Source organism: Pseudoalteromonas sp. PPB1 (assembly GCF_015356275.1).
GTDB classification, from domain to species: Bacteria; Pseudomonadota; Gammaproteobacteria; order Enterobacterales; family Alteromonadaceae; genus Pseudoalteromonas; species Pseudoalteromonas rubra_D.
On sequence record NZ_JACEQV010000016.1, the window covers coordinates 57672 to 115342 of the forward strand.

Annotated in this window: 22 protein-coding genes (2 of these 22 cut by a window edge); 16 read left to right on the top strand and 6 right to left on the bottom strand. The window is 49.1% G+C overall.

All coding sequences use genetic code 11. The features are described 5' to 3' along the window. The 4 genes from IY568_RS16380 to wrbA form a co-directional block, all read left to right on the top strand. On the top strand, positions 1 to 235 hold the 3' portion of the coding sequence (locus IY568_RS16380) for a hypothetical protein (RefSeq protein ID WP_125557310.1). Its footprint begins 62 nt before the window's first position; the window shows 235 of its 297 coding nt (coding positions 63-297); its start codon lies beyond the left edge, outside the window; its stop codon occupies positions 233 to 235. Beyond that, positions 232 to 1800, top strand: coding sequence for a PepSY-associated TM helix domain-containing protein (locus tag IY568_RS16385; protein ID WP_228553395.1), 1569 nt, complete (start codon positions 232 to 234; stop codon positions 1798 to 1800). The genes IY568_RS16380 and IY568_RS16385 overlap by 4 nt, the downstream gene beginning before the upstream one ends. After that, positions 1794 to 2090, top strand: a complete 297-nt coding sequence (locus tag IY568_RS16390) for a DUF3325 domain-containing protein (protein ID WP_138537990.1) — start codon at positions 1794 to 1796, stop codon at positions 2088 to 2090. The genes IY568_RS16385 and IY568_RS16390 overlap by 7 nt, the downstream gene beginning before the upstream one ends. A 204-nt stretch (positions 2091 to 2294) precedes the next feature. After that, on the top strand, positions 2295 to 2891 hold the full coding sequence (gene wrbA / locus IY568_RS16395) for an NAD(P)H:quinone oxidoreductase (protein ID WP_010380774.1): 597 nt from the start codon (positions 2295 to 2297) through the stop codon (positions 2889 to 2891). A gap of 213 nt (positions 2892 to 3104) precedes the next feature. Here the strand turns inward: wrbA and IY568_RS16400 are convergent, their stop codons facing one another. Together IY568_RS16400 and IY568_RS16405 are read right to left on the bottom strand one after the other, a co-directional pair. After that, positions 3105 to 4370: an AraC family transcriptional regulator gene (locus IY568_RS16400; protein ID WP_194868126.1), complete on the bottom strand. Its 1266-nt coding sequence runs from the start codon at positions 4368 to 4370 to the stop codon at positions 3105 to 3107. Between the two features lie 108 nt (positions 4371 to 4478). Continuing rightward, positions 4479 to 5630 carry an AAA family ATPase gene (locus tag IY568_RS16405; protein ID WP_194868127.1) on the bottom strand — a complete coding sequence of 384 codons (1152 nt, stop codon included), beginning with the start codon at positions 5628 to 5630 and terminating at the stop codon, positions 4479 to 4481. Between the two features lie 614 nt (positions 5631 to 6244). Here IY568_RS16405 and IY568_RS16410 point away from each other — a divergent pair. Then, positions 6245 to 8413 carry a fasciclin domain-containing protein gene (locus tag IY568_RS16410; RefSeq protein WP_194868128.1) on the top strand — a complete coding sequence of 723 codons (2169 nt, stop codon included), beginning with the start codon at positions 6245 to 6247 and terminating at the stop codon, positions 8411 to 8413. Positions 8414 to 8483: 70 nt separating this feature from the next. Here IY568_RS16410 and adhP read toward each other — a convergent pair whose 3' ends face one another. Further along, positions 8484 to 9500 (bottom strand): alcohol dehydrogenase AdhP, encoded by a 1017-nt coding sequence (gene adhP / locus IY568_RS16415; RefSeq protein WP_194868129.1) that lies wholly within the window; start codon positions 9498 to 9500, stop codon positions 8484 to 8486. A 964-nt stretch (positions 9501 to 10464) separates the two neighbouring features. Here adhP and IY568_RS16420 point away from each other — a divergent pair. The 9 genes from IY568_RS16420 to IY568_RS16460 all read left to right on the top strand — a co-directional run bounded on the left by IY568_RS16420 (position 10465) and on the right by IY568_RS16460 (position 49124). Continuing rightward, positions 10465 to 20481: a non-ribosomal peptide synthetase/type I polyketide synthase gene (locus tag IY568_RS16420; protein WP_194868130.1), complete on the top strand. Its 10017-nt coding sequence runs from the start codon at positions 10465 to 10467 to the stop codon at positions 20479 to 20481. 2 nt (positions 20482 to 20483) lie between these two features. Next, positions 20484 to 30395, top strand: coding sequence for a non-ribosomal peptide synthetase (locus IY568_RS16425; protein ID WP_194868131.1), 9912 nt, complete (start codon positions 20484 to 20486; stop codon positions 30393 to 30395). Continuing rightward, a complete protein-coding gene (locus tag IY568_RS16430) occupies positions 30395 to 42430 on the top strand; it encodes a non-ribosomal peptide synthetase (RefSeq protein WP_194868132.1) in 12036 nt (4011 codons plus the stop codon). The genes IY568_RS16425 and IY568_RS16430 overlap by 1 nt, the downstream gene beginning before the upstream one ends. Before the next feature lie 128 nt (positions 42431 to 42558). Then, positions 42559 to 43512, top strand: a complete 954-nt coding sequence (locus IY568_RS16435; RefSeq protein WP_194868133.1) for a TauD/TfdA family dioxygenase — start codon at positions 42559 to 42561, stop codon at positions 43510 to 43512. A 73-nt stretch (positions 43513 to 43585) separates the two neighbouring features. Beyond that, a complete protein-coding gene (locus tag IY568_RS16440; RefSeq protein WP_010380845.1) occupies positions 43586 to 44953 on the top strand; it encodes a serine hydrolase domain-containing protein in 1368 nt (455 codons plus the stop codon). Positions 44954 to 45284: 331 nt separating this feature from the next. Further along, complete coding sequence (locus IY568_RS16445) at positions 45285 to 45845, top strand: YcjF family protein (protein WP_010380848.1); 561 nt, start codon at positions 45285 to 45287, stop codon at positions 45843 to 45845. 97 nt (positions 45846 to 45942) lie between these two features. Then, positions 45943 to 46119, top strand: a complete 177-nt coding sequence (locus IY568_RS16450; RefSeq protein ID WP_164487838.1) for a hypothetical protein — start codon at positions 45943 to 45945, stop codon at positions 46117 to 46119. A gap of 189 nt (positions 46120 to 46308) precedes the next feature. Then, the gene (locus tag IY568_RS16455) at positions 46309 to 47970 is read left to right on the top strand and encodes a cyclic peptide export ABC transporter (RefSeq protein WP_194868134.1); all 1662 of its coding nucleotides are present in this window, start codon (positions 46309 to 46311) and stop codon (positions 47968 to 47970) included. Then, positions 47967 to 49124, top strand: a complete 1158-nt coding sequence (locus IY568_RS16460) for a prohibitin family protein (RefSeq protein WP_125557291.1) — start codon at positions 47967 to 47969, stop codon at positions 49122 to 49124. Before IY568_RS16455 ends, IY568_RS16460 begins: the two co-directional genes overlap by 4 nt. 503 nt (positions 49125 to 49627) lie before the next feature. On the opposite strand, the gene IY568_RS16465 is transcribed toward IY568_RS16460, so the two are convergent. Both IY568_RS16465 and IY568_RS16470 read right to left on the bottom strand, forming a co-directional pair. Next, positions 49628 to 49801 carry a hypothetical protein gene (locus IY568_RS16465; RefSeq protein WP_164517458.1) on the bottom strand — a complete coding sequence of 58 codons (174 nt, stop codon included), beginning with the start codon at positions 49799 to 49801 and terminating at the stop codon, positions 49628 to 49630. 1521 nt (positions 49802 to 51322) lie between these two features. After that, positions 51323 to 52036 carry a helix-turn-helix transcriptional regulator gene (locus IY568_RS16470; RefSeq protein ID WP_125557289.1) on the bottom strand — a complete coding sequence of 238 codons (714 nt, stop codon included), beginning with the start codon at positions 52034 to 52036 and terminating at the stop codon, positions 51323 to 51325. A gap of 402 nt (positions 52037 to 52438) precedes the next feature. On the opposite strand from IY568_RS16470, the gene IY568_RS25325 reads away from it, so the two are divergent. Then, a complete protein-coding gene (locus IY568_RS25325) occupies positions 52439 to 56332 on the top strand; it encodes a response regulator (protein WP_194868135.1) in 3894 nt (1297 codons plus the stop codon). Positions 56333 to 56404: 72 nt separating this feature from the next. Here the strand turns inward: IY568_RS25325 and IY568_RS16480 are convergent, their stop codons facing one another. Then, positions 56405 to 56575, bottom strand: a complete 171-nt coding sequence (locus tag IY568_RS16480; RefSeq protein ID WP_164517457.1) for a hypothetical protein — start codon at positions 56573 to 56575, stop codon at positions 56405 to 56407. Between the two features lie 383 nt (positions 56576 to 56958). Here IY568_RS16480 and IY568_RS16485 point away from each other — a divergent pair, with 383 nt between their 5' ends. Beyond that, positions 56959 to 57671, top strand: partial view of a BNR-4 repeat-containing protein gene (locus IY568_RS16485; protein ID WP_194868136.1) — the start only. The gene runs 1240 nt beyond the window's last position; the window shows 713 of its 1953 coding nt (coding positions 1-713); the start codon lies at positions 56959 to 56961; the stop codon falls past the right edge of the window.

Here is a 57671-nt window from a genome sequence, read left to right on the forward strand (position 1 = left end):
GGTTGGCGGATTTGCGATTGCTAACCTCGCCGCCATAGCCATTTCTCAATTACCCGGGGATAACAAAGTGGATGGCATCGTTGCCGGTATGATGTGGAGTTTTGTTGTTTATACGTTGGTTGTGATCAGTGTATTTACAGTCAGAACGGCATGGCGTGCAACTTTGCTGATATCGACCCTGATAGCCTTGCTGTATGGCCTAATCCACTTACTCTCTGTATCGGAGGCCCTATGAAAGCAAGGTTTCGACAGTCCATGGGCTGGCTGCACACCTGGAGCGGCGTGGTGTTTGCCTGGTTATTATATTTTATCTTTGTGACTGGCAGTGTCGGTTATTTCGAAAACGAGATTGACCGCTGGATGAAGCCTGAAATTGTCACAAGCAATGATATTTCGGACAAACAAGCCATTGATTTGGCGATGGCACAGCTTGGCGAACACGCTGATGATGCATCTCAGTGGTATGTGAGCCTGCCTACCTCGCGTGATCCTTACATCGAAATTTCCTGGTTACAGCCCGGCGACCCAGAGAAACAGGTCCGTCGTCAGTGGTATGAGAAGCCGCTTGAGCCAAATACGGGAGACATTACGTCTATCCGCGATACCAGTGGCGGAGAAACCCTGTACCGGCTGCACTATAACTTGCATTACGTGCCGCCGCTGGTGGGTTATATCCTGACCAGTCTGGCAGGCATGCTCATGTTAATTGGCTTGGTCACCGGGGTGATCATTCACAGGAAGATTTTTGCAGAGTTTTTTACTTTTCGAAGCGCTAAAGGCCTGCGTTCCTGGCTGGATATTCATAATGTTTTCAGTGTATTGCCATTGCCGTTTCATTTAATGATTACCTACAGCGGCGTTATGTTGCTCATGGGGGTGACCATGTCTAAGGTCATTGATAGTCAGTATGGTGAAGGCAGGCAGATGCATCGTCAGTTTTATGATGCTTCTCAGCTGGAGGATTACACCACTCTGGCCACTGAGATTTTGCCCGCGCAGCTAAATGTAGATACGGCACTGTCCGATGCAAAACAGCGAGTGACCGATCAGGCGGTCAACTTTGTCGGTGTCATTGACAGGGGCACTGACACTGAACACATAGAGATCTGGTTTGAAACCAGTGAAGGGGTTGAGTTTGCCTCATTGCTCAAGTACCACGCCCGTACAGAGCGGGTTGAGGTTGAGATAGCAACTGGCAAAGCAGGGCGGGCTGCTGCAGTGTATGATCTACTTGAGCATCTTCACGAAGGCCTGTTTGCCGATATTTATCTGCGCTGGGTGTATTTCCTCTGCGGGTTGTTTGGTGCTGCGATGATTGCCTCTGGGATGATCATCTGGCTTAAAAAGCAAGTGATGAAAGAGGCCACACCTTCATTACTCATTACTTTAATTGTCAGGCTAAACAGAGGTGCTTTGCTGGGTCTGCCAATTGCGATTGGCTGTTATTTTTTAAGCAATCGACTGCTTGCGCCTGATATGCCAGACCGGGCTGCCTGGGAGATGCATGTGTTGTTTGCAGCATGGGTGCTGTGCTGTCTGTATTGTTTAATCAATCGGAGCCGGGAACAGTGGTCAACTTTGCTTTGGAGCGCAGCGCTGGTTTATTTTGCTATTCCTCTGGTCAATATGCTCACCACACACCACAGTGTCATAACCAGTCTGTTGAACGCTGACTGGTTGATGCTCGGTTTTGATCTCAGTATGTGGTTGTTTGCGGGCTGCTTTGGGTTGGCGGCGACGGTCGTTTCTCGAAAACATAGAGGCTCCACTGTGGCTAAAAAGGGGCCGTTAGTATGCTGATCACTTCGATACTGATGATATTGTTGCTCGGTTTTGCGCTGCTCTGCGTGGCAATGCAGCGTAACTTTAGTCGGGTTGCCGCTCCATCTGTACACCTGTCTAAGCAGCGGTTGTGGTTATTGCGTATCAGTGGCACGGGTTTGAACCTGCTCGCTTTGTTTGTCTGTATTTTTGTCTGGGGCGTGTCACGGGGGCTTGTATACTGGTTTGGGAGTGCAACTATGGTCGTGTTTACGCTGGTTGTTATTTTGACATATCGTCCCAGACTACTTAGATGGCTTTGTAGATAAGTGGCGGGATGCGACTGCAACATTCTTTTTATTAGAATAAACCTATCACTTTTTACGTAATTACGTTCTTAATCAGCTATGTAATCATGTCATTGGTCTACAGGCATGCATGCCTATACTTAACGAAAGAAGTAATCAAACATGTTTAGTTGGTTAAAACAATGGTTGTTGGAGAGCCCTTCAACAGCACATGGAGAAATGAAGATGACAAAAGTACTGGTGTTATATTATTCAAGCTATGGCCACATCGAAACGATGGCAAATGCCGTTGCAGAGGGAGCTGGTTCGGTTGATGGTGTTGAGGTAACCGTTAAACGTGTTGCTGAGTTAATGCCGGAAGAGGTTGCAAAAAATGCTGGGGTTAAGTTGGATCAGGTGGCTGAGATTGCCACACCGGCAGAGCTCGAAGGTTATGATGCCATTATTTTTGGCACCCCCACGCGATTTGGCAATATGGCGTCGCAAATGAGAAACTTTTTAGACCAAACTGGTGGTTTGTGGGCTGCAGGCAAGCTGATTGGAAAAGTGGGCAGTGTATTTACTTCGACGGGTACAGGTGGCGGTAACGAAACTACCATACAGTCATTCCATACGACCTTATTCCATCACGGTATGGTGGTGGTTGGGTTACCTTATGCAGCGGCTGAGTTAACGGATATCTCAGAAGTCAGAGGCGGCTCACCATTGGGGGCTGCCTGTATTGCGGGGGCTGATGGCAGTCGTCAACCTTCAGATAAAGAAATCGCCCTGGCTAAGTTCCAGGGGCAGCATGTAGCGGGTATTGCTGCCAAATTAGCCTAATGGCACAAAATACGGCGCAGCGTAAAACCGCTGCGCATTTCCCCTATAAGCCACTTGTTGTCTGTTTCGTTAAGGATTACAAGTGTTGGAATGTTATTACCGGCTAATAAGTTAGCTGAGCTGCACTTGACGTAGTTTTTGGATTTATTCTTTGTCTGAAGGAGCGCCATGCAAGCTAGCATTAAGTGATAGAGTATTATTTTACGTATTGCCTCAGGAAATTGTCGTTGTCTGACGACGACGGCTGACTCCGCTAGTGTGTTTGGCATGCTGGTCGCGATAAACTCCCGGGCTGACACCCACAACAGATTTGAATTTTCTGACAAAAAAACTCAGATCGGAAAAACCAACATCATCGCATACTTCAGTGACCCGGCACAGAGGGTCTTCTCGTAACAGTGTCATGGCTGTTTTAATTCTGAGTCTTAACAAAGTTTGTTTGAATGACAGGCCTACATAACGCTTGAATAAAAATGACAAGTGAGAGGGGCTGACACACGCATGACTGGCAACTTCACTAAGATTGACTGGCCTTTTGAAATTTTCTTCCACATATTGCAGTGCTCTGACAAGGGCGGGGTGAGATTTATCGGCTATTTTTTGCAGGTTTACAGGGACTGGATGCTGTACTGTAGCTGCATTATTGGGGTGATATGCATGTGGCTCTCTACAGGCCGTAAGAGACTGAAGTAAAGTGAGGAACTCATTATTTTTTGAGCGTGTCGATGTGGAGAGTGTCCCTGAATACTGAGTAGGTACATCATCTATGATCGGCAACGTTTTAATCAGTGTTTGTTTGGTGATCTCCTGTTGGGGAGACAATATAGACAGCGTATCCAGGCAGTGTTTTAGTTGTCTTATATTGCCTGGCCAACTGTAGTGTTTCAGCCATTCCATTGCCTGATCGTCTATTTGCAGCTTGGCGATGTGCTGGCAGGTTGCTTTGTAATGGGCTATCAGATCCGGTATGTCTTCGCGCCGTTGCGCCAGTGTCGGGATATTCAGTTCAAGGCTATGATAATGTAACCAGTATAAAAATGAGTTTTGCGGTGTGTGCTTTAAAGCTTGTTGATGTTTTTGAATTGTAGTGGAAGTTATCAGTCTTGGTGCCTGGACATTGGTATTCAGATTAAGCCAGTAGTCTTTGATGGCGTCTATTTGCCCGGTATCTAACGCATCTATGTTCTTTAGATATAGCGTGCCTGAAAGAGATTGGGCAATAAGAGAGTCGAGTTTTTTAATCGCGCAATTATCAGCCCACTGGTTCACACAAGAAACGATAAGTGGCTGTGAGTTAACCTTATCTAAATAATGTAAGTGGCTGACAGCTAAATGTTTGCCACTGCCTGGCTGGCCAATGATGTGGACAGGTAAGTTACTTTCAGCGAGCAGGCTAATCTGCTGCTTTAATTTAAAAAGTACATCACTACTGCCAATCCAGGGTGGTGTAATAAAAAAGCGCTTTGAAACTGTGGACATGATATTTCCTTGTTTTCAGGTTCTGTATAAACAAGCCATCCAGCGAAGGCTGTATGGCTTGTCGTGTCGTCAAGGAAAATGTAGTTTTATATGTGAACCGATTTTGGGTCAGTTGCTGGTCACTTTATTGGGACGTCTATCGGGTTGAGGATGCCTGGGGTAGGTGTACCAACTGAAATCAGTACTCTTCGTCTGGCTTTTGAGTGCTTCCTGAATAAGTGGGTGTATAAAATAAAAGTGCTCATCACTTTGTTTGATTAGTCCGCTACAGAGCATTTTGTGCAATACACAGAGCGGTGCACGGATCTGCTCATTGTCGTTGAACTGTTGCAACTGGTGCGTGTTGAAGCTCTGTCCCAGGCTAGCTGCAAATTTGAGTGTTCTGGCTACTTCGCAAGGCATTGCGTTTAAACAGGTGCGGGCAAACTGTTGTAATGCATTAGGGAGTGCGTTGAGCGGATCTGAGTCTGACAACAGCTGCTTCAGAAAATAGGGGTTACCTTGCGCACGTTTTATCGCGTCGGCAGTTTGCTCTCTGTGTTTTTGGGGCTCCTTGCCCTGACAGCGTAATATGTGGGTTGCTAATTGAGCCATGGCATCTGGGTCTAATGGTCTAAGAATGATTATGTGAGCATGATCCAGCCACTTTGGCGGATAAATAAAAGCATGTTTTTGCTGGGATGCAATAATGAAAGTGACTGCATGTGGTGTGTTACACGACGTAAACAGGCGAATGAACTCAAGTGCGTTGGTCGATAAATTATGTGCGTCGTCAATTATAATCGCAACAACACCTTTGTGGTTGGCATAGGCAATCAGGCTTTGAGCAATTTGTTTATCTAACCACTTAAGTCGGGACTCAGAGAGCATGGAGAGTGTATCCGTTTCGCCTTGATTCAAATTGCTGTCTAACCGCTGACGCAGGCGTAATGCACAAAGCACATTGTTGGCTATCAGGTCTATTTTCAGACTAATGTCACGACTCGATGCCAATTCAGTGACAGACATGAGTGCTTTAATAAAACAAGGAATCGAGAAAGTGGGTGCGCTACTATCGTTAGGAGCTGTACAGGAAAAAGCAAGGCACCGTTTACCTGCTGAGGCCAATTGTGATGCGAAAGTGGCCAGCAATCTGGATTTTCCGGCGCCTGTCATCCCTTGTAAATAGACGATTTTAAATGCCGAGTTGTCGAGTGCATAGTTAAGTATGCAATGAAGGTGGTTTAGCTCCCATTCTCTGCCATAGCAGGGGTTAGGCATATCTTTTACCAAATGACGATAGAGCCAGGGGGGGGCATCATTATCACCGATAAGTGTATCGATACTTACCTGAAAGTAATTGGCGAGGTTCTGTATGGTACGACATAGTACTTGCTTTCCCGCTTCCGCGCGCTTTATTGTGGAAACTGAAACGTTATTGCACTCTTGAGCGAGTTTCTCCCGGCTAAGTGCTTTTTTTTCTCAGCAAACGCAGAGTTGTTTTGTTTACTGCAATTCTTCCGTGGCTGGAAGTGTTCATAGTTATCTCCTTTGGCTTGTGCATCATTACTAATGACAGTATTGCTATTAATATATTTACTACTGATGTCCTTAAGTTTATTTTTATGTTAATTACTACACTATTACACCTTAATTACAGTGCTCGTTAGTTGCAACAACTGGCACTGTATTGGGCCTGTCATTCTATCAATGTTGGTTTATTTTTACCCTGACGCCGCAATTAAAATGAACGGCATTTGCGTGTTTTATCGGCCGGTTCCACAACCTTTGTTCGAAACTTAAAACGGCATGTTTAAAGTTTTTTAAATTTTCTTGATCTTTGTTTCACAAGGGTGCGTATTGCTCGAATGTTGACCACCTTGATGGAGAAGAACGTGAAAGCACTGATAAAAATAATGTTTATAAGTACCCTGGCCTTGCTCGCGGCTTGTTCCGACGATGATAACGAAGTTGTCGTCACACCACCAGAAGAGAACTCGGTTTATGATGCTGCTAAGGCTGCTGGCAGCTTTAACACACTGGTAGCGGCTATTGACGCTGCAGGCCTGACGGCTACGTTAGACAACACCGCAAATACTTTTACTGTATTCGCTCCTACTGATGCCGCCTTTGCTGTATTAGGAGAAGAGGCCATCAACGGTCTGCTCGCAGACCCTGATACCCTGAGCAAAATACTCACCTATCATGTCCTTGCGTCAGAAGTGAAAGCTGAAACTGCGCTTACTTTAGCCGGGCAGACTACTGAAACAGTTAACGGTGCAAAGCTTGCCTTGTCGTTGTCTGGCGACAATCTGCTCATTAACACGGCGACAGTAACACAAACCGACATAATGACTGATAATGGCGTGATCCACGTTATTGATGCTGTTTTAATGCCGCCGAGTGATGCGACATCAACAGCAAATATTGCACAGGTGGCGACACAAGCAGGCAACTTTACGACCCTGCTAAAAGCGGTCGAAACAGCGGGCTTGACCAGTGCACTCACTGGCAGCGATGACCTGACTGTTTTTGCTCCAACAGATGCCGCTTTTGCAGCACTGGGTACAGCAACCATTAACACCTTACTGGCAAACCCTGACGTGCTGGGTAGCATTCTTAAGCAGCACATTGTGGCGGGCAAAGTGGATTCAGTTACGGCTATGTCACTGAACGGTAAAAATGCCACTACGCTTGAGCAAAACCAGCAGAGCGTCGCGATCGACGCAGCAACAGACATGTTGAAATTTGCAGGTGTAACTGTAACTCAAACTGATATTCCGGCTTCAAACGGCATCATTCATGTATTGGACGCCGTGGTGGTGGGTAATATCAGCGTACCTGAATCTTTGGGGCTCATTCCTGAGGTCGCAGCAGGGGCTGGGTCATTTAATACTTTGTTAAGCCTGGTTACTGCGACGGGTTTGGATACAACACTGGGTGACCCGACTACTAAGTTTACCGTCTTTGCACCCACTGATGCTGCTTTCGCGGCTTTGGGTCAGGAAACGCTTGATGCGCTAGCCGCAGACACCGACAAGCTAAAAGACATTCTTCTTTATCATGTTGTGGCAGGGCAGAGTGTGATGTCAGATGCGGCAGCTGGTATTGCCTCATCTGCAGATAATATGGTGGCTATGGCAAATGCTGACAAAAGCGCTTTGAGCATAGTCGATAGCATGCTGTTTATTGATGATGCCGTTATTCGCACTGCTAATGTAAAAGCAGATAATGGCGTGATCCATGTGCTCGACAAAGTGATCATGCCACCTATGGATAAAATGGCTAGCGAAAAAACCATCGTGGATGTCGCGGTTGAAACGGATGACCTGTCAACTTTAGTCACGGCACTTCAGACGGCAAATCTGGTTGAAGCGCTATCCGACACCACCAAGCAGTTCACCGTTTTTGCGCCGACTAATCGCGCATTCCAGAAAATCCCGGCGGCAGATCTGACTGCCTTATTGGCCAACCAGGCAGGTTTAACACAAGTGCTGACTCAGCACGTGTTACCGCTGGAAGCATCGTCTTCACTGGCTTATAGCCTAAACGGTAAGCAGGTTGAAACACTGGCTACCAATATGTTGGACTTGAAAGTGGTTGATTTCGTGTCGACGGCGAACACTGAAAACGACATGGTAGCTTATGATGCAACCAACCAAAGACTGGTATCTGGCAATGGTGCAGCCATGGCAGGTAAAACGCTGTATGTATTCGACGATGACCTGACTTTTGCTAACAGCCAATGTGTTGATGCGTGTGCGACTAACTGGCCACCTGTGACTGCGACACAGGAACAGGTTGCAAATATTCCGGGCTTGTCACTTATCGCCAGACTGGATGGAAGCATGCAAGCTGCCTATCTTGGCCGCCCATTGTATATGTTCGCACAAGACGTCAACCCTGGTGATGCAACAGGTCAGGGTGTTGGTGGCAAATGGTGGCAAGTGAGCTTGCCGACGTCTGGTCTACAGGTAGAAGGTAGTAATATCACCCAGGTTGATATTTACACTGCAAATGGTGTGGTGCACCTGATTGATACTGTGATCACAGCAGTCGATTGATTCCCTTCCTCACCTTTCCTATGAGGCTTTGGCGCAACATCCTTAATGTTGCGCCTTTTTTATGTAGTGATTACTCATCAAGCGTCAGAACAATTCTGCCAGTGATGTCATTATTAAGCATGTTATCAAAGACTTCATTGATGGCTTCGAGTGGTTGGGTCTCAACAATGGCTTTTACTTTACCTTCTGCTGCAAATTGCAGGCATTCAACCAGATCCTGACGGGTACCGACGATACTGCCAACGACACTGACGCCCTTGAGCACAGTATCAAAAATGGGAATTGGCATTTCCTCCGGTGGCAGGCCAACCAGCACACAGACTCCACCACGTTTAACGCTATGAAAAGAAGCCGTAAAAGCTGATTTAGAAACTGCGGTACATACTACCGCCTGAACGCCGCCAAGTTGTTCTTGTATCGTGGTGGCAGGATCTTGCTGAGTATAATCCACGACCATATCAGCCCCCAGAGAGTGAGCCAGAGCAAGCTTATCGTCACCACTGTCTACAGCCACGACATTGAGGCCCATGGCTTTGGCATATTGAATTGCCAGATGACCTAAACCGCCGGCACCAACAATCGACACCCAGTCACCCGGTTTTGCTCCTGAAACTTTCAGTGCTTTGTAGGTCGTTACGCCCGCGCAGAACAAGGGAGCAGCTTCGACGAAGGGCACATTTTCGGGGATTTTAACCACATAATTGGCGTCAGCTTTAGTAAATTGTGCGTAACCGCCATCGACCGAATAGCCACTGTTTTGCTGCTGTGAACAGAGATTTTCTTCTCCTTTTAAGCAGTGTTCGCAATGGCCACAGGCACTGTGTAGCCAGGGCACACCAACTCTGTCTCCAAGCGATAAATGGGTCACATCGTCGGCCTTTGCTACGACAGTGCCCACGCCTTCATGACCTGGGATTAGGGGGAGTTTAGGTTTTACGGGCCAGTCCCCGTGGCAGGCATGCAGATCTGTATGGCATACACCACATGCAGCAATTTCAACCAATACTGAACCTGGGGTCAATGACGGCTTGGGTACTGTTTGAATTTCTAACGGTTGTTTAAATGCATGAACGAGCGCGGCTTTCATAAGAGTCTCTCCTGAAGGTGTTAGCCACGAGTATAGAGATTTAAAACTGACATATTTTGATCCGGCGCAAACTCGCCAGTGACTGTGTATTCATTTTAGGTTCGTCATTGCGTTGCTAACTTTTGGTCAGACTGTAACGATTGTCATACACCCGGCTCAAGATGCCTATGCGTTTTTAAAAAGAGCAACTAAACTTCATGCAAAATAGCAGCTTGTATTAACTTCCTTTGGCTGAATGCGTCGCGTCATAGAAGTAAGGTTGGTTTATCTTTGGGTACGTAAGCAACTGTAATTTACCAATGCAACCAGCTGCGTTAAATTTGGCATATAGCCTGCTTTGTCATTCATCGCTGATTATGTGGCGTTTATCGCAGGTGATATAAGGGGGTGGCGCTTCCCCCGACTTAACACTTGAGTTAAGTGTGGTTGCATATTTGTTAAATTTGTATTCTGTTTTGCTTTATTTTTTAGTGCTTTGTGATAGCATCAGTATGAAAACCATCAAACAGGAAGCGTTATAGCTGTTTATAAAATGGCTACAAGAAGATAAAAACAACGTTAGGGAATGGTATTTTTAGTTCAGTTGTCGTCCCGTCAGATTAACACTAACAAACAATTTGAGCCTGTACGAATACAAAGTGTCATGATTAATTTTATTTTTAATCATGTGCTTATGTTCTTCAGGTGTTAAAGGTGTAGTTGATTAGCGTGGCTTGCGGTTTTAAGCGGTTAGTTAACCTTTAAACCATAATGACAGGATAATACGACTTTGCAGTTATCAATAGCCGCAGAGGTCGCATATTGTCATTGTGTTTATGTAATTAATTGGTTTTTTCCAATTTTACGGATCGGACAACTGTGCTTAATACCAGCAGAGGCGCTAGCTAATGTCGCCAGCTCTGGGTCGTTGAGTCAGGTGTTCTGATCAAAGGAACTTACTCAATAAACCTTGTATGGGTATGGCATGAATAACGACTTAGTGGCTACATTAGTGACATTGGCCCGGACACGTGGCGATGACATTGCATATCAGTATTTCTTCGAAGATAACCAACCGGCAGTTTCCCTGAGCTATGCTGAGCTCGACTTAAAATCTAGAAAAATCGCAGCACGTTTGCTCACTTATTTTGACAGAGGTGACAGAGCTTTGCTCTTGTACAACTCAGGGTTTGAGTTTGTTGAAGCCTTTTTTGCCTGCCTATACGCTGGCATAGTGGCAGTGCCTGTATACCCGCCAAAAAAGAATCAAAATACCGATAGACTGAGGAGCATCATAGAAGACGCTGGCGCAACCGGTGCGCTGACCAGCAGCAAGATTTACGAAATCGCTCAGCCACTGTTTGAAGCTGAAACCAGCCTCAGTAATGTGTCTATCATCGCCACCGACAGTGAAGGTGTTGAGCAGGTTGAGCCTATGGCCTGGCAGGACATTCGCATAGCACCACAAGATCTGGCCTTTTTGCAATATACCTCAGGTTCGACGGGTAGCCCCAAAGGGGTGATGGTGAGCCACGCGAACATCATGGACAACGAAGAAATGATGAAGCTGGCTTTCGGTCACAGTGCACAAACACCTATCGTCAGCTGGCTGCCGCATTTCCATGATATGGGGCTCATCTTTGGCATCTTGCATCCTATATACATTGGTGCCCCTGCGGCCCTGATGAACCCGACATCGTTTTTGCAAAAACCCTTGCGATGGCTGAAGTTACTGAGCGAGACCAAAGCCGTGACTTCCAGTGCCCCTAATTTTGCCTATGATCTGTGTGTCGACACAATTAAAGAAGAAGAGCTGGCAAACTTAGACCTATCGCATTGGCAAAGTGCACTGAATGGCGCTGAGCCAGTTCGAGCCAGCACTCTTGAGCGTTTTTATCAGAAGTTTAAGCACTGCGGTTTTCGTCGTGAGGCCACGGCCCCCTGTTATGGCATGGCTGAAACCACCCTGTTTGCCACGGGCGGACGTTTGATGAAAACGCCGTCGGTGCTGCAGCTGGATAGTAAAGAGATGCATCAGGGAAAAGCTTCGTTACTATCAGAACCTGCGGCGCACACAGAGTTGTTTTACGATTTGAATGTTGCAGATAACACGCCAACAGACAATCAGCCCTATTATGCGGTGTCATGCGGCAGCACCTGGCATGGCCACACCCTGGCCATTGTGAACCCAGAAACTAAACAGCGTTGTGCGGATGGGCATACTGGCGAGATCTGGGTGAAAGGCGCCAGTGTTGCTCAGGGCTACTGGCGTAAGGCTGAGCAGACCAAAGAGATTTTTCAGGCGCGTATTGCTGATGATAGTGACGGCCCGTATTTGCGCACTGGCGACCTGGGTTTTGTGCATCAAAACGAGCTGTATGTCACGGGGCGTGCCAAGGACGTGATGATTTTCCGCGGTAAAAACTATTACCCTCAGGATATTGAGCTCACTGTGGTGGAGGCGCATGCTGCCATGGACAATAATGGCGGGGCGGCGTTTTCCTATTTGTCTGAACAAGGCGAAGAGCGCCTGGTTATCGTGCAGCAGGTCAAGCGTACGGCGGTGCGCAAACTGAATGAGCAAGAGATCTTTGCCGCTATTACGTCAGCGATTACCGAACAACATGGCATTACACCGTATGAGGTTGTGTTGATTAAGCCCGGGCGGATCCTGAAAACCTCCAGCGGCAAAATTCAGCGTCAGGAAAACAAACGCCATTATCTGGCAAATACCTTTGACGTGTTAGCCCGTTCACGAGCTCAGCAGAGCGCGTCAGACAAAGCGCCACACCCAGCAAAAAACACGCATTATTCGGACATTGAAGCGACGTTACGCACTGTCTTACAGGAAGTGGTGGGGCTCGAAGTTGACCGCCAGCCGAACAGCCTGGATGTTGACGCCACCTTTTTATCTCTGGGTGTCGACTCGATGAAAGCCGTACGGATCTCGGGCGAGTTGATGGAGCTGCATGATATCGAACTCGAAGCCACGGTGCTTTACGAGTATCCATCGATTGCCCAGCTTGCTAGTCATTTGAGTCAGTTTGACTCGGTACGCGAACGATTGAGTGCGCAAGTGCCTGAACACTCAGCGCAGCAAGCGACAAATTCGACGGCCACGCAATACCAGCGTGAAGTGCGTGCGGTCACGGATAATATGGATGTGGCAGTCATTGGTATGGCATGCCGTTATCCGCAAGCCACCGACCTCACTGGATACTGGCAATTGCTGATGGATAAACGCGACGCCATTAGTGTGCCAAACGCGGTGCGACAGGCGCTGTGTCCTGAACTCGGCCAGACGCGTCTGGGAGGGTATCTGGATAATATTGAGCAGTTTGATGCTGGGTTATTCGGTATTTCACCGGCAGAAGCCAGATACATCGACCCACAGCATCGTTTGCTGCTTGAAACCAGCTTCCATGCCATTCAGTCAGCCGGCATGATGCCCGCTGAATTGGCCGGCCAGCCCGTTGGCGTATATGTGGGTATTTCTCAGAATGATTACTTCAATATGTCGAACAAGGCACAACAGGGGAATGCGTATCTCGGTACAGGCACCGCGCTGAGCATTGCGGCCAATCGTCTGTCCTATACCTATAATTTTACGGGCCCGAGTCTGTCGGTGGATACGGCTTGTTCTTCCTCTTTGGTTGCTTTGCACCATGCGCTGACCGGGATCCGTGCGGGTGATATGCCAATGGCACTGGTGAGTGGTGTGAACCTGATCCTCAGTAATGAGGTCACGGACGCCTGTGAGAATGCGCAAATGCTGGCGCAGGATGGTCGCTGCAAGACATTCTCACGCGCTGCCGATGGCTATGTGCGCAGTGAGGGCGTGGGTTGTGTGTTATTAAAGCCCCTGACTCAGGCAATGGCAGACAGAGACCCGATCTACGGAGTACTGAAAGGCAGTGCAGTGAATCAGGACGGGCGCAGCAATGGGATTACGGCACCGAATGGTGCATCGCAACAAAGGGTGATCAAGTCGGCTTTACACAATGCGGCTTTAGCAGCTGCGGATGTGCAATATATTGAAACCCATGGCACGGGCACTGAACTGGGTGATCCAATCGAAGTTTCGGCACTGGCTAAAGTGTATGGCGAAGGACGCGCGCCCAACCAGCCTTTACTGCTGGGCTCTGCAAAAGCCAACATTGGTCACCTGGAGTCCGGTGCGGGCCTTGCAGGGCTGATTAAAACGCTGTTGTGCCTGGATAAAGGGCAAGTACCCGCGCAGTTACATACCGCGCAGCTCAACACCCATATTCCATGGCAAAAGCTGCCGGTGCGGGTTGCGACACAAGCCCAGAGCTGGCCTGCTCAGACTGGACAGGACAGGCTGGCAGCGGTCAGTTCGTTTGGATTTGGTGGCACCAATGCCCATGTGATCTGTGCCCAGGCACCTGCTTATGCGACTCAGGATAACAAAGCCTCATCGCAAAACTCGGGGTATGTGCTGCCATTGTCGGCAAAATCTGCCAAATCACTGACTGAGCTTGTTAGTCGTTATGCCGATACACTGAGCACGGCAACGCCACAAGCGTTCGATGCCCTGATCAGTCAGACCGCGAGCATGCCGCATTTCAAGGAAGCTCGTTGTGCTTTTGTTGGTGAAACCAGAGAGGCGCTGGTTGCGGCGCTAAAAGATCATGCTCAGTTAACTGGTTCTGCAGATGACGCGCAGGCGTCAACGCGGGAGCTGGTGTTCCTGTTCACCGGGCAAGGGGCACAATATCCGGATATGGGCAAAGCTCTGTATGAGTCGCAGCCGGTGTTCCGTGATGCCATCAATGAATGTGACCGTTTGCTTGGCGATAAGTTGGGGCCAAGACTGACCACAGTTTTGTACAGCGATCCGAGCGAGCAGTATCTGGCGCAGACTCAATGGACTCAGGTGTGTTTATTTGCCATCGAGTATGCCCAGGCGCAGCTATGGCTCAGCCGGGGTCTCAAGCCGGAGCGTCTGGTGAGCCACAGTGTTGGAGAATATGCTGCGGCCTGTATAGCAGGCGTGTTTTCGCTTACCGACGCAATCAAGTTGATTGCACAGCGTGGTCGTCTAATGAACGCACTGGCGGATAATGGTCGTATGGTGACTGCGCGCTGTGAGCGTGCTCAGGCTGATGCGTTGGTGACTGATATAGCCGGGCAGCTCTCTGTATCGGCTTACCATGGTGAGTCGGGTGTGGTGTTTTCTGGTCACAATAGTGCCATGGATACTTTGTGCCAGGCGCTCGATGATGCAGGTATACGCCACAAAGCTATCAATACAGCGCGGGCATTCCATTCTCCGTTGATGCAACCTATGCTCAGTGAATTCGCTGAGGTGGCCGCGCAAGTTACCTATCATCAGCCAACAATCCCTTTCATTTCGTCTGTCACGGGTCAGCAAGAAGCGCTGCGGCTGTGCGATCCTGGTTATTGGGTTGAGCAGATCTGTGCGCCGGTACAGTTTGAATCCTGCATAGCTCAGCTGTCTCAGTCAGACGCTTATTGTGCCCTTGAGCTGGGGCCTAAACCGGTGTTATGTGGCCTGTTGCAGGAAAATCGCCCTGCTGAACGGTGTGAGTTTTTACATGTATTGCATGCCAAAGGCGCTGATTTACCACGCTTGTTATCAGTGCAAGGGCGTTTGTTTGAGTTGGGCATAACGCTTGACTGGAACCAGCTATACGCGGATGACACTCAGCCCAAAGCTCCATTGCCTTTGTATCCGTTCGACCACAGTCCTTACTGGATTGCGGAGCTACCGACTGAATTAAACACGCAGCTCGACGCTGAGACAACGCAGTCGCAAGCAGGTCATGCGAGCACTACTCGAGAAGAAGCGATCCGTCACTTTGTGCTCAGTACTTTGTCGCGCTTGTTATCTATGCCGATTAGTGACATTCAGACTCATGTGCCGCTATTGGAAATGGGTGTGGATTCGTTAATGATCATGAATGCTGTGCGCACTTACGAGCGGGAATTTGGATTGGAGTTTAGTGTACGCCAGTTCTATGAAACGCTTAGTACGGTTGATTTACTGGTGGCATACATCATTGAACACAGTGATTATCAATGTCAGGAAGCAAAGTCAACACCACCATCAGGACAAGGCAGCAGCAACACCGTACTTGCATTACCGGCTGAGCCAACGTCAGTGTCCGCGCCGAATGACCTGGTTGCAACTATTTGTCGCGAACAATTGCAGGCCGCCGCGTCAGTCACCAATACCAGTGCAGCAACCAGTGTTGAAGCGGTCGCCGCTCGTCAATTAGCCATGCTACAAGGTATGAGTGGCCAGGTTGGCACACAGCCAGTTAGTACGGCACTTGCAGCGACAGCTGCTCCGCAGGCTTTAACCAAACAGACTTTAGCTGAACAGTCTTTGACGCAGCAAAGTGAAGCCGCCCAGGTTTTACCTGGGTTCGCTCAAAAGCAAATAACCACGGCTGCCAGCAGCCAATCTGTACAAAAGCATCTGGCTTCACTAATTGAACGTTATTGTGCCAAAACACCTTTGTCGAAAGCCATGGTGTCTGAGCATCGCCCACATTTGGCGGACTGTCGCGCGTCGGCAGGATTCCGTATGTCCAGTAAAGAACTCCTGTATCCGGTCTTTGGACAACGCTGTGAAGGCAGTCGGATCTGGGATATTGATGGCAATGAATATATTGATATTACCATGGACTTTGGCGTCAACCTGTTTGGCCACAAGCCCGACTTTGTCACCGAGGCGCTGAATCAGCAGATAGAGAATGGTCTGCAACTGGGGCTGGCAAGTGCACAAGCCTGTGATGTGGCTGAACTTATCAGTGAGTTAACCGCACTGGAGCGCGTTACCTTTTGCAACTCCGGCACTGAGGCGGTGATGACTGCGGTGCGTCTGGCACGCAACAAAACCCGGCGTAACAAAATCGTGCAGTTTGAAGGGGCTTATCATGGCCACTATGACGGCACGCTGGCGCAAAATGCCCCGGGCGGGGAGTCGGTTGAACCTATGTGCAGCGGCGTCAGAGCGGGCGCGATTAGTGATAATCTGGTGCTTGAATACGGTGCAGAGTCCGCGCTGGATGCCATCCGAGCGCAGGGTAGCGATATTGCAGCTGTGCTGGTTGAGCCGGTGCAAAGTCGTCATCCGGGGCACCAGCCTTGGGCATTTTTGCACTCACTCAGAGCACTGACTGCCGAGCTGGGGATCGCGCTTATCTTTGATGAGATGATCACTGGGTTCAGAGCGCATCCAGGTGGTGTGCAGGCGATGCTGGGGATCCAGGCGGATATGGCCACCTATGGCAAGATCGTCGGTGGCGGTTTGCCTGTAGGGGTTGTTGCAGGCAGCCACGAATATATGGATGGCATTGATGGGGGCGTCTGGCAGTATGGTGATACTTCTTATCCGCAAGCGGATACCACCTTTTTTGCCGGCACTTTCTGTAAACACCCATTGGTGATGGCCAGCGCTAAAGCCGTACTAAGTGAAATTAAAGCGCAAGGCGCGCAGCTACAAGAAGCGATTACCGATAAAACTCAATATCTTGCACAAACACTGAATACGTTTTTTGCGCAGCAGCAAATTCCAATGCAGATAGAGCATTTTGCCTCTTTGTTCCGCTTCCGCTTTAGTCAGAATCTGGACGTGTTCTTTTATGAAATGCTCAATCGTGGCGTGTTTATCTGGGAAGGGCGCAATTGTTTTCTGTCGGCCGCACATACAGAAGTAGATGTTAAGGCCATTATTCAGACCGTCAAAGACAGTGTACTGGCGCTAAAAGCGGCCGGTTATTTTGGCGAACCGGACCCGACAGATGCACAGCCTGAGCGTTTCCCGTTAACGGGGGCACAGCAGCAACTACTGGCGCTGGCGCTCAAATCTGAGCAGGGCGCTCAAGCGTATCACTTACAGGTGGTATTACGTCTCAACGGGCCTTTAGACAAAACCCGTCTCACGCAGGCGATTGCTCAGCTGCTTACTGATTATCCATTGCTGAGTTACACCGTGGATCCGCTCACTTTGTCGCATGTGCAGCTTACACGACAGGCTCTGGCTTTAACTGAGCATGAGTGCAGTGACAAATCGCAATCGCTTCAGACCTGGCTTACGGAATTGCGTTATCGGCCCTTTGAGTTTGGTGTCCAGCCTCTGTGCCGCTTTGATTTATTGCCATGCGGTACTCATGAGTATGTACTTAGCATTAGCGCGCACCACGTGTTGTACGATGGGCTCAGCCTGCAACAGTTGATGAGTCGCATTGCGGACAATTATAGCCAAGCGGATAGTCAAGCAACTCCACCTGCTATGGTGCACTTTAGTGCCTATGTTGAGGGCGTGAAACATTATCTGAATAGTGAAGTATATCAGCAGGATAAAGCTTATTGGCTCGGTAAACTGACCCCGTGCGAAGCGCTGACTCTGCCAATGCGTTCCGGGGCAGGCAGTCAGGAAAGCTTTGCCGTTGAAAAGCGGGTGTTTACACTGGATGCGTTACCTCAAATTAAGGTGCTGAGTCAGTCTCAGGGATGTGGTCAGTTTGCCACCTTGCTGGCTGTCTATGCCTTATGGTTACACAAGCTGACGGGACAAAAACACATCGCAGTTGGCATTCCGGTCTCTGATCGGGGCTTACTCAGCGACAGCTACGACCCGGATGACCTGGATGAGCATTTACCTGGTTATTGCACCAATATCTTACCCATCGTCGCTGAATTCACTGGCCCGCTGACTGTGGGTGAGTTAATCAAGCAGGTGCAATCCAGCCTGCTTGAGGCCTTTGAGCATCAGCACCTGCCATACAGCGAACTAACGCATGAACCAGTATGTCTGCCACAGACACTCTTTAACCTGGATAAAGTGCAACACTTGCCTGAATTTTCTGGACTGAAGGTGTCGACTTGCACAACAGATACCCGCTTTGGCCAGTATGAATTAAGCTGCAACCTGTTGTGTGTGGATGGTCAGTGGACGCTGGAGTTGGAGTATCTGAGCGCACGCTACGACAGCGCTATGATGAACAGTTATGCGCAGTCGCTGATCACTCTGTTTGCGAGTCTTGAACCTGAGCAGACGTGCAGCCATGCAAGTTTGCTGGACAACGAGACTCGGGCACAGTTGCTAGCGCCGGTTTCTGACAGCCCAGCTTTGCCGTTGCTGCTGGATGCATTAACAGAGCAAGTGGTGCAGTCTTCGCAAGAGAGCGCGTTGATTTGCTCAGGGCACTCGCTCAACTATGAGCAATTGCAAGCGCGCGCCAATCAGCTTGCAAATTACCTGATGGCGCAGGGCGTGGGCCGTGACTCTCTGGTAGCGATTGCATTGCCACGACGGACTGAGCTATTGGTTGCTTTACTGGCCGTGTTGAAAACCGGTGCCGCGTTTTTACCACTTGATTTGAGCTTTCCGCAGGCCAGATTGCAGGACATGCTAAACGACAGCCAGGCTGCTTTCTTGTTGTGTGATGAGCTGAGTGAAGCGGCGGTCGCCATTGCTAATACTCATATTGAGGTTGTCGACCTGGATGCCCGGCAAACTGAGATTGCTTCATATCCGAGCACATTTGAAGTCCAGGCAATTTCTCCCGAGCAACGTGCTTATGTGATTTACACATCAGGCTCCACTGGTAAGCCCAAAGGAGTGGAGATCAGTCATGGGGCGCTGGCAAATCTGTTACACACTATGGTGAAAGAACCCGGTCTGTGCCGCACAGATTGCCTGTTAAGTGTGACCACCATTGCCTTCGATATCGCATTGTTGGAGTTGTTCGGACCCCTGATGGTTGGCGCAACGGTACTGCTGGCCAGCGACCAGGCCTGTAGTGACCCAAATGCGCTGCTTGAGCTCATTGGTCAACATCCGGTGACTGTCATGCAGGCTACGCCAACTTTATGGCAATTACTGCTCTCGGCCCGTCCTGAATGTGTTACCGGATTAACCGTTTGGAGCGGCGGAGAGCCCCTGACTGAGATACTTGCTGCGCAACTGCTTTCGCAGGCAAAGGCGCTGTGGAATATGTACGGACCCACCGAAACCACCATTTGGTCTGCAACCACTCAGATCTTTGACCCTGACGATATCACCATCGGCAAGCCTGTCGCCAATACTCGCCTGATTGTGTTGAGTGAAGATGCGACATCGAGTGCTGACATGCAGCCTGATGGCGTATGGGGGGAGCTATGGATAGGCGGGGCTGGCCTGGCCAATGGCTATTTGGCACGATCTGAACTAACCGACGCCCGTTTTGTGACCTATGAGTTTGATGGTGAACACAGTGAACGACTTTATCGGACCGGCGACAGAGCCCGCAGACTGGCTGATGGTCGATTTGAACTCGACGGTCGCCTCGATCATCAAGTCAAATTACACGGTCACCGGATTGAATTAGGCGAGATAGAGGCTCAGTTGCGTAAGGTGCTGAGTGATGTGGATGTGCGCGTATTTATTAAAACCACAGCGCAAAATCAGAGGGCGTTGTGCGCCTATGCCATTGAACAGGGCGAGCTGGCACAGCACTGGAATATCAGTGCGCTACGCAGCGCGTTGGCTAATCACTTACCTGCTTATATGTTGCCGGAGTATTTGTGCTGGCTCTCGCAGTGGCCAACCACGGCCAATGGCAAGCTGGATCGTAACGCGCTGACGGTACCCGACACCAACTATGCGACACAAACCACCTTATGCGCGCCGAACAACCCGGTAGAAACTCAAATCCTGGCCTTCTATCTTGAGTTGTTAAACACCGAGCAGCTAGGTACCCGGCACAACTTCTTTGAATGTGGTGGCAATTCGGTGCTGGCCATGCAGCTGATCTCCCGGTTAAACCAGCACTTTGCTATCAGAGCGACAGTGGGAGACATCTTTGATAACCCCAGTGTCATGCAATTGGCAGTGCGTGTGGATGAGCTGGTGAGTGCAGGGCCAGTGACAGACTCACAAGGCGTTGAACGCCTCAGTAATATTGTCAGTGGTCGCGATATCAGTGTGGCATTAGATGATCAATCCATGACGGAGATGGACTTGTAAGTATGGAAAATTCAGCGATTGAAGCGTTATTGGCCGAACTGGATGGTCAGGGTATTTATGTTTATCTGCAAGAGGGTCGCCTGAAACTGCGTACCCACCTTGCAACTGTGCCAGCTGCACAGCTCAATAAAATTAAAGCGCACAAGCCGGCGCTGATAGAGTATATGCAGGCGCACCATCAGAAGCAGGGAATGCTATCCGCCTCCCAGCAGGGGATCTGGCTTATCGACCAGTATCATGGAGGCGATATTGCCTACACTATGTCTGGACTACTCAGGCTATCACAGCCTGTCGGTAAAGCGCAGCTTGAAGCCGCCCTGAATACCTTGCTGGCCCGTCACGATATTTTGCGCAGCCAATTTTTCGCTACAGAACAAGGTGGATGTCAGCGCGTAAATACCGAGTTGTCACTGACCTTAACCCAATTGTATGTGTCTGAGCCTGTGAGCCAGGGGCAGATTGAAACCGAGTTACAACCTTTATTGCAGCAAGGGTTTGATCTACAAAAAGCGTTACCGATACGCGCCGCTTTGATTAGCACAGCGAATGAAAATCAGGGACGTTGGGTCTATTTGATGCTGCATCATCTGGTGGCTGATGGTTGGTCGGTTCAGTTGCTGGTGAATGAATTGCTGGATATATTGCAATCAAAGGAGGTGCCACAGACGGCACCGTTACAATATCTGGATTATGTACATTGGGAAAAACGCTTTTCACAGTCTGATGACTACCTGCAACAGCATGCCTATTGGCAACAACAGCTTGCGGACTTTTCGTCTTTTTCAATGCCCACCAGCTTTGCCAGCCAGGCTGAGCCCTCGTTTCGTGGTGCCAGTCATCAATTTACACTGAGTGAGGCGCTTTGCCAGCGTTTCGAACACAGCTGTCAGCAGCTGGGCGTCACGCCATTTTCTGCGCTACTGAGCGTTTTTTATGTGTTGCTTCATCGCTACAGCCAGCAACAGGACATCACGGTTGGGGTCCCAGTGCTGGGTCGAGAGCAGAGTGAGTTTGAGTCCATGATCGGCTGTTTTATTCATACCCTGCCACTGCGTCAGCAGCTGGATGGGGGGATGTTGTTTAACGAGCTGGCTCGTAGTACTCAGTTAAAGATGACACAGGCGCTGGAAAATCAAAGTGTTTCTCAGGACACACTTGCCAGGCTGGCGGATACTTCTCAGTTGTTTAGTGTGCTGTTTAACTATGATGCGTTGCCAGTAACACCATTGCGTTCCGGCGAATTGGAAGCGCAGCTATTCACGCTGAATAACCACACTGCCAAATTTGATCTGACCTTAAATTTGATGACGCACGATAACGGCATGGCTGCTGAACTTGAATATAATATTGCCTTGTTTTCGCCTGGGTTGGTTGCTCAGATTGCCCGTGATTTCGAGGCTTTACTGCGCACGTTAAGTGACGACCTGGCTCAGTCACTTTCCGGGGTAAAGTTGCCTTCTGTTGAAGCCGCGCAACAACACCTGGACAAGGCAAGTGACATGACATCAGCGCCTTTGGTGTTGCCTCAGATCCTGGCCCACGCACAGTCGACACCAAGACACATGGCAATTGTGGATGCTGATAATCCATCTCAGTCAGTGAGTTACGCTGAACTCGGTGGACAAAGCGCCAGTCTGGCTGGTGCGCTCAATGACGTTGCACAGGGTGAAGAAGTGGTAGCCGTGCTGGTCAATCGCCAGGTTCACAGCCTGGTTGCGCTGATAGGCGTGATGCGCGCCGGGGCCGCTTATTTGCCCATAGAGCAGGATACCCCTGTACTGCGGATCATAGAAATTATGGCGCAGGCAGGCTGTCGTACATTATTGGTGTGTGATGCTGAAATGATGACAGAGCAGGTGCAAGCCGCACTGAATGAGCGCGACATTGTGGCGTGGGATTTTCATCAGCTGTTAGAACAAAACCGCACTCTATCAGAAGAGTCAGAAGTAGCGCTGAGGCGCGATGCACAAGACCTGGCTTATGTGATCTTCACCTCCGGGTCGACGGGTAAACCAAAAGGTGTGGCGATGAGCCATGGTGCCCTGGCCAGTTACTGTGAGTCGATTACGCATCGTATAGAGTTTTCGTTGCATACGCGTGCCGGGATTGTCACTGGACTTGCGACCGATCTTTGCCTGACGGGTATCTACCCGGTGCTTGCGCAGGGGGGCTCAGTTGTTATGCCAGGGAGCCGCACACTACCAGAACCTCAGTATCTGGTAGAGATGCTCACGATACAGCAGGTCAATATGCTAAAAATAACGCCGTCATTTGCTCGTGAGCTAATACCTCAAATTGCAGCTATGGGTGAGAACCAGCCAGCGATAGAGCAGTGGATACTCGGCGGTGAAGCACTGGATGTGGTCTTAGTGAGCGAGTTACAGGAGCATTATCCGACAGCCCATATCGTTAATCACTACGGCCCCAGCGAAACCTGTATCGGAGTGACAACGCATACCGTTACTGCTCAAAGACATGCCAACAGTGAACATTACCCCATTGGTAAGCCGCTGGCACATACCCGGGTGCTGGTACTGGATGAACAGGCTCAGCCGGTGCCATTGGGTATGCCGGGAGAGCTTTATATTGGTGGTTCGTCCCTGGCCGATGGGTATCTGCGTGCGCCACAGCTGACAGATCGTTACTTTGTTCACTGTGAAATGCAAAATGGAAAATTAGCGCGCTTTTATCGTTCCGGTGACAGAGTTCGGTTAACTCATCGGGGTGAGCTGGAATATCTGGGCCGTCTGGACAATCAACCCAAGATCCGTGGCTACCGCATTGATATTAGTGAAATTGAAGCAAAACTGACAGCACTGCCTCAGGTAAAAAGTGCGGTTGTTATCGCCCGTAAACAGGCCAATATTGATACGCTTGTGGCCTACTACGTTGCTGCCGGTGAGGAGGAGGTGGTTACCTCTGATGTTTTACGAGATGCACTCAGTGCGCTTTTACCTCAGGCCATGATCCCCAGCCATTTCAAAGCACTGGAAAAACTGCCAGTGCTTAGTAATGGTAAAGTTGACCGTAAACAGTTAGCAACTTTATCGCTCAACGAAACACGTAATTATACGCCACCTAAAACAGAGCTACAGCAACAGCTGGCCACCTTATTCAGTGACCTGACAGGTGTGTCTCAGGTCTCGGCAGACGATGACTTTTTCGCAATCGGTGGTCATTCTTTACTGGCCATGCGACTTGCCAATCATATTCGCGCCAGATTTGAACGAGTGTTGTCTCTGCAAGCCATTTTTGCTAACCCCACGGTGGAGAAACTGGAACGTTGCCTGCTTGGACAGGACATTCATGTAGGCCATAACTTAGTGACGGTCGACCAATCTGGCGCGCATCCTCTGTCTTTTGCACAGCAGCGGATCTGGTTTGTTGATCAGATGCAGGGCCACAGCAAGCAATATAATTTGCAGGGCGCTTTCACGATTAAAGGTGCGTTGAATATCACGGCCTTGTCTCAGGCATTTGAACAGGTGGTTCAGCAGCACGCCATTCTAAGATTTAATTATGACCAAAACGAGCAGGGCGAAGCGGTCCAGTCTTTCAATGACACCCTGAACTTTGTGTTACAGCAACGGGATTTAAGTGGCTTTGATGATGAACGGCAGGCAGACACCCTGCGTCAGCTGTTGGCTGAGGATTACCATACCGGATTCGACCTGAAGCAGGAGCTGCTATTACGAGGTCAGCTGCTGCAACTCGATGCACAACTGTATGTGCTTATCGTGACTATGCATCATATTGTCTCAGATGGTTGGTCAATCGGGGTGTTGTGTCGCGCACTGGAAACCGCTTATCGCCAGGCCTGTGAGGGCACTCAAACAGGGTTGCCAAAGCTCTCGCACAGTTATATTGACTATGTACACTGGCAACGGAGCCTGGCCACTCAGCCTCAGTGGCAAACGAGTTTGACGTACTGGCAAAATCAGCTGGCCGACTTGCCCCGGGTCCATGAATTACCTCAGGATAACGCCCGGGAAAACCGAGTGATTAGTGGGGGGTCTTTACATTGTTACGAGCTGCCAGCTGACTTAACCCAGGTACTGCGCCGTTTTGTTGCGACAAGCGGACAAACCTTGTTTGGTGTACTGGAGAGTGCCTTTGCGTTATGGATGAGCCGGCTGTCGGGTCAATCTGACGTGGCGTTGGGTACGCCAGTTGCCGGGCGCGAGTTCAGTGAACTTGAGCCTGTTATTGGCAACTTTATCAATACTCTGGTGCTGCGTCATCATATTGAGTCGGATATGACGTTCAGTGATGTGTTGACGACAAGCAATGAGACACTGCAAAGTGCGTTGACTCATCAGCATATTCCATTCGATACACTGGTTGAAGCGCTCAACAACGAGCGGAGTTTGGGTATTCACCCGTTAATTCAGGTGGTCTTTCGGGTCAACAACCAGATCAACGAAGCACTGCAACTGGAAGGCCTGGATGTCACCGTGAATGACACCGGCGTACGAAGCGCTAAATTGGATCTGGAAGTGTCAGTGATTGATTGTGGCGACACTTTGCAGATTGAATGGCTCTACGATAGTGCCTTGTGGCACGAGCACAGCATTGAGTCTTTCGCCCGTCAGTACACCCAGTTGCTGAGTGCCTGCCTGGAAGCACCGCAACGCCGCGTGAGCGAGCTGAGCTTGATAGACCCAGATCAGCTGGCACAGATACTTTCCTATAGTGCCCCCCAGAATGAACAAGATAGCAGTGATATTGGTTGGCATCATCACTTCAGCGCGATTGCTGAGATCCAGCCTCACAGCATTGCACTGCGATGTAATGGTGAATCATACAGTTATCTGGAAGTGGAGCAGCGTGCCAATCAGCTGGCGCACTGCCTGCTTGAAATGGGGTTTGATGAGCAAAGCCGGATTGCCTTATTACTCCCGTCCGGTCCTGCCATGGTTATTGCGGTACTGGCTATTCTTAAAACACGTCACGTCTATGTGCCCTTGCATTACGATACACCAGAAAAATCATTGTCTTATATCGTAGAAGATGCAGATATTGTGATGATTTTGGCACTCAGCGAAGATACTGAAAAACTCATTGATAGTGGCACTGATTTTTTGTTTCTGGACGATTTATTTGACGTTGAGTCAAATTTTGCGGGTTACCCAGTGTCTGCTCCTGGCCTGGAGGAGTTAGGGGAATCGCAGACCTCAGATGCCCAGCGCTTGTGTTACATCATTTATACGTCGGGCTCAACCGGGCGGCCAAAAGGCGTGATGATCAGCCATGGCAATCTGAATGTTTACTTATCTCATGCCATGGATACGTATCTGGACGCCGACGCGACCTTACCACTTGCGGTGGTAAGTACACCTTTGGCATTTGATGCCACGATCACCGCACTGGTTCCCCCCTTGCTGTGTGGCGGTGAGGTTGAAATCGTGACTCAGGGCCCTCATCAGCTTGCGGCCATTACTGAACTTCTGTTCAATGCCATCCGACCGCGTTTATTCAAACTGACGCCGGCGCATTTGCGGGCAGTACAGGCGCTGATGGATGAGCTGGGTAGCAATAGCGCACCCCATACCATAGTGATTGGGGGTGAGGCACTCGATAGTGATTTACTGATTGCGCTGCGCGCTAAGCTGCCGGCTTGCACCTGGGTTAATGAATATGGTCCGACTGAGGCAACCGTGGGCTGTAGCGTCTTTTCGCTCACTCCGGATCTGAATCCGCAGGCGGCACTGCGTTATCCGGATGTGCCGATCGGTCTGCCCAATCCGGGCGTTGCTATGTTGGTGGTCGATCAGTGCGATCAACCAGTGCCTGCTAATACTCCTGGAGAGTTATTGATTGGAGGGGCAGTGGTCAGCCCGGGTTACGTCAATCTGGATGAGCTGAATCAAACTAAATTTGTCACTTTGAGTGTGGGTGAACGGCCACCAATGCGCTTCTATCGAAGTGGGGATTTGGTACAGTGGCAGAGTGATGAGCAGGGGAGACTGAGTTATCTAAGATACTGTGGTCGTACCGACGAGCAAATCAAATTGCGTGGCTACCGCATCGATTTGAATGCGATTTGTCATTATCTTCGCGAATTGGATGGTGTTCGCGACTGTGCGGTGACAGTTGATGAAGGGCAGCAGTTGTTGCAGGCCCACCTTCTTTACCTTAACGGTAACGTACCGCCGGACAGCCATTTGCGTAATCATCTGGCGCAGTATCTGCCGCCGTATATGATCCCTGGGCAGTTTAATCGTGTTGAGGCTATCCCGCTTACTGCCAATGGCAAGGTAGATAGCAAAGCACTCAAAGCCCTGGCCCAGCAGGGGGAAGGCAGAACCAGCAAAAGTATAGACCTGACAGCGCTGACAGCCATGCAGTCTTATTTATATCAGCTCTATCGTGACACTTTGCTGACTGAGCATATCGACCTGCACGACAGCTTTTTTGACCTCGGCGGTCATTCCTTATTGGCCATCAAGCTGATCAGTCAAATTCGTCAACAGAAAAACCTTGAGGTGACGCTACCTCAGCTGTTTAAAACACCAACCATTGCGTCATTGGCGCAGGCACTGGAGCACTGTGAGCCTATCTCAGCTGTGCATGCTATTCAGCCTGTATCACGGGAACAGGCATTACCTTTATCGTTTGCCCAGCAGAGGCTGTGGCTGATTGAGCAGCTCCAGGAGTCGAGCACCCAGTACCACATGCCAGCCGGGTTTAAATTCAGCGGCACACTCGATAAGGCTGCTTTCAGTGAAGCGCTGAAGGCGCTAATCGCACGTCATGAGGTGCTGAGGTCGCGGATAGTGAAAGTGGAGGGGGCGGCTGAACCTGTGCAGCAGGTGAGCGAGCAATTCGAGTTGCCGTTAACTCAGCTAGATTTGACGAAAATGAGCGAACGTGCCCGGCAACAGCGTTGGCAGCAGGGAGCGCATGACAACGCGACTGCGCGATTCGACCTGAGCCAGGATCTGCTGTTGCGGGTATTGTTGGTCGAGTTTGCCAAAGACGATTATCGGGTGCACTTCAATATGCATCATATTGCCAGCGACGGCTGGTCGATGGCCATTCTGGTGCGGGAGTTTATCGCATTCTATCGTCATTTTGCCAAAGAATCCGGCTACCAGTTGCCTGCTGAGCTGACTCAGCCATTGGCTGTGCAATATGGCGACTTTGCACACTGGCAGCGCAACATTTGGGCGAAAGAGGCTAATCAGGCAGATTTACAACACTGGCAGACAGCCTTAGAAGGCCATCCTCCGCTACACCAATTGCCACTTGATTATCCGCGTCCTGCCATGGCTCAGCTGAATGGTTCGCGACACACACAACGTCTGAGTGCCGCGCTCACCCGAGCCATTCATGAACACTGTAAAGCACAAGGCGTGACCTTGTTCATGTGGCTGCATACGGTATTTTCATTGCTGGTACAGCGTTACAGCCAGACAAACGATGTGGTGATTGGCTCACCGGTTGCGGGTCGTGAACACAATGAAGTGGCTAATTTGATAGGCTTTTTCGTCAACACGCTGGTAATTCGCACGCGCACCCAGTCTGGGCAAAGCTTTAATCAGTTACTGGAGCAGCAAAAACAGGTGATCCTGGATGCGTTTAAGCATCAGGCGCTGCCCTTTGAGCAGTTGGTGGAAGCGCTTAAGCCCGAGCGCAACTTGGGGCATCAGCCCATTTTCCAGATTTTGTTTGCATTGCAAAACAACGAAACCACAGATTTGGTGCTGCCTCAGTTGCATATTGAAGTAGAAACGCCGAGTGAGCCCATGATGAAGTTTGACCTGGAGGTCAATGCAATTGAAAAGGGTGATGGCATTGAGCTGGAATGGAATTTTAGCTCAGCGCTGTTTAAGAGCGCGACAGTCGCAGCACTGGCTGAATCTTTCGAGGTATTGATCAGTACCATTCTTAAATCGCCTGAGCACAAGGTGGAGCGCTTAGCTTTGTTGACTCAGTCGCGTCAGCAGCAACTGGTGAGCATCAAAGGCGCAGACACGGCCATATCAACACAGTGTATTCACAGTCAGGTCACCGCCCGGGTACAGAGTGCCGCAAATCAACTGGCCGTGCGTGATGCGGATGCATGCATGCTCAGCTATCTGGCGTTAGAGCAAAAGGCCAATACGCTGGCCAGTTACTTGCTGGAGCAGGGCGTTAAGCCGGGAGCACGCATTGCCTTGTGCCTCGGCGCTGAGTGTGACCAGCTGGTTGCTATGCTGGCGGCCTTTAAAGTGCGTGCCGCCTATGTGCCGATTGATCCGACACTGCCCGCGTCGCGCTGTCAGTTTATTGTGCGTGACAGTGGTGCAAGCTGGTTGATTACCAACAACAAACTCCTGTCACAGTTAGAGCCCGTGATTGATGCCGTGCAGCAGCCGCCATTGTCCGTGCTGGTTATGGATAGCCCACAGAGCTGGCAACCGAGGCAGCTGCATGCGCGTTTTGCCAGCAGTGAATCTTCAGATCTGGCCTATGTGATTTATACCTCAGGCACCACAGGCCAGCCTAAAGGCGTCGCGATATCACATGGCAGTCTGGCGCTCTACCTTGACCATGCTTGCCATGCGTATTTGGATGAGCAGCCCAGCTTTAGCGTTGTCAGCACTCCCTTGGCGTTTGATGCCACAGTAACCGCTATCTGGCCTGCGTTATTGCAGGGGGTATGCATAGATATGTTGGCTGATGACGAGCGAATGTTAAAAGAGCTGGCTAACCGCCTGTGCGGCACGGTTGCCGGGGTCTTTAAAGTGACGCCAGCACATTTACAAGGGGTTGTTGCAATACTGAAACAATGTGGCCTGTCGGATGAGCGCTCCTTTGACGCTGCACATAAGGTGGTCGTGGGCGGTGAGGCATTACCTGTTGCGCTGTTAGCCGAACTGAGTGAACGATTACCTAATGTCTGCTGGATTAATGAGTACGGTCCAACCGAAGCCACGGTGGGCACCAGTACTTATCAGTGTGACAAACAGGAGGTTGACCGGCTTTCAGCACAATCGATGATCCAGGTTCCTATCGGTCAGCCAATCGCTAATACGCATTTGCTGGTGCTGGATGAACAGATGCAGCCGGTCCCGGCCGGGGTCATGGGGGAGCTGTATATTGGGGGGAATAACCTCGCTCTGGGCTATCTGAATCGTCGTGACCTGAGCGATGAAAAGTTTGTCTGGCTGCCTGTTGGCGTGCAGCAAAGTGAGCAGCGCTTCTATCGCAGTGGCGATTTGGTGCGTTGGTCTGTCAATGATGATGGTACGCCGGGTGCACTGCAGTTTTGTCATCGCCTTGATGCACAACTGAAGCTCAGAGGCTATCGCATTGAGCCTCAGGAAATTGCTCAGCAATTGCAGCAAGACCCGCGAATTGAACAGGCTGTGGTGGTGCTGAATGAAGCCGCTGATAACCTGGAGGCCTACCTGGTCGCTAAGCCAGATGAGGGCCTGGCACGTCCTGAACCGGCAGAGTTGGTGAATGCCGGGGTTGCCACCGAACTGTCGGCACGACTGAGTGAATCGCTGCCCGCTTATATGGTGCCTTACCGCTATGTACTGACTGATACAATTCCTCTGACTGCCAACGGCAAGGTAGACGCGCGGGCGCTTCATGCGCTGGGGGCACAATGTGACTCTGTGGATAAACTCATTGCACCGCGCACTGATGTGGAGGCTGTCCTGGCGGATATTTTGGCGTCAGTGTTGAAACGCACTTCAATCAGTGTTGAAGACAACTTCTTTAGCCTGGGCGGTCATTCATTGCTGGCGACGCAATGCATCGGACTGATTGAAGAACGACTGGGTGTCGGTATGTCAGTCAGAACGCTGTTTGAGCGGCCGACCGTGGCTGCACTGGCCCAGTGGGTTGAAATTCAACAGGCCATGGCACATCAGGCTCAGGATGATAACGAAAACGACACTTCAGAAGAGATGTTTTTGTAATGACGGAACAGTTGATAATAATTGAGCAGTTAATCGCAGATGCATTGCGTGCAGGCATCACCTTGTATGAAAAAAACGGTGCACTGGCATTCAAGCAACAAGGTGCATTCCCGGATGAGCTCAAACAGCGCATAGTGGCGAATAAAGCTGAGATCATTGCCTATTTTCAACAGCAGCAGGGTGAGGCGCGGGTATCGGGTGCGTATTCGACGATAGCAAAAGTCGATAGCTCACTGCCTTTGCCTGCCAGTTATGCTCAGCAGGGGCTGTGGTTCATCGAGCAGTTACAGGGCAGCAGTCAGTACTATATGCCCGCTGAATTTGTCCTTACCGGCCACCTGGACATCAATGCGCTGCAGGCGAGCATCCACGCCCTTATCATCCGTCATGACGCTTTACGCAGTCATTTTATCGCCGACAGTCAAGGTGATCAGGGCGTTGTTGTGCACGTGACAGAGGCATTTGAAACGCCATTTGAGTGGCGCGATGCCAGCGCCTGGCCTGAGACCGAACGGGCGCAGACAATCCGCACCCAACTGACAGAGTTTCTGGCTCGGCCATTTGATTTAACGCACGATGTACTGTTACGAGCCTTAGTGATATCTGATCAGCAAACTCACTATCTGGCGTTCAATATGCACCATATCGTGTCCGACGGCGCGTCGATGCAGGTGTTGGTCACAGAGTTAGAAGCGCTTTACCGTGCAGCGTTAAACGAGGATAAAGCCCCTCAATTGGCACCTATGAAGATACAGTATGGTGATTACGCAAGCTGGCAGCAAAATACTCTGAAACCCGAGTATCTGGCGAACAAGCTCTCGTTCTGGCAGCAAGCGCTGTCAGACCTGGATCCGATCCAATCTCTGCCCGGAGACTTTGTTCGCCCGGCGGTACAATCACACTGTGGCCGGGTTTATCGTCAGGCCCTGAGCCCTTCCTTGGTTGTTGGCATCCAGGCCCAGTGTGCCAGCCAATCGGTTACGCCATTTATGTGGTTGCTCAGCAGTTTTATGCTGTTTGTTGGCCGGTTAACGCAAAATGAGCAGGTAGTTGTTGGTACGCCTGTGCTGGGGCGCGACCACCCTGAGTTAGCGCCCTTGATTGGCCTGTTTGTGAATACGCTGGTGATCCCAGCCAAAGTCACCGAGTCAATGCGCTTTGACGACTGGTTACAGCAACAAAAAGAGCAAATCCTGGCAGTATTTGAGCACCGGGAAGTGCCGTTCGATAAAGTCGTTGAGGCGTTACAGTGTGAGCGTGACATGAGCCACCATCCGCTGGTACAGATTTTGTTTACGCTGGAACAAAATACATCGGCACATACTCTGAATCTGCCTGGTTTAAGTGTGGTAGAGCAAACAGCCAGCAGTGACAAAATCGACATAAAATGTGACCTGGAGCTCAGTGCCATTCTGGACAATGAGACCCATTCACTTACGCTCAACTGGAAGTACGACAGCGATCTGTATCGCAGCGACACCATAGCGCACTGGGCTGAGAGTTTCGCGGTTATGCTGGAGCAGCTGGTTGACGCGCCGCAAACGCAGGTTGGGCATGTTGCGTTACTCAGCGAGCAGCAAACTGAGACTATTTTGGCACATGCACAATACACAGACACCCATTGGGATACCAGCCAGACGCTGGTGAGCCTGTTCGAAGCACAAGTTGAGCGCTTTGGTCTGCGGATCGCCGTGGTCGATGAGCTGGAACGTTTGAGTTATCAGGCGCTGAACAACCGGGCAAACCGGCTTGCCAGAGTGCTGGTGAAATGTGGTATCACACCCCAAGCCATGTTGCCCGTTAGTGTCACTCGCTCTGTGAATATGGTGGTGACTTTACTGGCGATATTAAAAGCCGGGGCAGCGTATGTACCCATTGACCCGGATTACCCCAGAGACCGGATTGAATACATCATCGGTGATGTTGGCAGTCGCTGGTTGATTTGCGACAACTATACTCAGGCACGCTTTGACACCTGCGCTGAGCAGCTCATCAACATTGACGATGAAGCCCTTTACGATGGCGTTGCGATTAGCGATAACTTAGCACTGGATATTGAGCCACATCACCTGGCTTATATGATTTATACCTCAGGTACCACCGGCCGTCCTAAAGGCGTGCAGATAGAACACCGTCATGTAGTGCGCCTATTACACGTAGAACCTGCTTTATTTGACTTCGATGAGCATGATGTGTGGACTTTGTTCCATTCATTTTGCTTCGATTTTTCGGTTTGGGAAATGTATGGCGCATTACTGTTTGGCGCAAAACTGGTGGTGGTCAGCAAGGCCGTGAGCCAGGATACCCAGGCCTTCGCTCAGTGTTTACTGAACGAGAAGGTGACAATACTCAATCAGACACCCGGTGCGTTTTATGTCCTGCAATCAGCTATGTGCGCACTACCCGAAGCGGATCAGGCGCGCTGTCAGGTGCGCTATGTGATTTTCGGGGGAGAAGCTTTGCAGCCGGGCAAGCTCAGGCCCTGGGCTAACCGATTCGACACCTGCCAGTTGATAAACATGTACGGGATCACCGAAACCACAGTGCATGTGACCTTTAAGCGACTCACGCAAGCGGATTTAGCGCTGGGAGTGAGTAATATCGGCCATGCTATTCCAACCACATCGTGTTATGTCCTGGACAAACATCAACAGCTGTTGCCAATGGGGGCGGTGGGCGAGTTATATGTCGGTGGTGAGGGGGTGTGCCGGGGTTACTGGCAAAGAGAAATGCTCAATACTGAGCGCTTTATCGCCGATCCGTTCGCCGCATCAAGTGACAAAAAACTGTATAAAACCGGCGACCTGGTGCGTTTTCTGCCAGATGGCGAGCTGACATACATTAGTCGGGCCGACGATCAGGTCAAAGTGCGTGGTTATCGTATTGAGCTCGGAGAGATTGAAAATCAGCTGCGCCAGCATCCACAACTACAAGCTGTCAGCGTATTACTCAACCGCAATGACCAGCAAGGTGCGCGGATCAGCGCGTTTGTGGTTCCGTGTCCCGGTGTTGAGCTGGCAGAGCCGCTGACTCAGCTGCAAGCGTATCTACGTAGCTCACTGCCCGACTTTATGTTGCCCACCAATGTGGTGGTTGTCGACACTTTACCCCTGACCAGCAATGGCAAAATAGACAAAAAGGTGCTGCTGGCACTGGACGTATTACAGCAAGAAGCGGTGTATCGTGCACCAACTACGGATACTGAACATGCGATCGCAACGTGCTTTTCGAGTTTACTGGGGGTGGAGCTGGTCGGCCTGGATGATCATTTCTTTCGTCTTGGCGGACACTCTTTGCTGGCCACGCAACTGGTAAGTCAGCTCAGGGAGCATCATAGTCTGCCTGTCACATTAAAAGATGTGTTTCAGAACCCGGGTGTTGCCGAGCTGGCAAAAGTGGTCACTCAAGCCGGTGATCAAAGTGCTTCGGCGTTTGATATTCCACGTACACAGACCACGCAACCTTTGCCCTTGTCTTTTGCGCAGTCGCGACTGTGGACAGTCGAACACATGACGTCTGACTCAGCGCAGTATCACATGCCCGCGGCTTTCACTCTCCAGGGCCCATTAAACCTGGTTGCATTTAAGCAGGCCTGGCAGGCTATAATTGAACGCCATCAGGTGCTGCGCAGTAAAATACTGCTCGATGACGCGGGCAGACCACAGCAGGTGCTTAATCCCGACTTTGAACAGCCTTTGCACTACATAGATGCACGCGCTCTGGCACCAGAGGCGCAACAGCGATGCTGGCTTAGCGCACAGCGCGACGATGCCATGCAAACCTTTGATCTGAGTCAGGACCTGATGGTGCGACTGACCCTGATGTCATGCAGTGATAACTTGCATCAGTTGCGCGTTAATTTGCATCATATCGCAGCAGATGCGCACTCTTTGGAGATTTTAACTTCGGAGTTGGCGGCATTCTATCAACACTATGTCACGGGGCAGCCACTACCTGAGCTGCTGTCGCAACCTTTGCCATTGCAATACGCCGAGTATGCACAATGGCAGCACGAGACCCTGCAAGGTGAAGCTTTGCAGGCACACAAAGACTTTTGGCTAGCGTACCTGGCAGATGCACCACCGCTTCATCAGTTGCCACTGGATCGGGCCAGAACCAATGCACCGGATACGCATGGTGCAGTACACATTGCACACCTTGACCTGTCGCAGCTCGAATCTATTGAAGCCCAGTGCCACCACAACGATATCACCTTGTTTACCTGGTTGCAGACTGCGTTTGCATTATTTGTTGGCAAATACAGTCGTTGCGACGATGTGGTGATTGGTACGCCTTTTTCGGGAAGGGAACATAGCCAGTTGCAGCCTTTGGTAGGGTTTTTCATCAATACCTTGCCAATTCGTACGCACTTTACGCCACACATGACTTTTGGTGAGCTGCTGAACCAGCAAAAAGCACTGATGATAGACATTCAGGCCCATCAGGCAATGCCCTTCGAGCAGATCCTCGATGCGCTTAATGTGTCACGCGACCTCAGTCATCAGGGCGTGTTTCAGCTGAGCTTTTCACTTAATCCCCGGCTGGACACACAGCTGCAACTGGCTGATATAGTAGTGTGCCCGGAGCAAGCGGTGTCTGTGTCAGCTAAGTTCGATATCGAACTGAGTGCGGTACAAACTGAGGACGGACTGCGTCTTAGCTGGTGTTACAACACAGGTTTGTTTGATGCCGCCAGTATTGCCCGCATGAGCGAGGCGTTTAACGTGATGCTCAATGCACTGGCTAATAACACCGAGCTTCGTATCGCCGATATTCCTTTGACACTTCAGCGATACCAGGCAATTAACGGGCAGTCGCACAGTGTATCCGAACACACCACGCTGGTTGAGCAGCTCGCTCGGTTTGCCAGTCAGACACCCGATAAAGTCGCAATTCAGGACCCCGCAGCGGATAGCATGCTCACCTATAGTGAGCTTGATACTCGGGCCAGCGCTTTGGCTAAATATCTGGTCGGCCAGGGCTTGAAGCCACAGCAAAGGGTACTGATCAGTTGCGATGCCGGTATCGATTTAGTGGTGGCCATGCTGGCGACCCTCAAAGCCGGTGGAGCCTATGTGCCTGTGTCGCCGGATTACCCCGAAGCACGCATCAGACACATTGTCAGCGACAGTGGTAGTCGTTGGTTGTTGACGCAAAAGTGCTTTGTCAGTCGGTTTGCGGCATATCAGGACTGCCAGCAGGTATGGCTCGATAGTCCTGACCTGAACGCGCAGTGTGCCATCTATGCACAAATGACGTTACCAGCAATCGATGCTGGTCAGCTTGCTTATGTGATTTATACCTCGGGTACCACAGGACAGCCCAAGGGCGTCATGATCCCACACCGTGGGCTAACAAACTTGTGTCACTGGCATCAGCGCGCCTTTGCACTGGACCAGCACAGTGTCGGCAGCCAGACCGCCAACATCGCGTTTGATGCGGCTACCTGGGAAATATGGCCCTATCTGAACGCCTGTGCACAGCTGGTGTTTGTTAGCAGCGCGCATCTGAATGATCCGCAATTATTGTCAACATTGTTGACCGAAGAGGGAGTAAGCCATTGCTTTTTGGCAACGCCCATTGCAGAAGTCATGCTGGCAGACTCAGCCTTTACACCGGCAAAGTTAAAATATTTGTTGGTTGGAGGGGACAGGCTGAATCCGGTCCGAGGTCAGTATGAATTTAAACTAGTTAATAACTATGGACCCACAGAGGCTTCTGTAGTGGCAACCTCGGGTCAAGTTGCGTGGCATAGCGAGCAGCAGCCGGACATTGGTCTGCCGGTGGACAATTGTGCGATTTTCATAATTGATGAGCATGATCGCAGTGTGCCCGACGGCATGGTCGGAGAGCTTTATATTGCAGGCGCAGGTCTGGCTCTGGGCTATTTGAATAAGCCCGAATTGAGCGATGAAAAGTTCACTGAACTGACACTGGATAACGGTGAACGTGTGCGCGTTTATCGCAGTGGCGACCTGGTTCGGCGGCTTAATAATGGCCGCATTGCGTACATAGGGCGTAATGATGCGCAAGTTAAATTACGTGGTTATCGCATTGAACTGGCTGAAATTGAGCATCAATTGCGTGAGCAGGCTGGTGTTGCGGACTGCGTAGTATTGATAACGCAAACGCACCCAGGTCACAAACAGTTGACGGCATTTGTGGTGCCTGAGGCTGCGCAATCTGGGCACGACTCGGGTGAAGTTTGGCGTGCTGCACTTCGTGCTCATTTGCCAGATTACATGGTGCCAAATGCATTTATCGTTTTGCAGGCGTTGCCATTGACTGCTCATGGCAAGCTTGATCATCGTGCATTGGCGCAGCTGGCTGCGCAGTCTGACGTTGAAAAAGTCGCACCGGTTGAGACGAGCGGCGCAGCAAACGCTGAACACAATCCGATTTTAACGCTGATGCGGTCACTGCTGAATACAACGGACCTGCAAGCCCAGGATGACTTTTTCGCCAGTGGCGGTGATTCCATTTTGGCCATTCAGCTTGCCAGCCGGGCCAGAGCTGCTGATATTGCCATCTCTGTGGCTGATATTTTTACACACAGTACAGCGGACGCTTTGGCTGCAAACTTTATCACTAACACTGCGCAATCCAGCATTGTCGAGTGTGAATGTGAGCAGCAGCATTTTGTCGGCAAATTGACCCCACATCCAATCCAGCACTGGTTTTTCGAGCAGGCTTTTGCGGTGCCCGAGCACTGGAACCAGGCGGTCATGTTGAGCATAGATAAGTCCGTTTCTTATGCACATTTGTGCGATGCAGTCCAGGGGCTGATACAGTGTCATGATGCGCTCAGACTGTCTGTCAGAGAGGGTGAACAATTACACATCATGGAGCAGCTAGACAGCACTGCTGTGTGTCATGCTCACGACCTTAGCGCCAAAGGCACGTGCTGGCGGGATGCATTGGCGGAGATCTGTGCGCTGGCACAGTCGGGGTTTACCTTTGACGGTTCACCTTTGTTGCACGTATGCCATATCGTGACACCAGACACGGAACAAGCTGATCGGCTACTGGTGATTGCTCATCATTTACTCATTGATGGCGTGTCCTGGCGTATTTTGCTGGCCGATCTTGAGCAGGCCTGCGCTCAGGTTCAAAGCGGACAGGTTGTGCAGTTACTGCCAGCCAGTGCTTCGCTGGATGCCATTGCGTTTTATCTTCAGGACCGCGCTCAGGAAACCCAATATCTTGCCAGATGGCAGGATGCGGCGGCGGTCTCCCGGTGCCAACGCCCGCTGGGCGCAAGTTTTACGGGCAGTCAGCTGACCACGGCCATTATCAATAAAATACAGTTCAGCCAGTCTCAAACACAGCAGCTGCTGAATGAGGCAAACCGGCCGTACAGAAGTAATATCCAAACCTTATTGCTCAGTGCGTGGCAGTGGCTTGCGATACGTCACTATCAGTGTACAGATCAGGTGGTGATGCTCGAAAGCCATGGTCGTGCACAGCTGCAAGGTGCGCTGGATGCCAGTCGTACCATTGGCTGGTTAACCGCTTTATTCCCGCTGCGTTTAACGTGTGGCAGTGTTGTATCGGGGTCGGCACTGACCGAGGTTATCTGCGCTGTTAAAGAACAACTTGCCTGGACCACCCGCCATGGCAGCGAGTTTGGCGCTTTGCGCCATGCCCACCCGGAGCCTCAGATCAGGGATTCATTGAATATAACTACCCGTGAACAGGTCTTTTTCAACTATCTGGGGCAGCTTGATACGGTCTTGCAGCACAGTGGCTTGCTTGGTGACGCCGCTGAGCCTACAGGCTTGCTTCGTAGCGAGCTTGATAACGTGTTCGGGGCATTACAAATTACCGCGGCGGTGACGGGCGGCTGTTTGTCAGTGACGCTGGAGTGCGCATCTGATTATTATTCTGAACAAGATGCCAGGCAGCTGAGCACGCGTTTTGAGCAGGCCATTGAAGAAGTACTTGCGCATTGTGTCACGCAGATAGAGCACTATTTCACACCCAGTGACTTTCCTCTGCTGCCGCAGCTCGACAAACTACAACTGGATCAATTGCTGGACAAAGCAGGGCAAGGTGTTGCCGATATCTATCCAATGACGCCTCTGCAGCAAGGCATGTGGTTTCATGCACAAGGTGCTGACAACAGCGCCTATCTTGAACAGTCAGTGATGTTACTGGAAGGGGTTTTAGATACAGAGGCTTTTGCCTATGCCTGGGCGCAGCTGGCAGCCAATCATTCAATTTTACGCACGGCATTTTTTGTCACCCCACATCTGCCTGTTCAGGTGGTATTTGAGCAGTGCACTGTGCCTTTGCAAATTGATGAGCCACAATCTTACGACGATACAGTTGAAACTTGTCTGACGCAGGTGGCTGCACAGGAATATCAGCACCCCATTGATTTACAAGGTGCGCCTTGTATGCGCCTGAGGCTGGTGCCGTTTGGCGAGTATTGTCACGGGTTTGTCTGGACATATCATCATATGATCATGGATGGCTGGTCCTTGCCCGTGTTGTTCGCTGAGCTGGTTGAGTACTATCATGCGAGAGTGCAAACCCGGATGGTGAAATCTGTCATGGATCCGTTCCGCGACTATGTTGAATATCTTGAAAAGCGGGATATTCAGGCAGAGCAAGCGTTCTGGCAACAGCAACTTGCAAAGGTCGATACGCCAACGCTGGTGACAGAGCACCTAGCCATCAGCGATGGAAAAAATCACAGCGTCAGTGAGCTGACAGAAACATTGAGTACTGACTTTACCGCCCAGCTCAGTGCATTTGCGAAGCAACGTGGGCTGACGCTCAACCAAGTGGTTCAGGGGGCGTGGGCCTATTGGTTGCGTACCTGTTGTCAGAGTGATTACGTGTTGTTCGGTCAGACTGTGTCCGGGCGTCCCGAATCCTTGCCTCGAGTCGCAGAGCGGGTTGGCTTGTACATCAATACTCAGCCGGTGTTGATTCATACCCCAGGGCACTTGTCGGTCAATGACTATCTTGCGCAGATCAAAGAGTTGCAGGGAGCACTGGCGCAACATGCACATACGCCACTGTCACAGATCCAGCAATGGAGTCAAATTGACAACAGCAGTGATTTGTTTGACGCCCTTTATGTGTTTGAAAATTACCCCAGCGATCCGCTGGCTGAAAACACCGCGCCGTTTAAAGTCACAATATGCTCGGAACGGGACCAGACGCATTATCCAATAACGCTTGCAGTTGGTGTTGCAAAACAGCTTTCACTAACGCTGTGCTACCGTGACGCGATGTTAACCGCGCAGCAGGCGCGCCGGAGCCTGAGCTTGATAGCGGATTTACTGACTGCCTTCATGGAGGCACCGGATAGTACGCTGGCTCAGTTGCCGTTGGTGAGGCCAGACCAAACTACCCAGCTACCTTATTTCGAGCTGCCCGGTGCGAGCAAACAGGCTGCTCATCATCAGACGTTGCAGCAGGCGTTTGGTCAGGTTACGGCCAGCAACAAGCAAAACACCGCTATTCGCTTTTATCAGGCGGGGACGAAGCTCCCCGTTCAGACACTGACCTACGGCGATCTGGATGAGGCAGCCGGTCGACTGGCAAATTACCTGATGTCTCGGTATTCACTGCCCGTCGATCAGGCTGTGATTGCGATATGTCTGGAGCAGGGCCCACAATTGGTCATTGCGATTCTGGCCGCACTCAAGCTTGGCGCATCCTATTTACCGATCGCACCAACACTACCTGAGCAAAGGCGTCAGTACATGCTCTCTAATGCAGGAGCCGCGTTGTTGATCAGCACAGATCAAGACTGGCTTGGAGATATGCCTGCTTGCCCGCTAATTGATTTGGCAGCCTGTGAGGCTGATATTTCAGCTGAGTCAGGCGACTGTGTGCAGCACATGTGCAATAGCACCGCTCCTTGTTATGTGATTTACACCTCAGGCACTACGGGTGAGCCAAAAGGTGTGCAAGTTGCTCATCGCAGTGTGCTCAATTATGTGGCGTGCTTGCAAAGCAATTACGCTATTACACCGGCCGACAACTACCTGCAATTTGCCAGTTGCAGTTTTGATGTTTTTGCAGAAGAAGTGTTTTGTACTTTACTCAGTGGCGCAACCCTGGTGATGGCCGAACAGAACCTGTTGCTTGATAGTCAGGCGCTGGCCGAACTGGCGCGTAATGCCGAGCTGAGCCTGATGAGTTTGCCAACGGCTTACTGGCAGCAGCTAGCGGCCAATCCAGTCGATTTTGGTTCATGCATGCGGATCATTACAGTCGGCGGTGAGCAAATGCAAAGTGCGGCACTGCGCGCCTGGCAGGGCCATTATGGCTCGGCCATTCGAGTTATCAACGCTTATGGGCCGACTGAAACCACCATTTCTGCCACGCTTCAGGATGTGACGCGTTATCAGGGGGAATTCGTGCCAATAGGCCAGCCACTGCTTGGCCTTGAGGTACATGTGCTGGACAGCGAGTTCAGAGCCTTGCCTGATTACGTCGCGGGAGAGCTGTATGTCAGTGGTGAGGCACTGGCACTTGGCTATTTGGGTGATAAAGAGAAAACAGACAAAGCCTTTGTGCTCAACCCCCACACTCAAACGCGCTGTTATAAAACCGGTGATAAGGTGCGAGTGATTGACGGAGCGTTGCACTTTTTAGGACGTCTGGATGAGCAGGTAAAAATTCGCGGCTATCGCATTGAACTGAGCGAAATAGAAAGGACTTTGTTGGCACAGGAAGCGGTGTCTGCCAGTGTTGTAATTGTGAAACGAGACCAGCACAACGGCGATCAGCTGGTAGCCTTCGTTGAGTCTGCGCTTGAGCCTGATGTTTCGGGGCTTAAAGCGGCACTGGCTGAGCATTTGCCCACTTATATGGTGCCACAATGGATAATCGTCCGCGCACAGCTACCCCATAACCACAACGGCAAGCTCGACAGAAAAGCACTTGCCAGTGAGGCTGACACACTAATGTTGGCCGAGCCTGAACAGTATGTTGCCCCAACCACGCCCCTGGAGCGTCACTTATGTGACTATCTTGGCGAACTGTTGCAGTGTTCGCAGGTGGGGCTCAGTGATGACTTTTTTGCACTGGGTGGCCATTCGTTATTGCTCATGCGATTGCATACTGAACTGTGTGATGTACTCAAAGCCCAGGTACCCATAGCCTTGCTGCTGCAACATACCCGTATTGATGCGCTCGCGCAGGCTTTAAGCGATTTTCAGCAAGCCAGTCAGCAACATCCTGCGGAACTTCAAAGTTTGTTATGCCTGCAAACTGGTAGTCCAGGCGTTACACCTGTGGTGTTGATAGCCGGTGCAGGTGGTCTGCTGATGGCCTTTCAGGCATTAGTACAGGGGTTAGATAAACAGATCCCTGTCTATGGCCTGCAGCCAGATCTGATTGCACATAACCCGGATGTCGTTGGGTCGGTTGATGCAACGGCGCAGCATTACTTGTCTGCACTCGGGAAGGTGCAGATCGGTTCTGTGCATCTTATTGGTCATTCGTTTGGCAGCTTTATCGCACTGGCAATGGCGCAGCAGCTGGACAAGAACTCCCTGCCTGAAGGACAGGGGCAGAGTGTCGCGGTGTCGTCAATAACCATACTGGATACACCAAAACCAACGCATAGCTCAGTGTCGATTTCGGCCGCAGAGGCAGATCAGTTGATGCTGGAGAATCTCAATGAATTCTTTGGACTGAGCTTGAAAGCGGAACAGCTTCGCGTACTCAGAGCTGAGACTCTTACACAGCAAACCATAAGCTTGGTGAATGTCATGGCTCAGTCAGGCTACCACTTTACAGCTGAACAGTTATCACGCCTTCAGGCCGTGTTTCGTGGTCAGTTACTGGCAGAAGTGCACCTAGGGTCAGAGCTAAGTTGTCCGCTAACCGTGATCAAAGCCAGTCAAACCCGGGAGTTTGAAGGCCGAAGGCTCTCAACTGATATGGGCTGGCAAACCTTGTATGCCAATGTGAATGCCCATGAAGTTGAGGGCACTCACTTGTCGATTTTGCAGTATCAGCAAGTCGATAGGGTTATAGAAATAATAGAGAGTTACTACAGTTTGTAGTCTATTGTTTAGCAAAGTGTTTTTAAATTGTTTTAATTTGATGTTGGTTGTGCGTAAAAAACAAACAATAAATGTCAAAATTGCGATGTAAATTTTATTTGATACCTAACGAGAAGGATGGGAATAAAATGGATCAGTTACTATCAACAGACATGGATCTCAGTTCCGCCGAAACAGATCAACGGATCCATGATCTCTCAGGACAAAAGCAAAGTGGTCTTGCCTGGGTCAAGGCGAATGTGAAGGAAATTAATGCCTGGGTTGACCGCGATGGGTTTGCGTTACTTCGCGGTCTCAACATCGTCAGCACCAACCAGTTCAGCACAATATTGGAAACGATTTTTGGCGAGCAGTTGAGCCAGTATATCTATCGTTCTTCCCCTCGCACTGCACTGCGCAACAACATTTACACCACCACTGAATATCACGCCGATCAGGTGATCCTGCAACACAACGAAAATGCTTATTCAAATTGCTGGCCAATGAGAATGGGCTTTTTCTGTGTCGTACCGGCCAAAACTGGAGGGGATACGCCACTTGCTGACAGTCGTGAAGTTTATAAACAGCTACCTGAAGCGTTAAGAAATCGCTTTGAAGAGCGCGGCATTATGTATGTGCGCAACTACGGCGATATAGATTTACCCTGGCAAGAGGTGTTCCAGACACAAAGTCGTGACGATGTAGAAGCGTACTGTTGGAAGAATGACATTCAGTGCGAATGGTTTGACGATGGCAGGTTGCAGACTCGCCAGTTCAGGCCTGCGGTGATGACGCATCCGCAGACCGGTGAAAAGGTTTGGTTTAATCAGGCACACCTGTTTCATTGCTCTGCCGTTGACACCGAAATGCCCGACAGCATAGGTACTGACTATTTACCGCGTAACGCTTATTACGGTGATGGCAGTGAGATTGCGAAACAAGATATTGATGTTATCAACCAAGTCTATCGCGATCTGACGTTTTCCTTCCCCTGGCAGCGCAACGATATTTTGCTGCTGGACAACATGCTGTATACCCACGGCCGTCAGGCCTATACAGGTACTCGTAAAGTACTGGTGGGAATGGCAAAAGCTGCGCGTTAAGACGCGCATAATGGGGTTTGTTAGTGGTGCTGCGGTTGACAAACAGAGTAGTCAAATTTGAGGAATCCAAACAATGAAATGGTTAAACCCTTCAAGGCTGAATATCATGGTGATGTGCCTGATCAGCCTCGCCCTGGCATCGTGTCTGCAAAATAAAAGTACTGCGAAAGATACTACGATCACCGCATCGCAAATTGAAATGATAGATACGTCTGTCAGGCAATATTGTGATGCCATGGTGTTTTTCGGGACTATTTATATCACTTCCGTAGACAAAGTGGTTTATGAATACCACTGCGGTCCGCAAAACATGCAGTACAACGTGGATAACACGGTTAAATCTAAGTACCGGATTGGCTCAAATACCAAAGCGTTCGCAGCTGCGATCCTGATGCGGATGCTCGAAGGAAAGGACCTCAGAGTGGAAACCGTCGGCGATCATCTGCCCTGGTATCCTAAAAACCAGTGTGCGGACGTCACTTTGCACAACCTGTTGGCCATGTCGTCGGGGATCCCGAACTACAGTGACAACGAAGAAGTCTATAACGACTGGGGCTGGCGTCCTTATTTGTACGACGAAACCCTTAATCTGAACGGCCCTGAAGGGTTTGGCAATCGTTTTTGTACCTGTGAAGAGCAGGGGGGACAGCCGTCTTTCAGCCAGGGTAGCAAGTACGAATACAGTAACTGTAACTATTACCTGGTTGGCAACATCATTGAGCAGCTTGCAGCGGGTACTCAGGGTGACATCGACCGCAGTTTCTGGTTCAGCAATATCCTCAAAGAGCAGATCCTCGATCCGCTGGACATGAGCGAAAGTGGTTCATTTAGTGCCATTGGTATCTACCCAGATATGACGACAGGATACATCTACAAAGATAACCAGTATCTGCCACTGGCCAATGGGCGTCCGCCAGCGACTGGGGGCCCTGCGCCGTATGAAGATATTCTGGTGAACCCTTACAGCAATCCGCTCGTGCTTTACTCAGCCGGTGATATGTATTCAACCGTGGAAGATATGCACAAATGGGATCAGGGCTTGTACACCAACAAAATACTTAATGAAGCCCAGAAACTGGCTGCATTTGCACCTTATTCCAACACCGGTAGCTCCTCATCGTGTGAATACTATGGTTATGGCTGGTTTGTGACCTATATCGACCCAAATCAGTACGGCAAAGTGGCCGATTGTCCGGATGACCCAAGTGAAACAAATCTCAGAAAATACGAAAAATTCTTACAGTATTCAGGCAGCTATCCGTACTCGTGGGTGACCAGTTTTAACCGTCTGTTGGAGCGCGACCAGAACGTAATGGTGTTCAGTAATTACGTTAAAACGGGCACCGAGTCGGATTGTATTGCGCAGGAAATTCGCAACATTATCTTTTATAGCGATAAACACCGTACCGAAGCCTGTCAGACGGTATTGGATGAAGCGTAAAAGTGAATGTGACCGCTCAGGTGTGACGACTTGGATTCTACTAAGACACCTGCATCTGATGCGGGATTTGTGAGTAGGCTATGCGTATGGGAAGCAATGAGATCAGAACGATGATGTCATGGCGAAGAAAAGATAAAAGCAGTGGTTAACGGCGGTTTTGTATCGTATCCATTGCATTTTAAACGAATTTACTTGCTGTGTTTTAGGACATGGAAAGTGAAAAAGGGCAAGTTAGGGTCTAGGCTTTACCTGACTTGGTGGGTTTAACAACTGTTTATGCCAACTGAATTTTTAATGACGTTGGTACAATTCCAATCATAGAGGAAAAAACATGACAGCGACAAAAACAGCGAAGGATGACAAGGCCACAACGGCTGCTGGCGCTGCTCCACAGCAGGAATCAGCAAATGTTGAGGTTGAGAATCGCGAAGCCGTAGCGCGCATTATTGTCGACAAGTACACCAAATGGTCTTTCGGTACGGGTCTGATCCCAGTACCGGCAATCGACTTGGTGGCCTTGACTGGGGTACAAATCAAGATGATCAGTGAGATTGCTCAAGTATATGGTCAGTCTTACAGCGACAATAAGATCCGCGGTACGGTAAGTGCGGTGATTGGCGGCTCATTCCCACAGTCTTTGGGCGGTGCAGGACTTAGCAGTTTCTTAAAGTCGGTACCAATCATTGGCACGCTTAGCGCACTCGCATTTATGCCAGTGGTATCCGCTGCATCTACAAATGCAGTAGGTTCTACGTTTATCCGACACTTCGAAAACGGCGGCACTTTGCTAGATCTTAATCTGGCAAGCATTAAGGGAGACATCTCTGAAATTGCAGCTAAGTATCGAAAAGATAAAGGCAACAGCACTCAAGACAACCAAGCTACAGCGTAAGTTGAGAGGCTAAAACACAAATAAACCAACGGCGTGTCTGTTGGTTTATTTGCTCATCGGTTAATTGGAACTGCTAGTCAGTTCAGAGGAGCAAATCATGTTAGTTACTTTGTATCTGGTGTTATGTGTACTTTCTGGTTACTGGGGACGCAATACCTTTGCGGGTCCAGTTGGGTTTTTCTTTATTGGCCTGGTATTTACGCCACTGGTGAGTTTACTGGTGCTATTACTTGCCAAAACACGTCTGGCAGAGCCAAGAGAAGCGGAGGAATAACAGTAAGCACAGCATTGCCCGAATTCATCACTTTGATTGTGACCAAAAAACAGGCAAGCTAAAAACAGAGGATGTAGATCCTCAAGATAAGATAACAAGGATTGCAGTTCTGACTGCGTCGTAGCGCTCAGTATTATGACCAGTGGCGGACTTTCAGGCCACTGGTAACACAATGAAAAGACAATAAAAATGGTATTATACGATTTAATAAGTCGAAACATTAAAATTAAAAAAAGGACCTTTGTATTACTCGGTTGTATCTCTGGCCTTGCCAATGCACTGGTGCTTGCTCTTATCAACAACGTGGCAGAAAACATTTCTGATATCCACAAGGAAAACCATGTATTTTACTACCTGGTGCTCTTTACCCTGACGGTGTTGATCTACGGATTAACCCAGCAGAGGTTAATGACTAAAGCCGCTAAAATGGTTGAAAAGTCCATTGATCATATGCGGGTTGAGTTATTCGAATCGGTTCGGCATACCGAACTATCGACGCTTGAAAAAATTGGCAAGGAGCGGATTTTCAATACGCTCAGTAAAGAGCTGCAAACCATTTCTCAGTCTGCTCAGCTCTTTGTGATCATTGGTCAGTCTATCAGTCTGGTGTTTTTCACCTCATTGTATATTGCTTATCACTCGGTGATGGCGTTTGTGGTTTTGAGTGTACTGATCATGTTGGGCGGCAGTATCCACCGCTTACGGGCCAATGAAATTCAGCGTAATATGGCGCAGGCATTTCAGAGCGAAAACCAGCTTATCCAGCGCTTGTCGGACTTGCTCGACGGTTTTAAAGAAGTAAAACTGAGCGCACCGAGAGCAGACGACCTGGAACACGAGTTTTCTCTATCTTCTGGCAAGGCGCGGCGCGCACAAACAGTGACCAAAACGTTGTTTGCGACCGACTTTGTCCTTTCTCAGATAACCTTTTTCGCTGCAACCGGTGCAATGGTGTTTTTCGTGCCAGTGTTATCAGACGTTTATCCGGAAGTGGTCATCAAGGTGACGACGGCCTCGTTGTTTTTAATCGGCCCGATCACCAGTATTGTTGGTGGTATTCCAGTGTTCACCACAGCGACGGAAGCGGCGCAAAATGTACTGACGCTCGAGGCAGACCTTAAACGGGAGCAAGCTGAAAATACGATACGGCGCAATACCCAGGTACAATCCATTGATAGCTTTGAGGAGTTAAGGCTTGAGGGCGCGTATTATCAGCATAATCGTAAGCCTGGCGACAGGCCTTTCTTTGTCGGGCCGGTCGACTTAACGGTTAAAAGAGGGCAAATTACCTTTATTACGGGTGGTAACGGCAGCGGTAAAACCACGTTTATTCGTATGTTAACCGGTTTATATGAGCTTCAGGCCGGACAAATCTTCCTGGACGGGCGGGCGGTTCACGATGCCGATCGAGAGAGCTTCCGCAGTATTTTTACCTCAGTCTTTGCGGATTTCCATTTGTTTAAACAGCTCTATGGGATCAAGACAACGTCTCAGGAAGATATCGATGAATGGCTGACCTTTTTAGAAATGAACGCAAAGGTCAGTGTGATTGATGGAGCGTTCAGCACCATAGATCTTTCTTCCGGGCAAAGAAAACGCCTGGCACTACTCAGCACCATACTGGAAAATAGGCCGATTTATATTTTTGATGAATGGGCCGCCGATCAGGACCCAATATTCAGACGAAAATTCTATGAACAGGTATTGCCCAGACTCAAGGCCCGTGGCAACACGGTGATCGCAATTACACATGACGACGCCTATTTCCATCTGGCGGACGTGCATTTGAAGATGGTAGAAGGACAACTAATGGAACATCATGAAGTAGAAACAGATGGAGTACCGTCATGAATATTATCCTGCCTCCTGATCTGGCACTCATAGGGCTGGCGGGTGCCTGCCTGTTGATCCTTATTGCCAACCTGGTAATGCGGGCACTCAGGCGTTACAAGCCGGCCTGGCGTAAACGCATATTATCCTGGCGCTTCAGAGCCGGTTTAACCATATTGATCTGTTTGTTTCTAATCGTGGCATTGGTGCCGTTTATTTTTATCCGGGTTGACTCTGGTGAGGTCGCTGTTTTGTGGAAGCGCTTTGGTGGAGGTACGTATCTGGAACAGCATTTTAGTGAAGGTACTGTGCTGGTTATGCCCTGGGACAAGTTGGTAATTTACAACGGACGTTTTCAGACGGCACATGAGAGCATAGATGCAATCACCAGCGAGGGCCTCAGAATAACACTCAATGTCACGGTCAGGTATCGTCCTGTCATTGAACATGTGCCTTATCTACATCAACTGGTGGGGCCCAAGTACCTGGAAGAAATGGTGTTGCCGGAGGTGGCCTCTGCGGTACGCATGATAGTGTCAAGATATCGTGCTGAGCAGGTTTACAGTCATCAACGGATAAAAGTGCAAAAAGAGCTGCTTGAAGAAGTGCTGCATGAATTACACCTTCAGGAAGAGACGATTTTAGAGCAAACTGGCCACATGAAAGATGGTCATACCTTAGTTAATTTAGACGATATGCTGATTAAACGGGTAGATGTGCCGGATAAAGTACATGAGGCAATTATTTCTAAGGTAAACCAGAGCTATCTGAATGAGGAATACGCAATGCGTCTTGAAGTAGCAAAGAAAGAAGCACAGCGTAAGAAAACGGAAGCTCAGGGTATTGCTGATTTTCAGGAAACCGTGGCTGGCGGTATTTCTGAAACTTACCTGAGGTGGCGCGGTATTGAAGCCACCATCGAGCTGGCAAAATCAAACAATGCTAAAGTGGTTGTGATTGGTAGCGGCAAAGACGGGCTGCCATTGATCCTGAACACAGAAAGCAGCTTGAATGGATCTGTACCAAACCTGGTTCAGGACTCGGCCAATTTGGTTAAAGCGGAGGAAGCGACAAAGCCTGTGCCTGACTACGTAAATAGTGTGATTAAACCAGGTGAGCCTATGAGTACACATCATATGAGCTCAGCAAAATCTGGGGAACCATTGCATAAGTGATAAGGCCTGAATCGTCTTTGCGTCGTCAATGGAGCCCGAGTTGAGCACGGGATGACGCAAAGCGAGGTCGGGCCGTGACAGGCTTGGGCGCATTTACATACTGTGAGCCTAATATGTTTGGCCAATCTGGTCTTTGAAGCGATATTGCATGTTAAATGCGCTTTCACTCGACATGAGATCAACTAAGTCGCCTTTCAATCACCTTGGGTGTAAAAGATGTCGCCTAAGCTATTCACCCCACCGTCATCCCGGTCTCCGAGCCGGGAACTACCTACAAATCGCTCGATATGCCAGATACCCATAGAGATTTCGTTGCCTATCGCTCTCGTAAAGGGGCTTTACATTTTTCCCAGGCTCGAGCAGGTGTGTAGAGCTGTGAGTAAAGGGTTATAGAAAACGGCAAATATACGTTTGTTCTGAATGGGGGACAGAAATGGTCAGATAATGTGAGAGGTTCATTTGGCTTACTGTACAGGGCACTCAGAGTGCCCTTTTTTACCTGCTTATCGAGGGATACAGGTATTCACTGGGAAATAAGAAAAATATGGGCAACCTTTCTGTACTCGGGTTGGCGGAATCGCACTTGCCCCGCCGGCGATCATTGGCGTTTGATCTGAATCCAGTGCATTTTTATTGCCCAGGTTTTTTAGGTTCTTTTTGCTTAGGTGTAACTTCATGGGGATTTCCTTCTTCTGTTTATAAATTGTTCGGTAATATTCTTCGCACAAAGTTTACTGTGTGTAAATTGAAAGAATCTAATGTGTTAAATTTGCGTTCTGGTATGAAGTGTCAATCCATACGTTGGGTTTCAACGTAGCAAGCAGTAATTCTCTGTTCTTTGTATGATTTTTATTCTGTAGCCTTTGCGTAGAGTGAGTTTAGTACAGAGGTTTTTTGTTACATCCATATTTTGTTCTCATTTCTTGGTTAATCTTTCGGGACGGTCTGAGGGAGCATTGTCTACTTATGAATTGAGCTGTTACCAAAAGCAATCACTTGTGTGAAGTTGCTTGGTTTGGTTGGGAATATTTCGTATTTTTATGCGCCAGAAAGTAACGGTTCGATAATTTATTTGGTCTTATTCCAAAGGGTAAATAGATTCAATAAGTATAGTCGCTGGCCAGGGTAGCCTGAAAAGGTGGTCAGTATAAAAGACTGTAATTGAGAGTACTTGTATTGAGGCACACAGGATGTGCCTTTTTTACCCCAGTGCACCTGCACTAATATCAGCCGCCATATCTTTTTAGACAAAACATAATGGACTATTCGCGTTTTACCTTTAAAGAACGCCACTATGTTTCGAATTTTAATGTCTGTACTCCCTTTTTGGGGAGTTATCATCGCCGGTTTTCAGGCGTATAATTTCTATGCACTTAAACAGTCAGCCGGATAACAAGACAAGGCTCAATAGGCGTTCTCATCTTGCTGTAATTAGGCACAGCTGGCACTAGCGCACAGGCAATACCACAATAAAAATTAGGGGCTTTGGCATAGCCATTATATCGCCGTGTTTAGGAAAGGCCTGACATGCAAGCAGACGATAGAAAAATAATGTCTCAAGACATAGAGCAAAAATAACCATAGCATGCGCGAAATCTGTCCTCAGCAAGTAATACCATAAGTGATCAAGTTTGAGGCGAAAAAATAGGGTCGATAACACTGCTCCCGCATCCTGCTATCGCTGAGGCACCTACACCCAAATAGACGAGGCAAATATTTACGAGCTTATACCTTAGGTAACGGTTCTAAATGGGAAATTTTTAACGCTGTTAGCGTCTTATTTGCTCCTTCAAATAGGCCAGGTATTAAGTGAAATTGGTATAACACCTGAGCCCTTGGATATCATCACACACCAGTCATACGGATTAGCCGATGGCTGAAATAAGCATTTTGTTTTGATATGTAAAGCCTGCAACATATTAGGTGTACTTGTGGGGAACTCCGGGCTTTCCCGGGAGTCGAAAGCTTACAATAAGCAAAGTGTTATAACGAGTAATAATGGTGCTTTGAAAGCCAGGTTCAACCGGGGTACTGGCACTTTGTTGGTTATTGCGAACTGTGGTTTTGCCGCGGAGCAGCAAAAGTAATTAACCAGCCAGGATGTTTTCTCAGGATTGAGCATTAAGGATCCAGCTAAGTAAATTGAGCGTCAATAAGTAGGCCAACCACAGGGTACTTCCTCTTGGTTGGCCTCTTTTTTATGGAATGAGCAAGCTTTGTTTTGCTTTGAGTACTGCCTCTGTTCTGTTTGCTGCACCCAGTTGATTAAGGATCTGGCTGACCAGCTCCTTAACTCTGTCCTTAGATACCTGCATCAGTTCAGATATTTCAGGGTTAGTCATGCCCTTGGCCATATATAGCAAACACTCGCTGCTCTTTGGCGTTAATGTTGGTCGCAGAAATAAATAGTCCGGGCACTCTTTGATAATTCTGGGGATCAGAGTGAGTGTGATGTCACTTAATATTGTACTATGCTGATAATATACAGATTTTATCTCATCGTATGATTGGCTGGAAAAAAAGTTTACCAACACAATCGCACCGCTATAGTGGACTGGTATGACTATACCGCCATTGATGTTTTCCTGAGCCAGAAGATTTCCCAGAGTTTTTGGGGCAAGCGATGCATTGTGATAGTCATGAGTGCTCCAAAAGCGCGGCGCCAGTGTTTGCTGGCAGTAGTGGATAAGGTCATCAGAAAAACAATACCCATCCGTAAAGTAGGCGCGAAGGAATTGTTCGGAACATGTAGAAAGGTACCTGAACACTGGCTCGGTGCCATTCACCCCAACAATGAGAAACTGGTCCATGCCCAGAGGTTCTGAAAATCGGCTTAAAGAGGTAGTGATGGCTGTCTCCGGATACAGTGCAAACGCATCCGAATGGCTGATTTTGTTACCTGAGTAATCCATATAGACTCCTGTGTGCTTTTTTGTTTTGTCGCAGGTTCCGTTTTTTCGTTCTGCACCTTTAACATAATGAGTTTTTTGATATATCAGTTATGAGAAAAGCGACGCCTAGCACTGTAAAAGCGACACATTAAAAATATTAGCAAATAAAACAATGGGATATGTTTTTTCTGTGTTGGCGGTATGGTATGTCTTTTGGTGGTTGATTATTGTGCAAATCAAAAAGCTCATCTTTTTGGATGAGGGTTGTTGGCAAATTTTTAACAAATTTGTTGACTGTACCTGTTAAAGGTTATAGAAAGTAATTACGCATTTTACAGGAAGGACGTAAGCGCAATAATGCTAAAATGGAGCCTGGTAATTATATTATTCTTTATTATTCAGTGCCATGTCCAGGCGCGCGAGGTGTCCCAGCTCAGGCTGCATCTTCAATCCATCGACAAGCTTGATATGGTCACCATCATTAACTCCGTTTCACAAGACAGTCAGGGCTATTTGTGGATCAGTGGTACGTCTGGTGTATTGAGATTTGATGGTTATCAGTCCATATTCTACCCGCACCCGCTTGCAAGAAAAGTTGTGGAAGATGCTCAGGGACGCAGGTGGTTGCTGACAGGCCATGGTTTGTATCTGCACAATGACCAGCAGGACAGTTTTATGCCTTATATGGACACGCTGCGTCAACAGGTTCCTAAGGGCACACGTCTGTTCAAGGATAGCTTTCTTTCTGTCCGCACCATGGATAATGATGCTTTCAGACCGGCTGCTTTATATCAGGATAGCCAGGATAAGTTTTGGCTTGTGGGCGATGATGGTCAGCTAGTCCATTTTTCTGCTGATGAAGATGCCTATCAGTTATATGACCTTCACAGCTCAGGGGTTAAACACAACCTCCGCTTTAGTGTCACTTTGTATAAAGACGCCCCTTTATTTATCTCTAAACTTGGCGAAGTATTTTGGTTTGAAAGATCCTCCGGAACTTTTATTAAACTATGGCAAAACAGGGTACTTGCCGATACTCGAATCGTCACTACCGGACCTGATAACGCTTTGTATGCTGTGTCTGAACAAGGTTTTTTCAGACTCGAACAGCCTGACTCCAGCCAGCCTTCTCTAATCCATTTTAGTGATATTGATCACCATGCGATTACTTCTGTGCATTCAGGAAGACATGCGGTTTACTTGGGAACTGGCTCTGAGCTCATTGTATTAGACTCTAATGACAGAGTGAGCCGGGTTAGCAAGTACCACTCTGATGCGCAAATTCAGCAAATATTTCTGATAAGTAATGTATTTGATGATCAAGGTACAGTTTGGCTCGCAACCAGTCGCGCCATATTTGAAGTAGAACTTAAACACTCCAGTGACTCAGCCAATGAAATTTCTGCCGTAACCCAGCAGCCTAATATCGATGGCCTGCAGTTTGATGAAGACGATAATCTGTGGTTTGTAAGCCTGAACCGTGTATACGTAAAGTACAAAGGCCATGCAGAATCCGAACCTGTATATCTGGATCCAGGTCAGCCGGAACTCGATGTTCACACTGTTTATGCCGGGCGAAACGGAACACTGTGGTTTGGTGCATCGTCTGCCTTGTACCGACTCGAAAAGGGCGCGTCCTTAGCAACCAGGGTCAGTGTGCCACCCGTCAATGCGGGTAACGACTTTGAGATAAGAGATATTGAACAATCGGAAAATGGTCGTTTATGGTTGCTGACCTTTCAGGGGATCGTAGAATACGACCCCCACACTGAGCGGCGGGTGTCCTTTTTACCTGGGCATTTTAAAAACCTGAAAAAAGGCAGTAATGACGAAGTGTTGGCTTGCGGCTTTGAAATCTACATATTAGGTCAGGGCGCACCGGCTAAGGTTGAATTACAAATACCGAAAAGTAATAAAAAGCTTGCTGTTTATGACGCCGATATTGACCCTAAAGGGCGACTCTGGGCAGCAACCTCTTATGGGTTATTGCTCCACGACTTGCAAGCCAAGCGCACACAACAGCTAGATCTGAACGGTGTATATCCCAATGTAGTGTTTGCATTTATTTACCGGGATCGCGCAGAGCACATGTGGCTGGCCGATATGGCTAATTTGTACAAAGTCTCGTCAGACACGCTGCAAGTACTGTATTCAACTCCATTTAAGCGCCTGAGTATAGGGGCAAAAACATATGACAGCGCGTCTGAATCCGAGGCAGGAACCTTATATCTGGGTGGTATAAATGGGATTGCCGCATTATCAAACACACAAGCCCTGGCCCCTTATGGCGTGCATATAAGCAGAGTAAATGTTCAGGGCGAGCCGTATGCGGTGTACCAGGATGAACAGTATTCAGAAAATACAATTCTGCCAGGCAGATGGTTCAATAGTACCCAGAGGAATTTTAAGTTTGAGTTCGTTAATATCAAACGGGACCGGAACGTTGATGTGTATTATCAATATCGTTTGCTGGGCTTTGATAAGGACTGGACGGAGGCAGAACAAACGCAACGCAGCGCTACTTACACTAACTTGCCGCCGGGTATATACAATTTTGTGATTAGAAGCAGGGCGATTTCGAGTGACTGGACTGAATCGCGCTTTGAATTTGAAATCGCAACGCCCTGGTATTTAACTGGCTGGGCTTTCACACTCTATGCTTTTGGCTTTGTGATGTTGATTGGTCTTCTTCTGTTTGCCAGAACATACCAACTGAGGCGACGTAACCTGCACCTGGAAGAGCTGGTACTATCCCGCACCAAAGAAATAGATCAAAAGCGTGCACAAATTACCAGCTTGATGGAAAGTAAAAATGTGTTTTTTGGCAATGTATCCCACGAGCTGCGAACGCCGCTGGCCGTGATCATGCTGCCAATTAAAAGCATGTTGAAGCAAGAAAATAATGACGGCAATAGCAAATGGCATGCAGCCTATTCACAGGCTCTTAGGCTGGAAAAACTCATCGACAATCTGATCCGCTATGCAAAAAAAGACGATGTCTCCCCGTTTGAAAATCATCACTTTACTGCCAAAGAGGTGCTGCTAAAGCAGGCTCATGCATTTGAGTTGCTCGCCAACGAAAAACAGATCCGTTATAAGGTTACACATACCCTGGATGCACAGGAAGTGTTGCTGAACGAGGCCGACTTTGAACAGATAATTACAAACTTATTGTCTAACGCTGTGAAATATACGCCTGAAGAAGGTGAGATTTTTATAGAAGCGCACCAGCGTGGCGGATTCCTGAAACTTGTGTTTACTAACTCTGGGCCCGGTATTTGTAAATCCTTACAGGCTGATGTGTTTAAACGATATGTGCGGGGAGAGCACAGTGAAATAAGCGGGCAGGGGATTGGTTTGTCTGTGGTTCATCAGCTAATCAGTGACTGTGGAGGCGATATAGTGCTGAGCAGTGAGCCGGGACAAGGGTGTCAGTTTACCCTCATGCTCCCTCTTTACAGTGAAGCCATAGCGAACGATCCAGACTGCGGAGTACAGACAGAGACTGAGTTTCAGGTGACTGATAAAGCTGAGTCTAATGCCCATGTGTTGATTGTGGAAGACAACCCACAGCTAAGAATGATGCTTAAGGAGTCCTTGTCTGAGTGGTTTGATTGCACAGTTGCCTGTGATGGAGAACAAGGCCTGTTGCAAGCAAAATCTGAGTTACCTGATCTCATTATCAGTGATGTGATGATGCCCAAAAAGTCAGGACTGGAGATGCTGCAAGAGATCAAGCAGGATGAGACAACAAGCCATATTCCCGTGATATTACTGACAGCAAAAGAGGATGACGATAGCCGAATTTTAGGCTTTGAAGCAGAAGCAGATGATTATATAGGGAAGCCTTGTGATCTTGATGTGCTAAGGCACAGGGTTGAAAACCTGATCAAAGGGCGTAAAAAACTGGCGCGGCTATTTGCTGATCAGATCTTAGGTAGTAAGCCCCAGGTGGGTACGCTCCGTGATACAAAACGGCTCCCCTTTATTGATAAAATTCAACAAGTAATAGCGCAAAATTATCAGGATCCTAAATTCGATACTGAGAGCATGGCGAGCCATGTGTTTTTGAGTGTACGACAACTGCAACGCAAAACCCGAAACCTGACAGGGTTGTCGCCAAATGCGCTGCTCAGGCAATACCGTTTAGAGCAAGCTCGTACGCAGTTACAAGCGGGTACTTTAGTCGCTGAGGTTGCTTATCAGGTCGGGTTTTCATCCCCTGCTTATTTCAGTAGTTGCTTTAAAGCCGAGTTTAATATGTCTCCGCAGCATTACACGAAGCAGTATGAGAAAGAACCTGAGCGACGAGAGTGAACCAACGTAAAAAGGCACATTGTGTGCCTTTTTTATTTTTAATTAATTATATAGACCAACGTGCGCCTTTGTTTACCACCAATTTGGATCACATGTTGTAATATTTGAGCCTGTTGCATGTGGCTTGCTATTTGGTTGGAATGCGCCTGCTGCTCCCCCTTGCACGCGCGGTGTTAACTGTGCCTGTATTGCTTGATTACCTGACAGATTCTTCATCTTTTTTGTTTTTAGATTAAGTTTCATAATGGTCTCCGTTTTGTTATGTCACCGGGGATCACTGTTACATTTTCGGAGCCGCATGTAAATGGTTTTGTTGCAAAAATGAGTACGCCTTCCTCCCCCCATCTGGGGAGTGTTTTTACAAAGAAAGACTGCTAAAGAACAAGGCAAGTTAGGTGTAGTTTGGCTCCCTCAGACGCGCTGTGATGGACTCTTTAGTCAGCTATTACATACCGAAAATGTAATGTGGTTATATTTTGAGTGATGAACTTTTCTTTTTGGGTGTTATTTAATGATTTATTGTTAATTTTTATTTGATTATGGCCTTGTTATTACGTCTTTACTCTTGTTTAATGGCCGTGAATTTGTGCTGTTTAGGTACAAATCATAATAAAAAAGGAATAACAATGAAGACAAAAGCAACAAAAGCCCTGATAGCAGGGTTATTACTTTCACCTGTGCTTAGTGTACACGCAGCGCTTGACCCGACCAAAGGATATGCTGATCCGTTTAACTTCAACAATCATGGCAAGTGTAGTTTCAATGACTCAGGCCCGAGCTATTCAGATGACTCTGACTATAACTACGACACATATATCAAAAACAAAGTCTCGCCGTATCACCACCTGAATACCACCCTGAATGAACGTTTGCTGCGCGGCAGTTACTATAGTCTGGACAATCAGCTGTTCTATGTGGGCGGACAAAATGTGCCTAAGTATTCCGGCCCAGCATCGACAGGCTCAGCCAAAGCGGCACCGATGGCCGTTCAGAGCGGCGACTGGACTTATTACATCATCAATGGTGCTCACTCAGACTGTGCCTTGAATGCGCCTGCGCCAAATAAAGGGTATGAACGTTTGGTGTACGCAGTGGGTGCCTACAACCACAAAACGGGCATGATCAAAGAGCCTGTGATCGTGCATGTTAAAGACACCAGTGATTTTCATGATACTGCAGTCCTGAATGTTGACAGCCAGGGCTATGTTTATGTGTTTATCTCCGGGCGTAACTCAACCCGTGGCGGCCTTATTTACCGCTCATCCAATAAACATGATAATTTTTTTGCAAACTTAGGCTCATTCAAACTGGTCGATGCAAAGAACGAACGCGGCCTGAC

Bases quoted from the DNA above. Each gene is read 5' to 3' on its own strand.
- IY568_RS16465 (WP_164517458.1), bottom strand. From the start codon at position 49,801: ATGAAGTTACACCTAAGCAAAAAGAACCTAAAAAACCTGGGCAATAAA.
- IY568_RS16390 (WP_138537990.1), top strand. From the start codon at position 1,794: ATGCTGATCACTTCGATACTGATGATATTGTTGCTCGGTTTTGCGCTG.
- IY568_RS16420 (WP_194868130.1), top strand. From the start codon at position 10,465: ATGAATAACGACTTAGTGGCTACATTAGTGACATTGGCCCGGACACGT.
- IY568_RS16385 (WP_228553395.1), top strand. From the start codon at position 232: ATGAAAGCAAGGTTTCGACAGTCCATGGGCTGGCTGCACACCTGGAGC.
- IY568_RS16435 (WP_194868133.1), top strand. From the start codon at position 42,559: ATGGATCAGTTACTATCAACAGACATGGATCTCAGTTCCGCCGAAACA.
- IY568_RS16455 (WP_194868134.1), top strand. From the start codon at position 46,309: ATGGTATTATACGATTTAATAAGTCGAAACATTAAAATTAAAAAAAGG.
- IY568_RS16450 (WP_164487838.1), top strand. From the start codon at position 45,943: ATGTTAGTTACTTTGTATCTGGTGTTATGTGTACTTTCTGGTTACTGG.
- IY568_RS16470 (WP_125557289.1), bottom strand. From the start codon at position 52,036: ATGGATTACTCAGGTAACAAAATCAGCCATTCGGATGCGTTTGCACTG.
- IY568_RS16405 (WP_194868127.1), bottom strand. From the start codon at position 5,630: ATGCCTAACCCCTGCTATGGCAGAGAATGGGAGCTAAACCACCTTCAT.
- wrbA (WP_010380774.1), top strand. From the start codon at position 2,295: ATGACAAAAGTACTGGTGTTATATTATTCAAGCTATGGCCACATCGAA.
- IY568_RS16400 (WP_194868126.1), bottom strand. From the start codon at position 4,370: ATGTCCACAGTTTCAAAGCGCTTTTTTATTACACCACCCTGGATTGGC.
- IY568_RS16480 (WP_164517457.1), bottom strand. From the start codon at position 56,575: ATGAAACTTAATCTAAAAACAAAAAAGATGAAGAATCTGTCAGGTAAT.
- IY568_RS16425 (WP_194868131.1), top strand. From the start codon at position 20,484: ATGGAAAATTCAGCGATTGAAGCGTTATTGGCCGAACTGGATGGTCAG.
- IY568_RS16460 (WP_125557291.1), top strand. From the start codon at position 47,967: ATGAATATTATCCTGCCTCCTGATCTGGCACTCATAGGGCTGGCGGGT.
- IY568_RS16430 (WP_194868132.1), top strand. From the start codon at position 30,395: ATGACGGAACAGTTGATAATAATTGAGCAGTTAATCGCAGATGCATTG.
- adhP (WP_194868129.1), bottom strand. From the start codon at position 9,500: ATGAAAGCCGCGCTCGTTCATGCATTTAAACAACCGTTAGAAATTCAA.
- IY568_RS16440 (WP_010380845.1), top strand. From the start codon at position 43,586: ATGAAATGGTTAAACCCTTCAAGGCTGAATATCATGGTGATGTGCCTG.
- IY568_RS16445 (WP_010380848.1), top strand. From the start codon at position 45,285: ATGACAGCGACAAAAACAGCGAAGGATGACAAGGCCACAACGGCTGCT.